Origin of the sequence: Marinimicrobium sp. ARAG 43.8 (genome assembly GCF_050113635.1) — a bacterium.
Classification (GTDB): Bacteria; Pseudomonadota; Gammaproteobacteria; order Pseudomonadales; family Cellvibrionaceae; genus Marinimicrobium.
In genome coordinates this window covers 886,528-944,198 of the sequence record NZ_JBNJLT010000001.1, presented here as the reverse complement: position 1 = coordinate 944,198, position 57,671 = coordinate 886,528, and the positions used below count along the sequence as shown (strand labels likewise).

The following is a 57,671-nucleotide window of genomic DNA, read 5'->3' as shown; positions in this document are numbered from 1 at the left end:
ATTGGTGAAGATGAGCGGGATCAGCGCGATTTCAACAACGACGGCGATAACAATGACAGCTTCCTGACCCAACGCTTTCACGGCGTGATGGACAAAACCACCGAACGGGAGCGGATGGGCCTGAGTACCAGTGTTCAAGCCAATCTGTCGGACAGCCTGGAGTTCATCGGTGATGTGTTCTACACCGAAATGGATGATTACGACCGGCAGCAGGGGATGATGATCGATACGGTGCGCGGTAACAACTGGGCCTATTCGGACGACTTCGATGCGCGCCTGGAAGGCCCGCTGGGTGGCTCGATCTATACCACCAACCGTGCCACGCTGATGGTGCCCCGTGTCAGCTCCTACTCCGAGTCGCTCACCAATGGTCGTGAGTCCACCAACGTCAACCTGCAACTGAATTACGACAACGGTGGTCGTTTGCGCGGCTCTGCCCGATATCTGCACGGGGATGCCGAGCGCACCCACACCGAGAACGTTGCCCACGGATTTATCACCAGCGGTGAGCAACACGGCTTGCTGCGCAATGATGGCGGTGGCGTCGAGCCGGTCAACCCGCGAGGTTACGGGCCCGATCTGGTAGAGGTGGGCTTTGATCGCACTGGAAAATACGTTGATCTGGCGTTCGAGCCGGGTTTTGGCGACGACATTACGCGCTATAACCTGGTTTCCACCTACTCGGAAAACAATTTCACCGAAGAAGCTTCTCTTGATGTATTGCGCCTCGACGGCAGCTACGACTTTGACGCGAACCACATCACCAGTGTGGATTTTGGGGTGCGGTATGGTCAGCGTGATGTTGATCGCGAAACCTACATTCTGGTCGCACCCTTTACCACCGGTTCCCTGTCGGCGGATGTGATGTGGAAGGACTCTGGCGCTTCCTTGGGCGATACCAATGGCGATGGTGAAAACAGCGTGGCGGGCGGGGACCTGACGCTTGGCTCCACGCAGTACTACACCGATCTGCCGGATGGCTGGGTGAATGAGCGAACTAACTTCGGCCCGAGCAAGCTCGGTGGAACCTTTTACTTCGTGAATCCTGAAATGCTGGATGACAACGTTGCTTTTCAGAATGCCATCTATCCGGGCAATAAAGCTTTGGTCGATCCAGCGACCTCCTACAGTGTGGAGGAGGCTACTCAAACCGCGTACGTTCAGGTGAACTTTGAGGGTGACATCGGTTCTTTCCCGTACTCCGGGAATATTGGCGCCCAGTATATTCAGACTGACCTGGATATTATGCAGAATCTGGTGGGTGGGGGCAGCCCCTGTTCGCTGTGTACCGTGTCGAACAAGATCGGCGAGGAAACCATCGAGCGGAGCTACGATGATTTCCTGCCAGCTGCCAACCTGGCGATTGAGTTGACCGACGACGTGATTTTGCGTGCCGCCTACGCCAAAACCATGACCAGCCTGGATATTGATGACCTGGCTGGTGGTTTAAGTGTCGGTCGCAGTCGCGCTGGTAGCGTGTTGGGAGCCGAGCTGGGGGTTAACCCTGATTTAATGGTGGCTATCAACGGCGTTCAGAACGGCAATCCAGGTTTGGAGCCCTGGCGGTCCGACAATTTCGATCTGTCGGCCGAGTGGTATTTCGCTTCCAACAGCATGATCAGCCTGGCGGCCTTCTACATGGACATCGAATCCTTTATCGAAAGTGGCACCGTCATGATGGGGCTGCCGGACGAGGATGGCGTAGTGCGTCGTGAACTACCGGTCAGCACCAATATCAATGGTTCCGGCGGCAGCATTAAAGGGCTTGAGTTTGCCTATCAGCAAGCCTTTGATTTTCTGCCGGGTTTTTGGGGTGGTTTTGGGACCAGCCTGAACTTCACGTATGCCCCCAGCGACAGCGCCAACGTGGATGTTTATGGAAGTTCACTGCCGATTCAGGACAACTCGGAGCGTTCGGGTAACGCCGTGCTTTGGTATGAGCAGTACGGGTGGCAGGTGCGCCTGGCGGCCAACTATCGCAGTGACCGACTGGACCGCCTGGCCGATCCGTTGGGGCAAGGGGTTATTCCCATCTGGACAGATGCCACCACCTACATGGATCTTTCGGTGAGTTATGACGTGACGGATGAAGTCAGTGTGTACGTGCAGGGCAGCAACATTACCGAAGAGTTCGAAGACCAGTACGCGCAATGGGAAGACTATGTGATTACCCAAAACATCTACGAAAGCCGCTGGGCTTTGGGGGTGCGCGCCCGCTTCTAAACATCACCTACGATGCAGCGCCATCGACCTGGAAACCGATGGCGCCGCCTAACAACTTCCTCCTGCTTGCTCCTTAATACCGGCTTGCCGTGTATTAAGGAGTTTTTTTTGTGCCCGTGTGACGACGTTAAAACCGCCAGCCCAGAGTGGCACCAGCCAGCGTCACCTGCTGCTTGTCGAAGAAGATCCGTTGTGCCTTGATGCCCAGCGCCAGATGGTCAGTCAGAGACATCTCCGCGGCCAACGCGACAAAACCATCGGTCCCGCGGCGACTGTCCAGTGACAGGTTCGGGCCGAATACAACGGAATCACTGTGCCAGCGATACAGCCCGGCTTCGCCGAGCAGACGCCAAGACTCTGTGGGTGCTACCCACCAGCGCTGGCTGAGGGTCCACCCATCGGCGCTGTAGGGATAGTTGTCTTCCAGAGCGCTTTCGAGCGTGGCAAGCTCGGTCTCGGGCACCTGGAAGCTGGCGGTTACATCGCCTAAATCCAGATAACCCGCGCCAATGCTGAAAAAGCTTGCCAGAGGCAGGTCCAGAGTCACACTAAAGGCCACCCGGTCCATGTCGTAGTCCGTGATCTGGACATTCACGTCGTCGTTGCCCATGCGTCGGGCAAAATCCGACGCGCTGAGGCTGGTGTCAGCACTGAAGATGCCGAGTTCGGCCCGCAGTTGCTGGAAGGGGTTCTCTTGCGCGGCGGCCTCTTGGGCCGGTACCAGAGCGGTGCCTAATAAACCGGCGCACAGCAAGCTAGGCAGAGTGCGGCCCCGTTTATTCAAAAGGGTCCAGCGACGGCTCATCCACAGACCACTCATCATCAGCAGCATGAACAGGCCAGAGTGACCGCCACCGGAACTGCGCGCTGTCACTTCGCCATCGTAAGAAGGTTGTTCCATACCGGGTTCCTCGGGCTCTTCGGGTTCTTCAATCGGTTCTTCTGGTGGCTCTTCGGGTTGCTCCGGTTCCTCGGGGAGGGCGCGGCTCACGGCGCCTGGGTCGGCTACGGCACCGTTTCTCTCTCCGTCGGCGTCGTTTGGTCCGCCGTCTTCGATGACCAGTTGCACACAGAAGTGTCCTTCGTTAAGACCCGCACTCCACAAGTTGCTGCCCGGGGGCGGGCAGTAGCCCGGGGTGCCGGGCGATGAGTATAGACGGTTGTTGTCGTCTTCTACAAAAGTTATCCAGGCTCCCTCCATGTATTTGCGGTAGACGGCCTCGGCAGGAATGGCAGCGCGCTGCGGAATGACGATGCTGGCGGGCTGTCCCACTTCAGGCAACCCTTGCATTTCGAAGTCAAAGATCCCGCCTACCGGTTCGAATAAACCGTCCTCGGTCAGTCCGTCCTGCTCCGTGATGTCGTCCCCGGAAAGCTCGGCACCGCCGGACGTGCTGATCATCGCAAAGCGCCCGAGGCTGCAGTTCAAGCCGGGCTCGCATTCCATCATGTAGGCCGTTTCGCCATTGGCCTGTTCGGGTAATACGTTGGGCGTGACACTGGTATCGAGATAGTTTGGAATGCCGTTTTGATTGCGGTCACCGAAGCCTTCGCTGGCATCGCTGATGCCATTGCCATTGCTATCGTCGGAAGCGCTCAGTGTGGGCACAGTTGGTACTACTACGAAGTATCGCTGAGTGCTGGTATTTGCTCCCCCGCTGTCCGTCACATTCAGAGAGGCCTGGTAAATGCCACTGAGCAGCTCGGCGGGATCAAACACGAAGGTGGCGTTGCCGGGATTGCCGTCGCTGTCCATTAACCGGTTATCGCTATTCGACCAGTCCAGGGTGTGGCTGTCCCCGGGATTGGGATCGTTGATCATAGCGGTAATGGAAACCGGGCCCCCATCGCGCGCAACTCTCAGTCGGGGGTCACCGTTTTGCTGGATGGAGAGTGTCACTTGCGGTGGAACGTTGCCTGCGGCGATGACCATTCGGTGACTGCTTTTGACCCCGGTATTGATGTTCTGAATATCGGGGTGGGCAGGGTCATAATCAGACTGCAGCTCGCCGCTTTCTGAATGAGTGTCGTCCAGACGGACCACCAAGACCTCATCGTCCTCGCTCAATCCATCGTCCGCAATGTTGACGGTAATAATGGCTCGGGTTTCCCCGGTATCAAAAGTGACTGTACCCCCGACGAGATCGTGATCATCGGTTGTCGCGGTACTGGCCGCCGTATCAATGGCGTAGGGCACGGTGAGTGGATAGAACGGAGACTGGCCATTAAGCTCCACGGAGAAGGTGGCCGTGGCGCCTTCCGCCGTGACCTGGTCTTTGCTCATGGAGACCAGAGGACGCAGATACAGGGTTTGTGCTTCCTCTGTCCGGTTACCCTTGCGGTCTTCAGCAAACCAGGTGATTTGATGTTCGCCAGGCGGTAGCAGTAGTTGCTGGTTGACGAGCCCGACAACGGAGGGGCTGCAGCAGGCATTGCCATCCAGGTTGTCGCTGGCCAGGTTATCCAGCGCGGCCTGGAGCATTTCATTGCTCGCGTCCGGGTCCAGCCCTAACAGCGCGGCGAAAGGCACGGGTGTGAACAGAGCGTTGGCGTTGAGCACGAGATCCGCCGGTGCGGTCAATTCCGGTGGATCCACATCCCGATAATCGTTCGGATCATTCGGGTCGGTGCCGTCGAGCCCTTCCTGGTAGTCACTTACGCCGTCGCCGTCGGTGTCTACACCGGCATTTACCTGAATGCTGAATGGAGGAAGGTTGGTGTTCGCCATGCCGTCGGTGACAGTGATCTGGATGTTAGCGTGTTGACCGATGGCGCCCTGGCTCGGTGTGCCGCTCAGGGTGCCAGTGAGGGTGTTGAAACTTAACCAGCTGGGTTGTCCTGTGATACTAAAAGTCAAAGTGTCGCCGTCGGCATCTGAGGCGGTCGGGGTGAACTCGTAGAGCTGACCTTCAATCGCGCTGGTCGGTGGTGCTCCCCCGATAGTCGGTGCGATATTGGTTCCGAACTGGAAACTGATGGTAGTGAGGTTTCCGGCCAGGTCTTCGGCTTCCACGGTAATGCTGGCGTTCCCTGGCTGGGCGGCGGTGACCTCAATTGTTCGATCAGCGCCACTGCCGCCCAAAATGATATTGGCCGATGGTACGACATTACTGTCGGAACTGGAGGTGGTGAGTTCCAGGTCCGCCGGGTCGGTCAGGTTGTCGTCAACCGTAAAGGGCAGAGCCCCGGTACTTTGTCCGAAGGGTATGGACTGGTCGGCAATATCATCGAGAGTGGGTGCGGTGGTATCAATGATCAGTGTTAATGTTGTCGAGGTGTCACCGCTGTTACCGGCGGCGTCGGTGGCCACCGCCGTTAGGGCGTGCTCGCCTTCGCTGAGATCGTCAGTCTCCAGCCTCCAGTCGCCATTGGTATCGGCCGTCGTGCTGCCAATCTCCCCGTCCACATCGCTGCTGAGGACGATCGTTGCGCTGGCTTCCGCTGTGCCGGTGATTTCCGGTGCGATGATCTGGGTGATGCCGTCGGTGTCATTGGCTCCGCTGTCGCTGGTGCTCGCCAGGCTTAAATCGGCGGGCGGACTCGGTGCGATGTTATCGTGGGTGATGACGGGTACGGAAACGGCATCGGCGGTATTCCCCACGCCATCTTCGGCGACGGCGACCAGGGCGTTGTCGGTGTTTTGCACGAGCGTATAGTCCACCGACCAGGTGCCGCTGCTGACGGTGGCACTGGCCAAGGAGAGGTTGTCATCGGGCTCGCCGTCTTGATCCGCGTCGACGTAAAAGTGAATGACAATGCCCTCTTCACTGTGGCTGCCGCTGAGCGTGTATTCGTCGCTGTTGACGCTGATCGCTTCGCTGGGTGTCAGGACAACGGGGATCTCGGGGGCGGTGGTGTCCAGTTGAGCGTTGGCGCTGGCGGGAGTGGATTCGTTATTGGCATCATCGATAATAATGACCTCTGCCGTTAGTTCACCATCGGCCAGGCCCGAGACATTGATGTTTGTCAGTGTTTGATCGGTGCTGCTAATGGCGACGGTGTCGGTGACCGGTGTGCCGCCGCCGTCACTGGTAATGGTGTACTCAGCCGTTGTGCCCACTTCCGCGCCGTTCAGGGTCAGACTGATATTGTTGGCACTGGCGGCGTTGATTTGACTGGGGCTTATACTGACCGTCGGTGCACTCGGCGCTTCAGTATCCACAGTGTGAGTCGCCCCGCTGGAAAAACTGGCCAGCGGGTTGCCGGCTGCGTCGGCGGCGGTTGAACCGGTGTAATCAAGTCGCAACTCGCCGGTGCCACTGATGTTGGTGACGGTCACGCTCACATTGTCACCGCTTGACGAGGACAGACTGCCAAGGGTGGCAGAGACATTGCCGGTGGTGGTCGTAAGTGTGAAATCAGCAAGCGTCAGGTTTTCAACCGTTTCCGAGAGGCTAACCTGGAAGGTGACTTCGCTGTCATTGGCGTTGGTGCCACTGACCGAGATCGTGTTGATTACCGGGGCCGTGTCATCCAGTGCGGCAGTATCGGTGACTTCACTGGCGCTGTTGCCCGCCTCGTCAGTGAGTGTGACGGATAGCGTCAGGGTCCCATCGGGCAAGCCGCTGACATCGATGCCGGTAATCTGGTCGGTAGCGGTGGCCAGGCTGCCCGAACCTGTGACGGTACTGCCACCACCACTGCTGGTGATTTCAAAGGCGTAGGTAGCATCGACTTCGGCCCCTGCAAAAGTGAAGCTGGCGTTGGCGGCGGTACCGGCATTGAAGGTGTCGTTATCAAACGTCACGGTATGGCCGTTGGGTGCGGCCGTATCCAGTGTGGCGGTGTCGGTAACGGCGGCGGCATTATTCCCTTCACTGTCGCTGAGTATGACGGATAGGGTCAACGTTCCATCGGTCAGGCCGCTAAGATCGATGCCGGTGACGTGGTCGGTAGCACTCCCAATAGTGCCATTGCCGGTAATGGAGCCGCCATTATTGCTGGTGATTTCATAGTTGAACGTGGCCCCGATTTCAGCTCCGGCGAAGGTGAAGCTGGCGCTGGCAGCTGTACTGGCGTTGAAGGTGCCGTTATCGAAGCTGATACTGTGACCGCTGGGCGCAAGATCATCGATCACCGTTATCGAAAAAACTTCCTCGTAGGTGCCGCCGCTATTGTCCGTGGTGCGAATACGTACGCTCTTGGTGTCTGCGGTCAGCCCGGCGGCGTTGTTTGCGCGCAAGGTATTTCCGCTGACATTAAAACTGCCGTTGTCTGTATCGCCGGTACCAAAGGCCAGTGTGTAGGTAAAGGTATCGTCGGTATCCGGATCGGTAGTGTTCAGGGTGCCCACAGTTGCGTCTTCGCCGTCACTCTGGTTGACGGTGTTGTTAGACAGATCAATGTCCGTGGGTGGGTTGTTGCTGGGGGCGGCATCGTGCCAAGTACCGCCCGCGTTAAGACATTCGATTTCGATAAGTGAGGGGAGCGTATTCGTGTAGTAGGTGTTATTAAAAGTATAGGTGTGACAGTGAGCATAGGGAGCCGTTGTCGACGAAAAGCTTTTTCTGCCATATTCCTTATGGTCACCTGACAAGGAAGCGCTATGATTCCCGTCGACGTTCAAGTGGCCATTTTTCTGCAAGAATGCCATGGTGCTTGCAACGCTGTGCGCCTCAGGTAAAGCGCTGACACTGGTCTCCGATCCGAGTTTGTCAGGCTTCCCTTTGGACGTCGAGAAAGCGGAGAAGGCATCCACTTGACTGACGGGTTCTGACGTCGTTTTTTCCTCGTAGACACTGGTTTGTTGTCGCAATCGGGTTTGGGACAAGACCCGGCTGGAAGCGTGGCCAAGTGGTGCGGCGGCAGCGAGCAGGGGCAGGGCAACCTTAGCCAGTGAGTTCAATCGTGTTTTATTGCGTGAAGAAGCCATGAGACATTCCTATTGTTTCAAACGGTTTCTGGGCAGAGTGCGGGAAACGTAAAGTGGTTGCGCATTCGAGGGTGCGAGGGCTCAATCACTTCCGGGAAAGTACAATGATCAATAACGGCCACATCGTAGATCTGGTCCACATTACCGGTGAAGGTAATGCGCCCGATCTCACAACCGTCTTCGAGATTAAAGAACCAGAGTCCGGAGTGAGTCTCGTCGTATTTTTTGGCCAAAGGTGCGGGCTTTCGAATATGGGATTGTCGGATTCTGGACAGGCCGACTACCATAATCGAGCCGATAAAATCGACGCCCCGGGTAAAGCCGGGGACTTCGGCCAGCACTTCATTTTTACCGGTGGCCGGGTCATAGCGGCAGATTTCCCCCAGCCCGGAGTTGCAGTAATACACAGCCCCCTGATACCAGTACGGAGAGTGGGGCATGGTGAGACCGTCCAGCAAGATCTCGTTTTGTGCAACGCTCATTAATGTGCCGGTGGCGCCGGGCCCGTCGCGCCAGCGTCCGGGTTGATCGTAGGTGGAAAAGGTGGTGACAAAGGCCGGCTTGCCGTCCTTGAGGGTCATACCATTGAGGTGACAACGGTCTTCCGGCGCCAGCCGGGAAATAAAATACGGCTTCCAGCGGGGAATAAAACTGGCATTGGCGTCGAGTGTACTCAGACAGGAAAAGCTGGAATTGACCACCCAGAGGCCATCGGTGCCCCAGGCGATATCATGGGTGTTGATCATGCCGGTGTAATGGGTGGAGCGAGTAATAAAACAGCGGTCGACTCTGTCATCCACCGGGGCATGTTGCGCCTCCATATACGCTTTTTCCAAGGGCTCTTCTTCGGCTTCGTCCGTATCTTTCTTAAGGCGAGGAGCCGTTCGGTCTTCCTCAATGCGTTTCAGGGGCTGCTTGATCTGTTGCAGCAGCCCGTCTTCGCGCTGGAACTGAACAATCTGGGTGAAAATGCCCAGGGTCAGCCCCCGGTCAGTAACGGCCAGCCCCATGGGGCGCGGAAAACGTTTGAAGTTGACATCCAGGCGCTCGCCATCCGTCCGAACCAGCATCAGGCGGCTGGTCTGGTAAGACGTAAAGGCCAAAGACACATTGAAGGCCTTCAATACCGCTGGCAGGTTGGAGGAATACTGGCACGAGAAATCCATCTCGGTACCGGTGTTCCCGAGCGGTGCCTGATTGACACGGTTATGAGTCATGGGTCTTCCGTTACTCCTGTGTTATATCGCTTGAATATCTTATCCAGTTCGAGCTTCAGGTTCTGCAAAGATAGTGTCGGCTGTTCACTGAGAATCAACGCCGCTGTGCCGGTCACAATAGCGGCGGAGAGGGAAGTGCCCCCAAACGGCCCTTGCCCCCCACCATATTGTGTGGTCGACACCGGTGTCCCCGGTGCCATCAGATCAATGCTGTTCCCATGATTACTGAAAGGGAGGCGCTTTCCCTGATGATCAGCAGCACCTACGACAATGGCGCTGTCAATGGAGGCTTCGTTGTCGTCGGCGGTAATTATTCGGTTTTCATTACCTGAAGCGAACACCACGGCCATGCCGCGTCCGTCGCGTCCCTCTTTGCTCAGGCTGTTGACGGCGTCGGCGACCGGCTCAAGCAGCAAGTCGGTGTGCCAGCTGCAGTTTAGCACGTCGGCGCCAGCCAGCGCCGCCAATTGAAAAGCAAGCAGGCTGTTAGAGGTCCAGCTGTCAGGCTGCCTGAGCGCGATGAACTGCGCCTGCGGCGCCAGGCCGTTCAGGCGGGCGTCATGTTGGTAAAGCGCGAAAATGACGCCTGCCACCTGGGTGCCGTGGGTGTCCTGTGGGCTGACAGGTGCGGCGCCCATTTGCCGACGGGAGAGATCAAACTCAAAGATCGGGTCAATATGAGACAGCGCCGGGTGGGACAAATCGAAGCCGTCATCGATAATGGCCACTCGAACACCTTCTCCGGGCGCGTTGTCGAGCCGGTCGGCCAGGTTGAAGCGGTTGCGCCGATTAACGACTGGAGCAGAAGTGTTGACGGACTTCGATGGGTAGTTGAGCTGGAGTATATCCGGCTGTACCAGAGAGACGCCCGGCAAGCCGGATGCCGTTTTCATGGCCGTGCGGATGTCTATGGAATCACGCAGTGTGATTTGCACATAGCGAAACGGGTCCGCTTCAAAAAGGACGGAAGTTCGGCCGATGGCCTGTGCCGCCTTGGAAAAGTCGCCCGGATTAATGGTGGGAGACACTTTGACAATCAGGCGCGAGGCAACCTCTACCCGGTGGTTTGTGCCCGGCAAAAGGTAATGCTGCCCCTCTTTTTGCAGCTCGATGGTTTCTCCGAAATTCTGAAACAGCAGCGGGGCAGCTTCCACCCCGCTGCATATCATCAGAAGCCATAACCGTGCGACGAGTTTCATGGTCATTGCTGGTTGCTAGCTTCGGGAGGGAAATTGGCCCATCAGGGCAATACAAAATGACATGGCCAAATAAGGTTGCCGGTTTTCGTGCGCCTGCTGGCCGCCGACGGGTGCCAAGGTGTTTGGGTGCATATTGACAGGGCTATCCAGGCTGTCGCCTGCCAATCGAAGTCTTTGTCCGGAAAAGGCATCGCGAGCCAGGTAACCTCCGGGTTGTGGTTGTTGGCTGTTACCGACATCATTCAACGCCACCAACTCGTGGGTATGTGCCGGCATTTCACTTTGAAGGAGTGTCACTTCGGGTTGGCCAGCCGTTTCTCCCCACGCTCGTGGCGTCAGGCCCGGCGCGGTTCCCCACTGCAAAGGGGCTCTGCCTTGCATATTGGGAAGCCCCACGGAGGTTTGTCCATCGCCACCAAAGGTGTTGCTGATAATGGAAAACAGTGCTGAAAATTGTGCAATCGGTAACATCGCTCCATCGCAATGCGCCCAGTTTTGTGGTGCGAAGCTCGCGCCCCAGATTTGAATTTGTGCAATATACGGTTCGGCCATGAGATTCTACTCCTGGGTTTAGTTTCTTGAAGGGAATATCCCTTGCAGGGCCATAATGAAAGAGATACCGAGGAAAGGCATCATATTCTCGTGAGGTAATCCGCCCCCCATGGTTTGGACCGACTGCATATTGAGCATTTTAGGGTCCGTTGGCGTGGTGGCGCTGTCCAAATAGAGGGTGTCTGGCGAGGGAACACTGGCCAGCACGGCGTTTTGCGGAAAGGGGGTTGAGGCCGACTGGGTGCTGGCCTGAAAGCCGTGGGTATGTTGTGGCATCTGGGGTTGTGTCAGCGTCACGGATTCCGAACCGTAGGCCTGCCCCATTACTCTTGGAGTCAAACTGCCACTGCTCCCTTGGTGAACGGGAAGGCGCCCCCGCATATCCGGTAACGCGAAGCTGGTGGTGCCATTGCCACCGTAGGTGGCGCCAATCAATGCAAACAATACGCTATTTTGATTAATCGTTAAGACGGTACCGCTGCAAAACGCCCACCATACGGGGGAGTAATTGCCAGCGAACATACGAATTTCACCGATGTACTGATCCATAATCCGGTTTCCTTAAATTAGTTGCGGGAAGGGAATACTCCAAAAAGCGCCATGCAAAAGCTGACTACCAGCGAGGGTTGCAGGTTCGTGTGGGGCTGGTTGCCTCCCGAGGCAGTGACCATAGTGGTGGCCTGTGCTTCAAGGGCATTCGCATTTGAGTAAATATCGGCGTCCGCTTGAGTTCTGGCGTCAAATCCCGCTGCGAGGAAAGTGTCCTCATAGGAGGCCTGATTACCCGCACTGTTTGTGGCATGTACAGGGTGTGAGTGTTGCGGCATTTGCAGTGAATTTAGTGTTACTTGTTCAGCACCTCCTGAGCTCCCTGCCTGATAGAGTGCGCCAAACAACACGCCTCTGTGGACAGGCGTTCTGGCCTGCAAGTTTGGCAGCTGAAAGTTTGTCGAACCGTTTCCACCGTAGGTGATCCCCAGCAGTGCAAACAGCGCCTGGTTCTGATTGATGTTGATGACCTGCCCGTTGCACAACGCCCAGTTTGTTGGCGGCCAATCGAAACCGTACATGGTTACCTGGCTGATAAAAGGATCGGACATGGTATTCTCCCTTTTTGTCGGGTTAACGGTGGATTTTACTTGCGCTCTTTATTGACGATGATTTCATACTGGGTTTCGTTGTTCGGGCTGACGAACAACGGGAGATCGCCAAAGTTTTCATGAGCGATCTGGTAAGTGCCCTGGGGAATGCGACCGGGCTCCTGATCAGTAAGTGTCACGGAGAATGATTCCCATCGACTCTCATCCAGCTTTCCTTGGTGGACCGAGTCGACACGCAGGGTTATCGCCACGCCATTGCCGTCTGTCAGGGTGACGTTCTCACCAACGGTTCGTTCCAGGTTTGCTTGAGTAAAGTGTTCCATAACGTGTGATCTCGTTGTGTTATCGGGCGGCGTTCACCGTGGTCATCGGATGCCAGATCATAAATTCATAGGGTGGGGAAACAGATTCCACCTGAAACCCGAGTGACGCATAAAGCTGTCGAGCCTGGATGTTATTTTGCAAAACGCTTAGCGTTAAGGGCGCCATGACCTGATGAGCGCAGCGCTGAAACGCCTGGATCACAGATTTTCCGAAACCCTGGTTGCGGGCTTTCGGAATAAAAGCAAGGTCCACGACACGTATTTCGTTGGGGCCGAAATCTAGGGTGGCTTTACCGATGGGCTCCCAGTGCTTTTCGATTATGAAATACATGGCATTGGGGAATTTTTCGCCGTAACCCTCCGTTTGCGCACGAAACTGCATTTCAATAATGTTCTCCACGAACGCTTTCTCCCCATCGATTAATTGCAGGTCTTCGCGGGTTGTCTGATGCAGCTTTTCCAGGAAAGGCTTGTCGGAAGCCCGCGAAGGGCGAACGCTTAATCCGTCGGGCAGGTCCAGTTTTTTCATTCGATACATCCGTCCTATGGGTGAGGGTGTGAAGGAAAAGTCTGCGGCAGTGTGTTCTGATAACTAACCGCCTCACTGTCGACAGTAAACTGCCAGTCTGGCGACTGACCTTGCTGATAATGACAGCGTAATTTGGAGCCTGGGCTCAGGTTCACGTTGTACTTGAATCGTGGCAAGGTCAGTTGGGACTGGTTATTCCCGAGCCGGTGCTCGCCATATACTTGAATCTGTGTGGCCAGTTTCAAGTGAGGGTGCCCGCCGTCATGGAGTGGAACCGGTAGTTCGCACGTTAAGGCGGCTGCTTCCCCGGCTCTAAGCTGTCGGGCCGTTTTCTGGTTCAATAGAAAAAAAGTGCCGAGTGGCCGTTCTGAGGGGATTTTTCGCAACGGGTCAGAGCTGTCGACCAGTGATGCTGACAACCGGACTTCCCGCGGGATCAGCGTTCCACCGGGGGCTAGGAATTGTTCCAGATGAGTGAATATTTGCACCTGTGGTTCTTGCTGCAGGAGGTGCTTCATGGTCTCTGAAACAATAATGTCAAATTGGCGCCCATCAGGTGGACGCCAGGTGGTGGCGTCAGTGCATTCCTGGGCGGTGATATGGGCTTCGATATTGAGGTGCTGAATGATTCGCTGAAGCTTGTCGAGTGATTCCTGATGAATGTCCAGTAGGGTCACTTGAACCCGTTTGGCGTCAAACAGTGGCAAAAGAGGAATCACCAGCATGCCGAGGGGGCCTGTGCCCGCGTACAGCACTCGAACCTCTTCTCCCGTATCCAGCTTTTGCCCAATGGCGTTATAAATGCCCTGCATGAATACCCGGCTGCGCTCGATATCATCGGCGCACTGTGCGGCGGTAATCATGGAGACGGCTTTCCCGTGGGGCGTATAGGTGGCTGATGTGTCCAGAAAAACATCGGGGTAGCGCTCAATGTCGGCGACGGAAGCGAGAGCCTGGACGAGCGGGCGCAGAAATTGACTGGCCGGGCCAGCTGAGGATGTACCTAAAAGCTTCCTGACATGATAAATAATATCTTTGGGCGAGGATGCCGGTGGAATCAAAGCAGGTCCCATGTGTTTTTTTACTTCCGTTGAAGGCGTCAGTGCGGCTGTTTATTAGAGTCTTGACGCTTAAATGCTTCGTTTGAGCTTAGTCGGGGTATGAAATATGTGCAAATATTTTTTTGCGCTTAAAGATTCAGCGAAGGTCGGCCGATGGAATATGGCGCTTGATAAGGTTTTGCTTTGCCGCCTGTTGAATCCCTCCAAGGCGGCATGGCACCAGGCTGGTGCGGGCTAACTCGAGGAAGTGTTCAGCCCCAGGTTCTCGACAATCCTGGCACTCGGCTCATATTGATTCATGGTGTAGAAGTGCAGGCCCGGCGCACCATTATCGAGCAGGGTTTCGCACAATTCCGTGACCAGCGCTTCACCAAACGCCCTAATGCTTTCGCTGTCATCACCATAGGCTTCCAGGCGTTTGCGCATCCAGCGGGGAATCTCGGCACCACAGGCGTCGGAGAAGCGGGTCAAATTGGTGAAGTTGATAATGGGCATAATGCCGGGGTAAATCGGCTGGGTGATGCCCGCCGCCTGACACTGCTCCATGAAATAGAAATAGGCGTCGGGGTTATAGAAATACTGGGTGATGCCGCTGTCGGCGCCCGCATCGAACTTACCTTTCAGGAAGCGGATGTCGTCATCGTAGTTTTTGGCCTGCGGGTGAATCTCCGGGTAGGCGGCGACTTCGAGATGGAAATGGTTTCCGAAATGCTGGCGAATAAAGGCGACCAGTTCATTGGCGTACACCATCTGGTAACCGCCACCTACACCGGATGGCATATCGCCACGCAAGGCAACGATGCGGTCGATGCCCGCATCGCGGTACTCCTGGATCAGCCCTTTAATGATGGTTTCATCATCGCCGCCAAAGGAGAGATGGGGAGCGACAGAAACCCCCTCGCTCTTGAAGTGGGTGACAATGTCTTTGGTATTGTCACGGGTAGAGCCGCCAGCGCCATAAGTGACGGAAAAAAAGTCCGGTTCGAGGTCGGACAGTTGCTGGCGTACCTTGAGGAGCTTTTCCCGCCCTTGTTCGGTTTTGGGTGGAAAGAACTCAAAGCTCAAACGCGGTTGATGGGTGTCGGTCATTGTGATGGAGCTCGTTTTGGTTTTCCCGTGGTTGAGCTGGGTTATGAGGGGTGAGCGCACAACACACCCCGCCATAACCAACGCTCAATGAGTGTTATTAATACTTGTAGCTTTCCGGCTTGAAAGGCCCTGCCACTTCCACGCCGATGTACTCGGCCTGCTGTGCGGTCAGTTGGGTGATGACACCGCCGAAACCTTCCACCATGTCTTTGGCGACTTCCTCGTCCAGCTTTTTGGGAAGCACTTTTACATACAGGTGCTCTTTTTTCTGATTAGCGGGAAGATCGGCAAACTTGCGCTCGTACAGATACATTTGCGCCAGCACCTGGTTGGCGAAAGAACCGTCCATGATGCGTGAAGGGTGGCCGGTCGCGTTGCCCAGGTTGACCAGGCGCCCTTCGGACAGCAGGATCAGGTGATCGTTGCTGGCTTTGTCGCGATAGATTTTGTGTACTTGAGGCTTGACCTCTTCCCAATGCCAGTGCTTGCGCATATAAGCGGTATCGATCTCGCTGTCGAAGTGGCCGATATTGCACACCACGGCGCTGCTTTTTAGCGCTTGCAACATGTTGGCATCGCACACATCGACGTTGCCTGTTGTGGTGACGACCAGGTCGGTTGTACCCAGCAATGTTGTATTGATGTCATCCAGTTTGCCGGTATTCACGCCGTTGTTGTAGGGGGAGACCACTTCGAAGCCGTCCATGCAGGCTTGCATGGCACAGATGGGATCAACTTCGGTGACTTTAACAATCATCCCTTCCTGACGCAGAGAAGCGGCGGAGCCTTTACCGACATCGCCGTAACCAATCACCAGCGCTTTTTTGCCCGCGAGCAAATGGTCGGTGCCGCGCTTGATGGCGTCGTTCAGACTGTGTCGGCAGCCATACTTGTTGTCATTCTTGCTTTTGGTGATGGCGTCGTTGACGTTGATGGCCGGCACTTTAAGCTGGCCTTTTTTCAGCATATCCAACAAGCGGTGAACACCGGTGGTGGTTTCTTCGGAAATACCGTGAATGGCATCCAGCAGCTCGGGGTATTTTTCGTGCATGATCTGAGTCAGGTCGCCGCCATCGTCCAGAATCATATTGGCGCCCCAGGGCTTACCGTCTTTCACAATGGTTTGTTCAATGCACCACCAGAACTCTTCTTCGGTTTCACCCTTCCAGGCAAACACAGGAATGCCGGCGGCAGCGATGGCGGCAGCGGCATGATCCTGAGTGGAAAAAATATTACAGGATGACCAGCGCACTTCGGCGCCCAGCTCGACCAGTGTCTCGATCAATACGGCGGTCTGGATGGTCATGTGAATACAGCCCATGATTTTGGCGTCTTTGAGCGGCTTCTCTGCTGTGTACTTGCGACGCAGCGCCATCAGGGCGGGCATTTCGCCTTCGGCAATGTCGATTTCACGACGGCCCCACTGGGCCAGTTTTTCAAATTCCTGTGCACTGGTGGCGGCGACTTTATAGTCGGTGAAATTGGCGGCAATGTTCATGGTCTGGCTCCTACAGATATTTTTTCAGGTGTTCGGCTTTGTCGGTTTTTTCCCAGGTGAACTCCGGCAGTTCGCGGCCAAAATGCCCGTAGGCGGCCGTGGGGCGGTAAATAGGGCGCTTGAGATCGAGCATGTCGATCAGCCCTTTGGGGCGCAAGTCAAAATGCTCGCGCACTAGAGTGGCAATCTCGCTGTCCGGTAACTTTCCGGTGCCGAACGTATTGATGGAAATGGACGTGGGTTCGGCCACGCCAATAGCGTACGACACCTGGATTTCACAACGGCTGGCCAGACCGGCGGCGACGATATTCTTCGCCACATAGCGTCCGGCGTAAGCTGCGGAGCGGTCCACTTTGGAAGGGTCTTTGCCGGAGAAGGCGCCGCCGCCGTGGCGGGCCATGCCGCCATAGGTGTCGACGATGATTTTGCGGCCCGTCAGGCCACAGTCGCCCACGGGGCCACCAATAATGAACTGGCCGGTCGGGTTAATGTGATAGCGGGTATCGTTATGCAGCCACTCGGCGGGCAGCACCGGTTTGAGAATTTCCTCGCGTACCGCTTCGTGGATCTCCGCCTGGCTGATGTCCGGGTTGTGCTGAGTGGAAAGCACCACAGCGTCCACCGCGACCGGTTTGCCGTTGTCATAACGCAACGTGACCTGGCTCTTGGCATCCGGGCGCAGCCAGGGCAGGGCGCCGTTCTTGCGCAGCTCGGCCTGCTTCTCAACCAGTCGGTGGGCAAAATAAATTGGGGCGGGCATCAGTACATCGGTTTCGTCGGTGGCGTAACCGAACATGAGACCCTGGTCACCGGCGCCCTGGTCTTTGGCAGAGGCTTCGTTTTCATCCACGCCCATGGCAATGTCGGCCGACTGTTTGCCAATGGCGTTGAGCACAGCGCAGGAAGCCCCGTCAAAACCCACGTCGCTGGAATTGTAGCCGATGTCCAGAATGACGCTGCGGATCAGATCTTCCAGGTCGACATAAGTGGAGGTGCGCACTTCCCCAGCAACGATGGCCATACCGGTTTTTACCAGGCTTTCCACCGCAACGCGGGCGTTGGGGTCGTCTTTCAGGATGGCATCCAGTACCGCATCGGAAATCTGGTCTGCCAGTTTGTCCGGATGGCCTTCCGAGACGGATTCCGAGGTAAACAGCGAGTATTCAGCCATGGGTGGCTCCTTCTGTGAATGAAGAACGGTCGTTGAGTCCATCTGCTTGAAAAAATTGTCGCAGTTGAATTTGAAAGCCGTTGCGAAGGGCAAAGTACACGCTTTGCCCTTCGCGCAGGCCGGCCTCACTGGCCCACAAGGACAAGTCGTCCGGCTCGAACCCCTGCCAGAGATCGCCGCAGGCGTCCCGGGCCCAGGTTTGTTCGTGGCGGCACAGGTCGGTGACCAGCAGAGCGCCGCCAGGGACCAGGGCAGCGCTCAGGTCCTGAAAAATATCGGCGGGCGAGGGGGTGTGGTGCAGCACCATGTTGACGACGATACAGTCGGCCTGCGTGTGATGCAGTTTGAGCGTCCGGGTATCGCCCAGAATCGTTTCCACATTCGTCAGTGAGTGCGCCTGGATCAGAGACTCGGCCCGCTCCAGCATGCGGGCGGCATTGTCCAGTGCAACAACCCGGTCAAATTGCTGAGCGAGTATGGGCAGGAATTCCCCTTCGCCCGGCCCGACTTCCAGGGCGAGGCGACGTCCAGGTACCGGGGTATTGGCCAGCAGTTGCCCGACTTGCTCGGCGTACACTGGATAACTGGCGATCAGGTCTTGCTGGGCACGGAACTTGTGGGCGTTCTCCGCAAAAAAGCTCCGTGAGGCCAGAGCCCGGTCACGCCTAAGGTCTTTCAGGCGCTCGGCCAGCGTACCTGTTAGTGGCTCAGTATCCAGGGTGGCAAACAGCGCTTGCTGTAGCGAACTTAACGGACTGTCTGGTGCCTGATAGGCCCGGCGGTAGAAAATGGAGTTGCCTTCGCGCCGGGAACTGACCAGCCCGGCATTCGCCAATACCTTTAAATGGTGACTCATGCCGGATTGCTTGCTGTCCAGCAAATGGCACAGTTCCAATACGCCGAACGAATCCCGTTTCATGACACGCAATACATCCAGGCGCAGCGAGTCACCCGCTGCCTTGAGCCACTGAGGCAGGGTGTCGGGGGCGGTTTGAAGGTCGGTGTCATGGGGCTGAGGTTGGTTCATCGGGGGGATTTTAGCAGGGGTTTTACGCTATATCAAAATACTTTGATATAGCGCTTTCAGGCTGTGGTTCACCCCGACTATATGGTCGTCAAAACTATAACAAGGCTTTACTGTCCGCCGTCGGTAAGGGAAAATAAGTCCTTTTGGCATTTCCGAATCCATAGTCCAAGAGAAGCGTTAAAAAACGCCGACAAATGTCATACAATTAGCGGCCAGCGAGAGTCGCAACCGCCGAATTACTTCGCATTCTGAACACCCAACTTTACTATCGAAGGAGCTATAGACAACATGCCCACTCGTACTGAACTTGCCAATGCCATTCGCGCACTGAGTATGGACGCTGTGCAGAAAGCCAGCAGCGGACACCCGGGAGCGCCCATGGGTATGGCTGATATTGCCGAAGTGCTGTGGAATGACTTTATGAAGCACAACCCGGCCAACCCGTACTGGGCCGATCGCGACCGCTTCATTATGTCTAACGGTCACGGCTCCATGCTGGTGTACTCCCTGTTGCACCTGACCGGTTATGACCTGCCGATGAAAGAGCTGGAGAACTTCCGGCAACTGCACTCCAAGACACCGGGCCACCCGGAACTGGGTTATACCCCGGGTGTTGAAACCACCACCGGTCCGCTCGGCCAGGGCCTCGCCAATGGCGTGGGCATGGCGCTGGCAGAAAAAAGCCTGGCGGCGCAATTTAATCGCGACGGCCACGATATTGTTGATCACTACACGTACGTATTTGCCGGTGACGGCTGCCTGATGGAAGGCGTGTCCCATGAGGCCAGCTCTCTGGCGGGCACCCTCGGCCTGGGCAAACTGATTGTCTTCTACGATGACAACGGCATTTCCATTGACGGTAAAGTCGAAGGCTGGTTTACCGACGATACCCCCAAGCGTTTCGAAGCCTATGGCTGGCAGGTCATCCCGAATGTAGATGGCCATGACGCCGCCGCGATTAAAAAGGCCGTTGAAGAAGCTCAGGCGGAAACCGGGAAACCGACCATTATCTGCTGCAAAACCGTTATTGGTTTCGGTTCGCCGAACAAAGCCGGTACCCAGGGCGTTCACGGCGCACCACTGGGCGACGATGAGGTGAAACTGGTACGGGAAAAACTGGGCTGGAAACACGGTCCGTTCGAAGTGCCTGACGATGTTTACAAAGGCTGGGATGCGAAAGAAAAAGGTGCCTCTGCGGAAAGCAGCTGGCAGGAACGTTTCGGCGCCTACAAGAAAGCTCACCCCGAACTGGCGGAAGAGTTCGAGCGTCGCGTTATTCGCAAAGAGCTGCCGAAGGACTTCGGTGCTAAAGCCGACGCATTCATCCGCGAGTGCCAGGAAAAGCAGGAAGCCATGCCGAGCCGTAAGGCCTCCCTGAAATCCATCGAGGCGTTTGGCAAGCTGCTGCCGGAACTGATGGGCGGCTCCGCCGACCTGGCGGGCTCCAACCTGACCATTTGGGACGGCTCCAAGCCGATCACCAAAGAAGATGCTTCCGGTAACTACGTGTACTACGGTGTGCGTGAGTTTGGCATGAGCGCCATGATGAATGGCATTACCGCTCACGGCGGCTTCATTCACTACGGTGCCACCTTCCTGATGTTTATGGATTACGCCCGCAACGCTGTGCGTATGTCGGCGCTCATGAAATTGCCGAACATCTTTGTGTATACCCACGACTCCATTGGGCAGGGCGAAGACGGCCCGACACACCAGCCGGTTGAGCACATGGCGACCTTGCGTGCGACGCCGAATATGGACGTATGGCGCCCCTGCGATGCGGCGGAAACCGCCACCGCCTGGAAACTGGCCATCGAAAACCAGGACCGCCCGAGTGCGCTGGTCTTCAGTCGTCAGGGGTTGCCGGCGGTAGAGCGTTCCGCTGAGCAGGTGGAAGCCATTGCCCGCGGTGGTTACATTCTTCGCGATTGTGATGGAGAGCCGGAAGTGATTCTGATGGCCACCGGTTCCGAGATGGCGCCCACGCTGGAAGCCGCCGACCTGCTGGCCGAAAAAGGCCGCAAGGTTCGCGTGGTCTCCATGGCCAGCACTACCCTGTTTGATATGCAGGGCAAGGCGTATCAGGAGCAAGTGCTGCCGCGCAACGTTACGGCTCGGGTGTCGGTGGAAGCCGCGCACGGTGACCAGTGGCGCAAATACGTGGGGCTGGACGGTGCCACGGTCTCCCTGGATACTTTTGGTGAGTCCGGCAAAGGCGGCGACCTGATGAAATACTTCGGTTTTACCGCCGAAAACATCGCCAAAACCGCCGAAGGTCTTCTGTAATCATCCGTATCTGATCAATTGGAGCAATTCATGACCGTAAAACGAATGCAAGACCAGGACTTGTCCGGCAAGCGCGTACTGATCCGCGAAGACCTCAATGTGCCCCTGCGCGATGGCAAGATCACCAGCACCGTGCGGCTGGATGCCGCTGTGCCTACCATCAAGAAAGCGCTGGAAATGGGCGCCAAGGTTATGGTCATGTCGCACCTCGGTCGCCCCGAGGAAGGCCAGTTCAGCGAGGAAGACTCTTTGGCGCCTGTGGCCAAGGCCTTGAGCGAGTCGCTGGGTAAAGATGTACCACTGATCCGCGATTGGGTAGACGGCGTGGACATGGGTAACCACGATGTGGTGTTGCTGGAAAATGTTCGCTTCAATAAAGGCGAAAAAGCGGACGACGACGTGCTGTCCCAAAAGATGGCGAAACTGTGCGATGTGTTTGTGATGGATGCCTTCGGTACATCCCACCGCGCCCAGGCGTCCACCCACGGTGTGGCCAAATACGCACCGGTGGCCTGTGCCGGACCGCTGCTGGCCAGTGAACTGGATGCGTTGGGTAAGGTGCTGGATAATCCGGAGCGTCCCCTGGTATCCATCGTCGGTGGTGCCAAAGTATCGTCCAAGCTGAGCGTGCTGGATGCGCTGTCGAAAATCTCTGACACTCTGGTTGTGGGTGGCGGTATTTCCAATACGTTTGTCGCCGCGGCTGGTTATGAGGTGGGCAACTCTCTGCACGAAAAGGATTTGATCCCCGAAGCGCAGCGCCTGACCAATACGACAGAAGTCATCTACGCGACGGATGTACGCACCACCAAAGCCGGTTTCGACGACTGGGCTAACGACACGCCCACTGAAGTGAAAAAAGTCGACGAGATTGGTGCGGAAGAAGAGATCATTGATTACGGCCCTGAAACGGCGGAGAAAGTGGCTGGCATTCTCAAAGGTGCCAAAACCATCCTTTGGAATGGCCCCTGTGGCGTTTTTGAATTTGATGCCTTTGCCAAAGGCACCAAAGTGGTGGCGGATGCCATCGCACAAAGCGATGCGTTCTCCGTTGCGGGCGGTGGTGACACGTTGGCCGCGATTGACAAATGGAACCTGGCCGACAAGATCTCCTATATTTCCACCGGCGGTGGTGCTTTCCTGGAATTTGTGGAAGGCAAGAAACTGCCCGCCGTGGAAATCCTGGAAAAACGCGCTAACGACTAAGTGCTATTCGATCCGGCGTGATGAAAAACGGCCCGCTGTATGCGGGCCGTTTTTTTATACGCGAAACCGCGTCAGCAACTCCGTCAGCTGGTTGGCGGCGCTGACAATATCGCGTGCGCGACCCAGCGTGTCTTGCGCGGCGGTGTTCACTTCCGCGGAGTAGGTCTTGACTTCATCGAGATCGTGCAAAATTTCCTGGCTGGTGGTGACGTGCTCTGCCAGTGCGGATTCAATGTCGGACACCAGCCGCTCCACAGCCTGGGTCTCGACAAGAATCGCCTTGACCGTTTTTCCCCCTTCCCGGGTTTGTTCCACGCCCGCATTTAACGCCTCCACCATATCGGACATTTTGTGGCGAGTTTCCCGACTGCTTTCTTGAACGGCGTGGATGGTTTCATCAATTTCGCGGGTGGCTTCAGTGGTGCGTGACGCCAGTTGCCTTACCTCGTCGGCGACCACCGCGAAACCGCGGCCCTGCTCACCGGCGCGCGCCGCTTCAATGGCAGCATTCAACGCGAGCAGGTTGGTCTGTTCCGCCACGGCATCAATCACGGAAATCACCGAGGAAATATTTTCAATGCGGTGCACCAGGGTTTCGATACTTTCCTGGGTAGCCTGTACGCTTTGGTCGATATGGGAGAAACGCTCGACCGCGTCGGAGATTAACGTCTGGCCTTGATCGGCAATCGTGCTGGCCTGCCGGGTTTGTTGGCCGGCTTGCTGCGCCTGGCTCATGGCTTGCTGAGTCTGCTGGTTGAAGGTCTCGGCGGCACCGGCAATTTTTTCGGTGGTTTGTCGTTGCTCGGCGGCTTTCCCGGTGCTCGTTTCCGCACGCTGGACGATGTCGTCGCTGACTTGATTCAGGGTTTCCCCGGAGCGATGAATCGCGCTGATCAGGTCTCGCAGAGAGTGGCGCATAGTGCGTACAGACGCGGCGATGCTGTGCTCATCATCGGAGGTTATCGTCTCGCTGCCGGTATCGGTTAAATCCCCATCGGCTACCCGGCGTACGTCGGCCAGTACTGTTTTGGGATCGCCACCCAGGTCGCGCAAAATCGTACGCACGGTTAGTTGTACGGGAATGAGAATAATGGCCGCCAGGGCGATACTGATCAGCAACAGCTGTTGCGCACTGCTCCAGAAGCGGGCATTGGCTTCGTCAAAACCGATGCCGGTGCCGACAATCCACTGCCAGCGGGGAGAGCGCTGGGCGATGGAAAGCTTATCCTCCACGCTGCCGTCGTCCTGGGCCTGCGTCCAGGGGTAGGTGGCTAACTGGTCTCCGGCGGTGTCCAGGGCATTCAGCAGTATGTCGCCGACGCTATGGCCATTGCTGTCAATGAATTCATGGAAACTGGTGCCGTGCAGCTCGGGGTCCAGTGGGGCAGCGACAAAGTCCAGATTGGCGTCGGCCACATAAACGTATTCGGATTCGTGGTAAATATTGTTCCTCAGCAGGCGTGTGGCAATTGCCTGCGCCTCCTCGTCAGTCAGAGTGCCGTTGGCGGCGAGCCTCTCCAGTTCGACGACGGTTTGGTAAGTGCTGGTGAGCAGTTGTTTGACCCGGGCCACGTTGTCCTGCTGAGTAGCCTGTCGCAACGTGAACAGGCTGATGGCCACAATGGCCGTCAGCCCAAAAACGACCAGCGCACTGACCAGCCACATTTTGATTCGGAGGGACATGGGAGAAACCTCGCTCGGCGGCACAGGGGGTTTGCCTGTACCCTTTTATTTGTTCATCGGCTTATTCGTTTATCGGTGGTAATGGGACAACCTTTAGACAACGTTGTCCAAAATACGCCTGTTTTGTTTAAATTTCAACCACAAGATGAAAGCAGCGCCTGCGGCGGTTCACCGGGATTCATGCCCGGCGACGCGATACCCTATAATGGGCTCGCCTTTGCGCAAGCGGGGCTTCTGCTATGCAACTGACCTGGAGGCTTTCCCCGATGTCTGTAACGTTGTTGGCCCTGGCGGGCAGTGCCCGTCAAGACTCACTCAACAAGCGTCTGGTGCGCGCTGCCGCCGATAGCGCCGAGCGGGCGGGCGCCCACGTCACTTTTGTGGACCTGAATGACTATCCACTGCCTATCTACCACGGGGATCTGGAGGCCGAGCAAGGGGTGCCGGAAGCCTCGCGGCCGCTGCGCAAATTGCTGCGGGAGCACGATGGTTTGCTGATCGCTTCACCCGAATACAATGGGTTTGTCACGCCGTTGCTGGTTAACACACTGGACTGGCTCTCTCGTAAAGATGGCGATGAGAGCGGCCTGGCGCTGTTCGGCGGGAAATATGGTGTGCTAATGTCGGCCTCGCCCGGTCCGATGGGCGGCATCCGCAGTTTGGCCTCGGCGCGTCAGTTTTTAGGCAACCTGGGCGTAACGCTGTTGCCGGGACAGCTGGCGGTGCCTCAAGCTCATCAGGCGTTTGATGAGCGGGGCGCCTTGAAAGATGAGGGGCTACAGGCTCGACTGGACAGCTTGACACAAACGCTGGTGAAAACGCTGTCGGCGCTTAAACCTTAATGTCGCTGGTCAGCTTGAGGGTGCGTTGGGTCATTCGTTGTTGAGACTCGGCGCTGTCGGCCAGGCGGGCAATCGCCTGGTCGGTGTCCTCTACCCGTGCAATCATGTCTTGCAGGCGTTGGCGTAGCCGCTCTGCTCTGTGATGCTCATCCCGCGAACGGGTTTGCAAGCCATCGGTAATCGTGCGTGCGTCGGTGACGGTTTCGTAAATACGCTCCAGCACACGCTCTGCTTCCAATGTTTGCTGAACGCAGAGTTGGGCACTTTCCTGTTCGGCCTGGAATCCTTGGGCGGTAAAGGTGACTGTATCGCGTAGGCGATCCACCAGAGACTGTATCTCCACGGTGGCATCCTGGGTGCTGGCGGAGAGCCGTCGAACCTCATCGGCGACCACGGCGAAGCCCCGACCTTGCTCGCCGGCACGAGCGGCCTCAATGGCGGCATTCAGGGCCAGTAGATTGGTTTGTTCGGCCACATTCTTGATGGTGTCGACGACGGCCACGATGTCATCCGCCGCTTTGGTCAGATCCCCCATGCTGGTATCAGAGCTCAGGATTTGCCCGCGCAATTGCTCTACCTGCCGCGCCGCGCCCGTCACCTGCGCGCGCCCTTGCTCGGCAAAACCAGCGGCTTCATCGACACGCTGAGAGATGTGACTCAACTCGTCGCCGATGGACTCCAGAGAGTGGCCGGCCTCACCAATTGCCGCATCCAGCGCGTTCATGCCGGATTGCTGTTGCCGCACCTCGGTGCGGCTTTGTGCGCTGGTGTCGGCATTCTCATGGGCGGCGGCCGCCGCGTGGCGTATGGCATCGCTCACTTCGGCCAGCGTTTCGCGCAGTTGCTCAAAGAGGGTGGACAGGCTGCGGCTGATATCGCCGATTTCATCGCCGCGCTGGTCGTCGAACAATAAAGTCAGGTCCCGCTCGCGGGTGGCTCGGTCAATTTGCCCGGCCAGTCGAACCAGAGGACGGCTCAGCACCCTGGAGAACGCCCAGGCTCCCAGAAGCGCGAGTCCGACCAGAATGACCGAGCTGGTAAACGCGCTGCTCACAATCGTGGTGCGCAGTGCGTCGAGGCTGGAAAACACCTCTTCGGGCGACTGTTGAACAATCAGGGCGTAGCTTTCCGAGCCCAGGCGCAAGGGCTTCCAGGCGTAGAGCTGATGCTGGCCGTTGGGGTCGGTCGCTTCGCCCAGCCCTTGCTCTCCCCGCAGGGCGGCGCGCACCGGTTCCAGGGCTTTGGGGTTCTCTACCGGAAATCCGGCACGTGGCTGGGTGGCCAGTTGGCCGCCGGGGGTGACGAGATAGGCCTGCCCGCTATCGCCCAGCCCCAGTGATTCCCACTGACCGTTCAGCGTGACGGTTTTTGTCAGTTCCTCGACGGGAATCTCTGCCACCAGATAGCCAGTGGGTTGGTCTGGACTGAGCTGATCGTGTAAAACGCTGAGCCCGAGGTAGAACACGGGCTGGCCCCGGTGAAACGGGGAGGCGGATAACCTGGACAGCATGGATTTGGCCGGAGGTGCTTCCCGTAACTGCTGTACCAGAGTCGCTAAATGGGTGGCGTTGAACGGGCCCGTTTTAAGAGATGTTCCCAGATGGGGGCCTTTGCGAACGGAATAAATGACCCGTTCCCCCTCGCGGTCAATCAACATCAAATCGCTGAATCCGAAGCGCTGGGCCAGATCCCGAAAACTGGCGTGATACAGGCGGTGCTGCTGGGTGTAGATCGTGCCGTCTTCGCGATCTTCCAGGCTCTCGAAGTGACCGGGGCCGTCGGGGTTGGTTTGCAGGTAGTAGTGCTGAATCAGTAACGCTTCGTAGCGCATGGCGTCCAGCCAGGCTTGCCAGTCTGGTGCCGTGCCGCCAGAGGCCCGACGATAAAAGGGGGCATACTGCTCTTTATACCACTGTGCCAACTGTTCGCGTAGCGTGGCCTCGTCGGTAAACGGTACTTCATAGCGATAGGAGTCGAAGGGCCGCACAAACCGGTAGAGAGCGTCTTGCGTCATACGGTTGTGGGCTTGCGATTGCAGTAATTCGCTGAAATGCTCGAACTGCTGATGCAGGGCGTTCTCCCGGCCGGCGGCGATGGACAGAAACTGCCGCTCCAGCGCTTCGGAAACCGCGCGGGAGCTGTGGTTCATTGCCCACCAGCCGGTCACACCCGAGGAGCCGATGACCGCCAATGCAGTGAGCAAGGTGGCACCCAGCATGAGACGACTGGCAATTTTCATACAGACCTCGTTCCTATAAAGGGGCACTGTAGAAATTTGCGGTGACAGTTTTGTGACAGCGGAAGAAAAATGCGTCAACGCCCACTGGAGGGCAGGCCGCTGACGAACGCCTGGTTGCGGCTTCCATTCTTGTCACTTTAGGAGGCGGAGAAAGGTGGGACACCTGTTGTGGATCGGACTGTCTATCTTGCTAGAAGCGTTGACGTTCTGTCGGCGCTGGCCGTGTTCGCCTTGTGCAGGCGTCGCGCGCTCTACAACAATCGAATTTGGAGATAATCAAAATCTGGCCTCCGGTGTAGAGGCCAGATAGGGCGGTCCCAGTTTTCCTGTAGGGGAAAGTGGGGCGACATCACCTTCAATATGTCGTCTGATCGCGCTCATAACAAGCATGAATCATTGTTGGGGGTCTTGTGTTGAGGGTGTTGAAAGTCAGTTGGGCGTTGTTATTGCCGTTTGCGGTATTGTCGGCCTGTAAGCCTGCTGGCGAACACGGGGCTGGCTCTGTGGGAAACCATATCAGCCCCCAAAGCTACCAATGCGAGCCAGCGGACCCTGGCGGTCGATTGCAAAGCGCCGGCGTCGTCCACCCCGAAGTGCCCTCCTGTGAGGGGCTGGTCAGGCCCAGCGCTCGTCAGCCACAAATGCTTCCCCCTGCATCCCGCAAACCAGTGATGGCCCACCGCTGGTGGGGAAATGTCACCTTCTTTGGAGCGCATGCGATTGGTGATGCCGAGGGCATTGGCCATATCACGCCGGACCCAATCATGGCACGTATTACCGAGCGTGGCGCCCGTATTATGGGTATTCCGGTTGGGCTGGAGGTTCAGGAGGATGGTGTGACCTACCCGGTGCCGGAGCCACTGGAAGAGGTTTATGACGGGATTGCCCTGGCTAATAGTCTGTACGCGGACTTGGATGCCTTTGTGCGGGACTACAGTGATGGCTCCGTTACTGTGGAGTGGCGTGATGGCCACCGGCCCGTGATGGCGGCCACCTTCGTTCAGGGCCTGCCCTATGTGTACCTGAGCGTGTATCGTGGTGAACTGGTGTTGAGAACTCACGCTGCCCAAGGGGACGGGGCGGGCATTTTCCATGAGGAGGACGATGCCCTTGGCCTCTGGACAGGTGTGGTGGGCCAGCGCAATCACTTTCTGGTCTCCGGGCAAGGAGCCATCCGCCATGAACGCCTCTCTGAGCGGGATTTGCAAATTTCCAGTCAGACCAGCCATTTCACGCTGACCTGGCTGCCAGCCGGTGAGTCGGCACCCTCATCCGCGATGATCGCGGACTTTTTGCAATATGCCCATCAGCCGGTGGACCAAGTGCGTGTGGATTATCAGGTCGACCCCGCGGATTTCTCGGTGATGATCACTCACCAATACCTGTATCAAAATCGACCGGTGAAGACCATGGCTGGGCTGCAGCCGTTGCACTGGAAGAACAGTGAGCAAGCGCTTACCCATTATCAGGTGCGCAGCAGCCGGGGAATGTTGCGCTTTGCTGAAACCCAGGGGTTCCGCTACCACCTGCCCTTTGTGGGGGTGTTGCCCGGCCTGCCGGCGGGCCTGGGAGAATACGATTCCGAAACGTTGGCGAGGCTGATTCGTGAGTTTGTGGCGAAAGGACGCCTTAGCTGGGACACACGCAGCGATACGTATTGGGCAGGCAAACAGTATGGCAAGGTGGCCGAACTTGCATTGCTGGCACGCACACACGGCCTGGGAAAAGAAGCCGATCAGCTGATCGGCGACCTCAAACTCGCACTCGAAGACTGGTTTACAGCCGGGGAAGGGGCGGAAGGCAAACCGGCCCGTTACTTCATCTACGACAAGCGCTGGAACACCCTGCTGGGGGTGCATGAGTCCTTTGGTTCGCACCAGGCGCTCAATGACCACCACTTTCATTACGGCTATTTCGTGAGAGCTGCGGCAGAAATCTGCCGTGTAGACCCGGCCTGGTGCTCTCAAGAGCGATGGGGCTCAATGGTGGAAATGCTGATTCGTGATTATGCCGCCGGCCGGGATGACCCGCAGTTTCCCTATTTGCGTCATTTCGATCCGGCGTTTGGCTTCTCCTGGGCCTCCGGCTCAGCCAATTACCTGTTGGGCAACAACAACGAATCCACCTCTGAGGCAGCCAACGCGTATGGGGCAATGATTCTTTACGGTCTGGTCACTGACCAGCCCGAGCTGGTGGATCGCGGGGTGTACCTGCATAGCTCATCCACAGCAACGTTTTGGGAATATTGGAACGATATCGACGGATTTCATGAAAAATCGGCGGAGTATCGCAACTTTCCCGAATCCTATGGCAAATTGACCACCTCCATCATCTGGGGCAGCGGACACGTACTGACCACCTGGTTTAGTGACGCTCTGGCTCACACCCTGGGTATCCAGGGGCTGCCGGTTAATGGTCTTGTGCTGTATCTGGGGCAGCACCCTGACTACTTGCAGGAGTATGTGGCACTGGGTTTGAGTGAAACCGGCGACGGCAAACCTTCCGGGCTGCCGGACAATCAATGGCGGGATATATGGTGGAGTATCTGGGCGATGACGGACGCTAAGTCGGCGTTGGCTGATATGCTGTCCTACGGAATGGACTACACGCCTGAAGAGGGGGAGACGCTGGCCCACACCTACCACTGGGTGCATACATGGCAGGCGCTGGGGCACCTGCTTTCCGGCGGTGGGACCTTGACGGCGGATTATCCTGCCGCCGTGGTTTTTAGTAATGGCGCACAACGTACCTATGTCGCGTACAATTTCGATCAACAGGAGCGCGACGTGGTGTTCTCGGACGGTGTTCGCCTGACCGTCGCACCGGGGCGCTTCGAAGTCCGCCAATTGCCTGAAAACCCGCGCTAGAGCGGTGTCTCGCTTTGTGAAACGTAAAGTGAGACAGGCCATGTTGGGCCTTTTCGGCAAAGTGGGACGACCTTGGAAGGGCCTAGGGCAAATAATTACCGTGGAATGATCGGTTGGGTAAAGGCTGATCGTCATAACAATAATGCTGTCGTTAGAGGATAAGCTCCATGATGAAAAAACACAGTTTTAAGAAAAAGCTCATTGCCTCCACTGTTGCTGCCAGTGCACTTTGCGGATTCGGTTCTGCCGTTCACGCTCAGGGTGATGAACCCCTGCTTGAGGAAGTTGTCGTTACCGGGATTCGAGCCAGTTTGACCCGTGCAATGGATATCAAGCGTGATTCCAGCGGTGTTGTCGACGCGATTTCTGCGGAAGATATCGGTAAGTTCCCCGATACCAACCTGGCAGAGTCTCTGCAACGCATTACCGGGGTATCGATTGATCGTAACAATAACGAAGGCAGTAGAATTACCGTTCGCGGGTTTGGTCCAGATTACAACCTTGTGTTGTTGAATGGTCGTCAAATGCCCAGCACTGGTGATAGCCGGTCTTTCGAGTTTGGCGATGTGGCTGCCGATGTGGTCAATGGCGTGGAGGTTCACAAGACCTTCAGCGCGGATAATGTGACCGGTGGTATAGGCTCAATGGTCAATGTCAAGACGGCTCGTCCGTTGGACAACCCGGGCTTGAACTTTACCATTGGCGCCAAGGGGATGATGGACACCACCAACGAGGTTGGTGATGACATCACGCCGGAGATTTCCGCCATCATCAGCAATACGTTCGCAAATGACACCATTGGTGCTCAACTGGCCCTGTCCTACCAAGAACGCGACAGCCGCTTGGTGAATGCGGATATTGATAACTGGCGCAACAACTTCCACAACGGCGAGATCGATATGTCGCTGGTAGAAGATAATCGGGCAGATCCGGACGGTCCCACCTTTTACCCGCGTAACTTTGGTTACGGCATTGACGATATCAGCCGCGAGCGGCTGAACGGTCAGGCGGTATTACAGTTTACACCTACAGATACGATCGAAGCGACACTGGATTACACCTTTATTGATGTCGATTATGAAGCCTTAAACACCGGGACCGGTATCTGGTTTAGTGACACTGGCGCGACTCTGACTGACGGTATTATCGATGAAAATGGAACGTTCGTTTCCGTTACCGAAACTGGGGAAGACTACGCCTCAAACATCCGCCGCAACACCTCAGAAACCGAGCTTGACTCGATTGGTTTCAATGTCGAGTGGCAGGTAAACGATAGTCTGGCCTTGACTCTGGATGCGCACGATTCCTCTCGTACAAACCAAGGGGTTGGTCGCGGTAATGATGCCTTCCTGATTCTGGGGGCGGTTGAAATTGACCAAAAAACCTACGATGCGACGGGCGGTCAAGAAATCCCTTACATGCACATCGACTTCCTTGAAGATGGTGTCGGTGTCGAAAATGGCGTGCCCACCGCCGCTTCATACGACTCCCTGTTCGCACAATCGGGCATTAACATCAACGAGTCTGACGTGCAGCAATTCCAGGTTAGCGGTGTGTGGGACACCAGCAACACCAGTGGTCTGGTATCGATTGACTTTGGCGCCGCTTATACGGAGATTGCCAACCGCTGGCGTTCGTACAACACCGGGCAGCTGCCTTTGGGCTGGTACTCGGATAACCAGGACCTGTGGCCCGAGGACATGTTCACGACCTTGCCAACGGCTGGACTGTTCCCGTCGTTCTCTGGTGGAGATACCAACATCCCTGTGTACCACACATGGGACTATGAGCGTGGTGTAGCGATTGCCGAGCAGCAGTGGGCAGATCATGCGGCGTCGCCGCTTCCCGACTGGGGTACTGCGCCAGAGGGTACTGTGATGCGCGCCGACACCGCAGGTAACCCTGTCAGCGACCACCGTGTGACAGAGGAAACTACCTCGGCCTATGTACAGTTCAACTTTGAGGGTGACCTTTCTGGCATGCCTGTTCAACTGGTGGGTGGGCTGCGCTATGAAGAGACGGACATTGTCTCCAACAGCTTCCAGCAGGATCCGACGCAGATTGTCTGGCAGAACCCAACTGAGTGGGGTACTAACCTGGCTGCGGAAAGCACCTATACCAATCGTACCGGTAACTATGATGTGTTCTTGCCAAGCTTGGATGTAGCGCTTAATATCCGTGAGGATTTGGTGGGTCGTTTCAGCTTCAGTCAGTCCATTACCCGGCCTACCCTGGGTAATATGATTGGTACTCTGTCGGTGACGGATCGACCAAAGCCGGGCGAGCGTTCAGGTAATCAGGGTAATCCGAACCTGAGACCCTTCTCTTCCGACAACCTGGATCTGTCCCTTGAGTGGTACTACGGCGAGTCGAGCTACGCATCAGTGGGCTTGTTCGTGAAGAAAGTGGACAATTTCATTGTTGAGCAGTTTGTGCCAACCGAGGTGTTGAATCTGCGTGATCCGCTCCAAGGCCCCAGGGCTGAGGAGGCGCGTAATCAGCTTGCCGATGACGGCCTGGAAGCTACTGATGCGGCGGTGTTTGATCGCATCAATCAAAACCAGGGTACCTCGGGTCCAATCACCCAGGCTGGTGATGATCCTCTGGCGTCTTTCGAAATCTCGACTCCCAGCAATATGGAAGAAGCGACATTGCAGGGCGCTGAGTTTGCGATACAGCATAACTTTGGCGATAGCGGGTTTGGTACGATTGCTAACCTGACCTTGGTTGCAGGTGATCTGTCCGTTGACAACTCATCAACTGACTTCCAGTTTGTCTTGCCGGGTCTGAGCGATTCAGCCAACTTGATAGCGTTCTACGACAAGAACGGGCTTCAGGCGCGTATTGCCTATAACTGGCGCGATACTTTCTTGAACGGCGTGGGCCAGAACAATACTCCAATTTACACTGAGGAGTATGGGCAGGTGGATATATCCGTCAGCTATGATCTTCCGTTCTTTGATGGTCTGACGATCTTCGCTGAAGGTATCAATGTAACGGACGAGTCGCCACGGCAGTACGCTCGTTACAAGAACATGTTCAAGCATGCTGATCAGTATGGAGCGCGCTATAATATTGGTGCTCGTTACACGTTCTAAGCTTGGATATGGAAGCGTACAAAAAAAGCTGCTCTTCGGAGCGGCTTTTTTACGTTGGAGAAGGTAAAAATGATGATGAAAACCCTATCACCCTTACTGGGCATGTTCACTCTGGTGTGGGCGCTGCCGACTTTCGCCGACGACGCCGCGTTCCAGTGGCCTGAGGGTGCTCGCGCGGCGGTGAATTTGGCGTATGACGATGCGCTCGCCTCACAGCTGGAGAACGTGGTTCCCGCGCTGAACGAGCGTGGATTTCATGGCAGCTTCTATGTGCCGGCGGCGGCTCCTCTGTTGATGGAGCGCCTGGAAGAGTGGCGTGCGGCCGCGGCTCAGGGGCATGAGCTGGGTAACCACTCGCTGTTTCACCAGTGCAGTAAAACCCTGCCCGGACGGGAGTGGGTGCCGGATCATCAGGACCTGAGCCAAATACCAGCCGCAGCCTACGCGGAGCAGATCGCTCTGGCCAACCAGTTCTTATTCCTGATCGATGGCAAAACCACCCGCACCTTTACCCCGCCTTGTGGCGATGTCCAGATTGGCGATGTGGACTACCTCGGGCCGGTCAAACCGCTCTTTGTGGCATCCAAATCCATTGGTGCAGGGGGCGTCACCCCGACAATGCAAGGGCTTGATCGTTATAGGATTACTGTCGCCGTGCCCACGGACGTGACTGGCGAAGAACTCATCGCCGTCGTCGAGGAGGCCGCTCGCAAAGGCACGATGGCCAACTTCACCTTCCACGGCGTGGGAGGCGACCACCTGAGCGTTTCCGTGGAGGCGCACAATGCGTTACTGGACCATTTGGCCGCCCACCCCGACCGCTACTGGGTGGACAGCTTTGTCAATATTATGAGCTATGTGAAACGCCAACAATCGGATAAAGGCGGAAGTTAGAACCCCAGGAGCTTAGAACGGGGCAGGCCGCTACTGGCGTCGGGCCTGTCCCACCTTATCGCACGGCCCGCCCTCCCAAAGTGGCATAGGTCACCTTTAGCCCGGTCCCCAAAGTGGGACGACGCTTTCCAGCCCACCGATAACAATGCAAAGACGGGCGAGCTTGGGACTTGTTCGTGGTTGTGAGCGACGTTATCTCCTGGCAAGTGACTCAACGTCGTACTCTCCTTGATACCGTTCGGCTCCGGGGTTTCCTCCGGAGCCTTTTTTCTCCCAGCCTGTTTCTCCCAACCTAATAAACACAGTGAGATCGACAATGAAGAAGTCCATGACCCGCTGGGTGCCCCTGACGATGGCGTTACTGGTCGGCTGTAGTGGCACCGGTCCCTCCAGCACCTCCTCCAACGAATCCCGTGACCTCACGCTTTGGCCCGAACACCGCTCTCCACTGACTCAAGCCGATGCGTTTGAGGGACAAATCGACGCGCTGCTGGCCAAAATGTCGGTGGAAGAAAAGGTGGGGCAGCTGATCCAGCCCGAGCTGCGTAATGTTACCCCGGATGATGTCAGACGCTACCACCTGGGCTCTATCCTGAATGGTGGAGGTTCGTTTCCATCGGGGGATAAGAACGCGCCGGTAGAGGCCTGGCTGGAGCTTGCCGATGGCTTCTACGAAGCGTCCATGGATGACAGTGATGGCCACGTCGCAATTCCCATCCTGTGGGCGACGGATGCCGTGCACGGGCACAACAACGTCAAGGGCGCGACGCTGTTCCCGCACAACATCGGACTGGGAGCCACCCATAACTCGGAGCTGATGCAGCGGATTGGAGAAGTCACGGCCCACGAGGTGGCGGTGACCGGCCTGGACTGGAATTTCTCTCCCACCTTGGCCGTGGCCCGTGACGATCGCTGGGGCCGGACCTACGAGGCGTATTCCGAAGACCCGGAAATGCTGCACGACTACGGTCAGGCCATGGTGGCTGGCTTGCAGGGCGAAGTGAATACGGACGGTTTCTTCGGAAAAGGCCACGTGGTCGCCACGGCGAAGCACTTCCTGGCCGATGGTGGTACGGAAGGTGGTATCGATCGGGGTGACGCGAAAGTCAACGAAGAACGCTTGCGTGACTTGCATGCGCAAGGCTACTTCGGGGCGCTGGACGCGGGTGTGCAAACGGTCATGGCGTCTTTCAGCAGCTGGCAGGGTGAAAAGCTGCACGGCCACCACTACTTACTGAACGACGTGCTGAAAGGCCAGTTGGGCTTTGACGGTCTGATCGTGGGTGACTGGAACGGGCATGAATTTGTGGACGGCTGTCGGCAGGATAGTTGCCCGCAAGCGGTCAATGCCGGTTTGGACATTTTCATGGTGCCGGATCAGTGGCGTGAGCTGCACGCCAACACAGTGGCCCAGGTTAACAGCGGCGAGATTTCCCAGGCCCGGCTCGATGACGCCGTTCGCCGGATTCTGCGGGTGAAATTCCGTGCAGGCATGTTCAATAAAGGGCTGCCCTCCGAGCGTGCTTACGCGGGGAAAAGCGGGGTGCTCGGTTCAGAGAAGCACCGTGCCGTCGCACGTCAGGCGGTGCGGGAAAGTCTGGTGCTACTGAAAAACAGTGACCATCTATTGCCGCTCAGCCGCGAGACTCACGTACTGCTGGCCGGAGACGGTGCGGATAACATCGGCAAACAGGCCGGTGGCTGGACGTTGACCTGGCAGGGCACGGGGAATAGCAATGACGACTTCCCGGGTGCCTCCTCGATTTACGATGGCATTGCAGACGCCGTGGAAGCCGCTGGTGGTTCGGTGGAACTGAGCGAAAGCGGTGATTATCAAAGCGCCCCGGATGTGGCGATTGTCGTGTTCGGTGAAGACCCTTACGCCGAAATGCAGGGCGACCGCTCCAACGTGGACTTTGATTCTGAAGCCGGGCTGACACTGCTCCAGCGCTTCAAAGCCGACGGTATTCCCACCGTGGCGGTGTTCCTGACCGGGCGCCCGCTCTGGGTGAACCCGGAAATCAACGCCTCCGATGCGTTTGTGGTGGCGTGGCTGCCGGGCTCCGAAGGCGCGGGTGTGGCCGATGTTCTGTTTCGCGATGAAGCCGGTGATGTGAATCACGACTTCCTGGGTCGCTTGTCGTTCTCCTGGCCGGCTCGTGCCGATCAGACACCGTTGAACCGTGGTGACGGCCAGATTCCGCTGTTCCCTTACGGTTTTGGCCTGAGCTATGACGACAATGGCAATCTGGGGCCGTTGACCGAAGACAGCGGTATCAGCGCGAGCGAAGCACAAACGCGCCTGCCACTGTTTGACAACCGGGTGATGGAGCCGTGGCAACTGGTGCTGAGCGATGTCAGCGAGCGTCAACGGGTGGTTTCCGGCAGTGAATCACGCCTGCCTGGCATCGAGGTCTCCTCAACAGATCGCAACGTTCAGGAAGACAGCCGCACCGTGCGCTGGAACGGCAGCAGCCTCGCGGAAGTCGCTTTGCGCTCAGAAGGACGGGTGGATCTTGGCGCCTATCGTGATCAGGGAACCTTGCTGGTGAACATTCAGGTTGCTAAAGCCCCGACCGAGTCCGTTCAGCTTGGCATGCGCTGCGGGCAGGACTGCGTTGGCAGCGTTGATATTCAGGATTGGCTGACGGCGGTCAAACCTGGCGAGTGGCACACACTGGCGGTTGACGTGGAATGCCTGGTAGAACGTGGCGTCGACCCGGCGATGGTGTTGTCCCCACTGTTTATCGCCACCGAGGGCGAGCTGGAGCTGACGCTTCACAATGCCCGAGTGGTGACTGACAGCGATGAGCAGGGCGTCTGCCCCTGATATTGGCGTTGTAGTACCGTGGTGGTTCGGGAGAAATACTTGAGCCACCACGCTTTCCTTGATACAGAACCGCCGTCGCTATCCAGTCTATGAAGCTTTAATCATCCGCTTGCGATACTCCGAGGGCGACTCCCCCACCAGCCGTTTAAAAAACCGGTGAAAGGCCGATTTACTGTTGAAGCCGGATTCCAACAAAATATCCAGCACCGTCTTTTCCGCCATTCCCGGATCGGCCAGTAAACGTTTGGCCTCCTCAACTCGATAGGAGTTGATAAACTCAAAGAAGTTGGTCCCAAAGTGTTTGTTGATCACCGAGGAGACTTCCTTGACGGGCAGGTTCAGACGTGCCCCGAACTGTTCAATATTCAGGTTTTGCTGCAAAAAGACTTTGTCCACCGTCATCGCATGTTGCACCCGGTCAATGGCGGAATCGGAGGGTTTGTCTTCCGCCGGGGCACGGGTTTCTTCCGAACGCGTCACGAGTAATTGATGAGCGTAGGCCAGGCTATAGGTAAACAGGCCATTGATCAGAATAAAAGTGATGTAATTGTCGGCAATACCGAGGTAGTCAGCTATCTGGGGAGAGCTGTATTTGGCCAGGATGTGTACGAATACCGTCCAGGTCCAGCTGATGAAAAAACCCAGCGTCAGAACATTCAGCCAGCGTGGCTCGGTGTTTGAAAAGTGCGAGTATTCGTCTTTCAGCTCGGAGCGATAGCGCTGCACCAGAGTGACAGCCGCAAAGGAATACACCAGCGGTACCAGCTTGGCGGCGTCCCACAAGAACGTTACCACTCGCTCGGGCTGGGCTTCTCCCAGTGTCCAGATGTGGCGGAGGTCGTTGCTGTCGATGCTGAAAAGGACCATGAGCAACGCAGCTGACACGGCTGGAGCCAGATGGATCAAATGGATCGGTTTTAACTCAAAACTGGCTCGAGTGATGGCCGCCACATAAAGGTACAGCGATGGACCCTTCAGCATCAGCGCAATCATCATGAAGTACGGTATCCAGAACTGATCAATAGTACGGGTCAGGTGTACTTGATCGTTCCACAGCACCAGTGTGGTTGCAGAGCCGATGGCAATGATGAGCAAAAACGCTGTGAGAAGGCGGTCATAAAGACGGTTTTTGGCGGGCAGGGCAGCTTGCAACAGGGCCAGCAGAATACTCTCGGCCACCGTCATTAAAAGTACTACATCGTGAATATTGAAAATATAATCTTTCATGAAACCTGGCAATGACCGTCTTTATTTTGATATCAGTAAGCCGCTTAATCTGGCATATTTCCCAAGTGGCGGCAACCGTGGGTTGAAAATTTCTTATGGTCTTTTCGACCATAGATTGCAAGGCCTGGACGCGTGTCTGCTAGACTGCTTCCAGTGCACGTTAAGGAGCCGTTCTCTGTGAAAACTGAGTCTCATCTTCCCGATTTTTCTGGAATGATCGACCAACTGACACCTCTGGTCTTCGATCCCGACCACGATGCGACGGGGCAGGACAATCCCCTGATCCAGGCTTACCTCAACCACTACCGGATGTCATTTCAGGCGAGCGTGCCTGGCACCCTACACCGGATGGGCAAGGTTGTTCAGGGCGACTGGGAGTTGGCCGTGCATTATTGGCTGCCTCCCGAACCCCGAGGTTCGATGGTTATTGTACACGGTTATTTTGATCACTCCGGACTTTATGGTGAAGCGGTTCGTTTTGCGCTCAAACATAATCTGGCCGTACTGGCTTATGATCATCCAGGTCATGGGTTAAGCACAGGCCCACGCCTGGTGATTGACAGCTTTGACCGGTATGCGGATGTGCTTCAGCAACTGTTGGAGCGCTCACAAGCCCTGTTTCCCGGTCCGAGGTTTGCTCTTGGTCAAAGCATGGGGGGTGCCACCTTGCTGAATCATCTGTGGCGCCACGGTAGCGCGCTCACCGGGCGCACAGCCTTGTTGGCACCGCTGGTATTGCCCAAGGGCTGGCGGCTTAGCAAATGGCTGTACGCGCTGTTGCACCGCTGGGTACGGGAAATTCCCCGCGTTTTTACAGACAGTTCACACGATCGGGATTTCAATCACTTTCTCGCTCATGACGATCCGTTACAACACCGTCAATTAAGTGTGGAGTGGGTAGGCGCCATGAAGGCGTGGGATCAACAGTTTCGGCGTTGGCCCTTGCGCAACGATGAGTTGCTGATTGTTCAGGGTACGGGGGATGATACGGTGGATTGGCAGTACAACCTGCAGCAGATTGGTCGTCGGCTTCCCCGGCTCAAAGTCGAAACACTGAGCGGCGCACGCCATCATCTCGTCAATGAAACCGATCAATATCGCGAACCGGCGTTTGCGGCGGTGGAGCGTTTTTTCTTTGCAGACTGAGCGGCGGGCAGGCGTTGCGCACCCACCGCTCGGCGTTACCAATCGCTTAGAAAAGAACGCGACAACGAATAGTGCCTTCAATGTCTCTCAACTGCTGTAACACTTCCGGGCTGTACGGCGAGTAGATATCCAGCACCACATACCCGACTTTCTCGTTGGTTTGCAGATACTGCGCCGCAATATTGATCTGGTTGTCGGAGAAGATGCGGTTGATCGCGGACATGACACCCGGCACATTGGCGTGTACGTGCAGCAGGCGGTGCGCATCCGGGTGGCCGGGCAGGGCGACTTCCGGGAAGTTGACCGAGCTGGTGGTGGTGCCGTTGTCGGAGTACATAATGAGCTTCTCGGCCACTTCGACGCCAATATTCTGTTGCGCTTCCACCGTTGAACCACCGATGTGCGGGGTCAGAATCACATTGTCCAGGCCGCGCAGAGGGCTGATGAATTCATCATCGTTGCCTTTGGGTTCCACCGGAAACACATCAATGGCCGCGCCGGCGATTTTATTCGCCTTGACCGTTTCGGCCAGGGCGTCAATATCAATCACCGTGCCCCGCGAGGCATTGATCAATATCGATCCGGGCTTCATTTGGCTCAATTCTTCAGCGCCAATCATGTTTTTGGTAGAGCCGGTCTCCGGCACGTGCAGGCTCACGATGTCGGACTTATTGAGCAGCTCGTTCAGGCTGCGTATTTGCGCTGCGTTGCCCAGCGGCAGCTTGGGGATGACATCGTAAAAGCACACGTGCATCCCCAAGGACTCGGCCAGCACACTCAGCTGACTGCCAATAGAGCCGTAGCCGATAATGCCCAGGGTTTTGCCACGAATTTCGTAGGAACCCGTGGCGGATTTCATCCAGCCGCCGCGATGGCAGGCCGCATTTTTCTCAGGGATACCGCGCAGCAGCAGGATGGCCTCGGCAAGTACCAGCTCGGCCACTGACCGGGTGTTGGAGTACGGCGCGTTGAACACCGCTACCCCGTGCTCCTGAGCGGCCTGGAGGTCCACCTGGTTGGTGCCGATACAGAAGCAGCCCGCAGCGATCAGCTTGGGCGCATTCTCAAAGACGTTGCGGGTCAACTGGGTGCGTGAACGCAGCCCCACAAAGTGGGCGTCCTTGATACGTTCAATGAGTTCATCTTCAGCGAGCGCGGTTTTGAGATAGTCGATATTGGTGTAACCGGCGGCGTTAAGGGTATCGACGGCAGACTGGTGGACACCCTCGAGCAAGAGAAACTTGATTTTGCTTTTGTCCAATGACTTACGGCTCATGAACGTTGTCACCTCGGTTGTATCGGATTGGCTAACCGGCTATTGGAAATAGGGCCTGTGGAAAGGGGTAAAAGAGGGCGCGAATGATACCATATTTCCCGCCCGATGGCGCTTTCAGCGGCACAGCACCGTCCTATTGCTCATTACTCGCCATGAGGGGTGACACTGGTGACGATCAGGCGGTAGCCCGGAGTGTCACCGGACGGATTCCTCTGCGTTTGATAGCACCAATGGATCTCTGCGTTCTTTAACCGCATACCGTAGCGGCGCTCCGGGTCGGGCGCCTGATACTGGGGACGAGGATCCTGTTGCAGAATCTGCCGCAGCAACGTCTCCCAGTCCTGTCCGGTCTGGTCGGTCAGTTGTTGGCAGGCGGCACTGGCTTCCGGGGTAAATACCACCTCAATCCAGTCCGGTGCCTGGGCGGCAAACCGGTTTTCGGCGTCGGGCAGGCAGTCCGTGTAGGGCACATAGGGCTTGATATCCAGCACCGGAGTGCCGTCCAGCAGATCGATGCCGGAGAGCGCCAGCCATATGCGGTCAGTGCCAACGTGAACCCCTTCCAGTCGAACCACTGACAACCCAATCGGGTTGGGCCTCAAGGGCGAGCGGGTCGCGAAGACACCCAGACGTCGGTTTCCGCCGAGCCGGGGCGGACGCACCCGGGGGCGCCACTGGTCACTGGGCGGCTGGTGAAAGACAAATTGCAGCCAGAGGTGGCTGCACTGCTCCAGCCCCTCCAACGCCAGGGGATCATTAAAGGGCGGTAGCAGCTCCAGTTCCGCGCGGGCCGCCGGAGCCAGGCCGGGCTGGCGGGGGATACCGAATTTCTCCACAAAGCAGGAGCGCACGATACCGATGGGTTGAAACGTCAGAGGGAGCATTTGAGAACCTTTCGGACTTCGCGTAATCTTAATCGGGCCGCTCCTCTGAGGAGCCAGCTTGTTAACCTGGTCTTGGTGCCGTCAGTCGCAAGGTCGGGCGGTCGGGTTTTCGTCGTCAAGCATTGTTCATGTCATTTTGAGTTATGTCATGTTGAATCGGGTCACTAAAAAACGCAACGCCTGCTGGTCGCTGCTCGCCGTTTGGATGGTGTTGCTGGTGTGTTGGGGGCAACCCCTGCTGGCAATGCAGACCTGCCCGCTGAGCACTCAGGCCTTGGTCGCCCTCGATCAAGGCCTTATATCAGTGCCCGATTCGATCGAGGCGCCGGCGTCTGTAGAGCACTCCTCAGAATCGTCCTTAGCAGAATCATCGGATCAGTCCGACTGCGAACTCACTCAGCAGCTATTGCAAGCCAGCGTGTATACCGCCGATATGGCACTGCCCACCTGTTTGCTGCTGCTGTGGCTTCTCACCGTTTTCGTTCGTCAGGGTTGCGCCCCGTGGCGGGCTTCCGAGCCCATTGGTGAGCCGCGCCGCCGCCACCTGATCTACTGCGTTTTCCGGGAATAGCCTTCGATACCGAACCCAACGGCATTGCTGTTGGTGATCGCCACTGGTATTGAATGTTAAGTAACCCGGAGATACCCCTATGACACGTCAACGACGACGGGTCGGCTTTGGCTTCTTGCTGTGGCTGGCCGGTCACCTTGCCTTGGCGCATGCCCAGGCACAACAACCCCCTGATACGGACTGGGTCCGCGTCGACGCTCATCCCGAGGCCGCCGTGCAACTGGCGCTGACGGGACAGCGTACCGAGGAGGGGGCCTACCTGGCCTTTCTGGCCATTCAGCTCGATGATCCCTGGAAAACCTATTGGCGCTCGCCGGGCGAGGCGGGGCTGGCCCCGGTCGCCGACTGGTCCGGCTCGCGCAACCTGGGTTCGGTGGAGTGGTTTTGGCCCCGGCCCCATCGTTATGAGCTTCAAGGCATCGAAACGCTGGGCTATAAGGGCGAAGTCGTTTTTCCCTTGCATATCTCCCCTGAAGACCCTGACCAGCCAGTGCAACTGACCGGCCGCTTTACCCTGCCCAGTTGCACCACACTGTGCGTGCTCACGGACTACGATCTGGCCCTGACACTGCCTTCGGGAGAGATGCGACCGATTGAAGAACGGATGAGGCGCTTCAATCAGAGCATGAGTGAAGTGCCGGTGGTTCGTCCGGACGTGCGCGTCACCGCCTTCGAATGGGACGCGAACAGCGGTCTTTTGCAGATGGTGGCCGAGCGCGAAGGAGGATGGACGAAGGCGGACGTGATTATCGACGGCGCCGCTTCCCTGCTGGATGAAGTGCAATTCCATCGGCCCGCGATAACGGTGGATGGCAACACGGTGACGGCGGTGTTTGAGCCCGAGTTTTGGTCAAAAGCCCCGGACTGGGTGGGTGAAACACTGACGGTGACCTTGCTGGGCGAGACATTTGCCGCCGAAGCGTCGGTGGCACTGACCCCGGGCACTGTCAGCCCGCCGGCGTCCAGTTCTGTCTCCCTGGCGACGGTGTTGCTGTTTGCCTTTCTGGGCGGGTTAATTCTTAACGTCATGCCCTGCGTGCTGCCGGTGCTGGGCCTGAAACTGCACGGACTGATCGGTGCCGGCGGGCAGTCCCGCCAGCGTATTCGTCGACAGTTCCTGGCGTCGGCGGGCGGCATTCTGGTGTCGTTCTGGTTGTTGGCGGCCTTTATGCAGGGCCTAAAGTGGAGCGGCTCGACGCTGGGGTGGGGCATTCAGTTCCAGAGTCCGGTTTTTGTGGCCCTGATGGCGCTGATTACGTTTTTGTTTGCGTTGAATTTACTGGGGCTGTTCGAGCTGCGGCTGCCAGGGCGTTGGAACCAATGGGTGGCTGGTCGAGGGGATGATTCGCTCGGCGGGCATTTCATCCAGGGTGCCTTCGCCACCATACTGGCCACGCCGTGTACGGCGCCGTTTCTGGGAACGGCCATTGCGTTTGCGCTCGGCGCGAATGCCTGGCAGTTATGGTTGACCTTTACCGGTCTGGCCGTCGGCATGGCCGCGCCGTGGCTGCTGGTGGCGGCAGTGCCTTCGCTGGCGGCGCGACTGCCTTCGCCGGGGCCCTGGATGACGGCCATGAAGTGGGTGTTCGGGGCTCTCATGGCAGCGACCAGCGTCTGGCTGCTCAGCCTGTGGGCCGGTTTTCTGTCCCCGCTGCAAACCGGGTTGCTGGTGGCGCTGTTGAGCGCCGTAACGTTGTTCCTGGTCACCCGCCGTTTTGGTGTGCGGGGGCTGTGGGTGACGCTGACGGCGGGGGTTCCCAGTGTTCTGGCGGTGCTGCTTGTGGTTGCCCTGATTCGCGGGCCGCTCAGCACGTCGCTGCCGTCGGACCTGCGCTGGCAAACGCTGGACACTCAAGCGATCAGCGCGGCGGTGCAAGAGGGCAAGGTGGTGTTCGTGGATGTGACGGCGGACTGGTGTGTGACCTGCCAGGCCAACAAAGTCGGTGTGCTGCTGCAGGAGCCGGTGTATTCCGCCTTGCAGGCCGACGACGTGGTTCGGCAACGGGGCGACTGGACGCGTCCGGACGAGCGCATTACCGACTACCTTCAGTCTCAGGGGCAGTACGGTGTGCCATTCAATAGCGTCTATGGCCCCGGTGCACCCGATGGCATTCCCCTTCCGGTCATTCTTCGGGATGAGGCTGTGCTTGACGCTCTGGAGCGGGCGCGCGGGGAGCATTCCTCCCGCGAATCGTTGTCTCGTGAATCGGGGAGCCGTTTATGACTGAGCCTCGTATAACAGGACCGCTTGCGAACGGCGCTCGTTCGCTGCGAGCGCGCGCACTGGGCTGGCTTAAAAATCTGACGCTGTTTCTGGTGCTGTTTATCGTCGCCAGTGCCGTGATGGACTATTGGCGGGGGCGGCATTTGGCGGGCCAGTCCGTACCCGCTATCGATTTGAGTACGCTGGAGGGCAGCCCCGTGGACTTGGTCGCCTTAAGCGAAGAACGTCCTGTCCTCGTGTACTTCTGGGCCACTTGGTGCGGCGTCTGCACCGTGGTATCGCCGACCATCGACTGGTTTGCGGGGGAGCACGAAGTTATTTCCATCGCGCTCACCTCCGGCGACGACGCTCGCCTGCACCGCTATATGGAAGCGCACGAGTACGACTTCCCCGTCGTCAACGATCCCCGTGGCGAGCTGGCGAATGCGTGGGAGATCAGCGCCACACCCACCGTGGCGATTGTACGTCACGGAAAAATTGTCTCTTTCACCACCGGGGTAACGACGCCCCCCGGTCTCTGGTGGCGCCTGTGGCGCGCCGGGTCTTGAGACGGCCTGAATTTATTGATTTGGAGTAATGATATGAAACTGAATCTGAAACACGTTACCGCACACAATAGTTTGTTCCGCAAAAGCCGGGGCCTCTGGCTGGCCGTGCTGATGGCGCTGCCGGTGGTCGGTGCGGCGCAAACCCTCACCGAGGATCAAAAGGCACGACTGGATGAGCTGGACGGTTTATTGCGGGAGAACCCCGAACTGATCGAGTCGGTGGCGGACAGCGTAAAACGGTATTTGAAAACGGAGCAGGATACGCGCAGCCGCCTGGAGGCGCAGGCATCGTGGCTGTCCGATGAACGGCACCCGGTGCTGGGCAATCCGGACGGCAAGCGGCAGCTGGTGGTTTTCAATGATTACAACTGCCCGTTCTGCAAACGGCTGGAGCCGGTGCTGGAAGAGGCTATTGAGGACTATCCGGACCTCAAGGTCGTCAATGTATTCCTGCCGCTGCGACAGCAAATGGTGTCGGGCCTGAACACCAACTCGGCGCGTTATGGCATGCAGGTCTGGCTGGACCGCCCGGACGTGTTTGCACAGGTGCATGAGGCGCTCATGTCCAAAAGTGGTATGCACACCGCCTCCTCCCTGAAAAAAGTGGCGGCGGATACGGGCACCGGGAAGCAGCTTGAGCGCAGTGCGCAACTTGGTGAGCGCGAGCAGGAGAATTACGAGGTGTTCACGGAGCTTGGGCTGCGTGGGACACCGAGCCTGGTCATTGGGGGTGAAGTCTTGCCTGGCTTCGTTCCCTATGAGCGCCTCAAACCACTGCTGGATGATGCGTTGTAATTTGTAGACCGGTTGCTTGTGCCGGCCCGGGGGATCACTTACCCTTGGGCCGTTCGCTTTTTCCTTTCAGGACTTATATTGCATGCAGGCTATTCTTTGGGTTGCCTTAATCGTTCTGGTGTTGGTGACCGTTTTGCCCCTTCTGCGTCATGGCGCCTGGTGGATTCGCGGGCTGGACTTTCCGCGTCTTCAGTTCGCCGCTCTGGCGCTGGTCATGGTCTGCTTGCCGCTGTGGTTGCTGGACCGGACGGCACCGGGAACATGGGTCATGGCCAGTGTGGCCCTGGCCTGCCTGATGTACCAGAGCTGGTGGATATTGCCTTACACTCACCTGCATCGCCAGGAGGTGCGGCAGGTGCGGACGTTGACGGAGAGGGATAGGGAGCAACGCATTGCCATCCTCACCGCCAATGTCCTCACCCCGAACCGCCACGCCGACAAGCTCCTGGAGTTGGTCCGTCTACACCAACCGGACTTGCTGGTGACCCTGGAGTCTGATGGATGGTGGCAGCAACAGCTGGATTTGTTGGGGACGGATTACCCGTACTCGATCAAGTGCCCGCTGGATAACCTTTACGGCATGCACGTGTACTCCCGTTATCCGCTGGAAAACGAAGCCATTCAGTTTCTGGTGGAGTCTGACGTACCCTCCATGCATTCGGAAGTGGTATTGCCCTCCGGTCAGCGCGTCGTGGTGCATTTTCTGCATCCCGCACCGCCGAGTCCCACCGAAAATGAAACATCCTCCGAACGCGATGCGGAACTGCTGGTCGTGGGGCGAAGCCTGAGAGAATGTGAGCTGCCGGTGATTGTGACCGGTGACCTGAACGACGTAGCCTGGTCGGCCACCACCCGCCTGTTCCGCAAGATCAGCGGCCTGCTGGACCCGCGAATCGGGCGCGGTATGTTTAACAGCTTTCATGCCAAGATCCCGTTGGTGCGCTGGCCGTTGGATCACCTGTTTCACAGTGACGATTTTGTGCTGGAAGGAATTCGTCGGCTGCCCGGTTTTGGTTCAGATCATTTCCCCATGCTCGTGCGCCTGGTATACCGGGAACACGCCCGCCCGCAGGAAGGGCTGGAAGCCGATGCGGAAGACCGTGTTCTGGCCTCGGAAAAAATCGACGCCGAATCGGTGAAACCCTCGGATGTGCATCGGCCGGAACGGCAGCGCATTGTGTTGTCCGCACCGCCGCCCTTGCTTCAATAGCTTTTGGGTAAACTGATCGCCTCAAAGGTTTGCTGCAGTTTGGCCAGAGTGATGGGTTTGCCCAGATAATAATTCATCCCGGCGGCATACACCGCTTCGCGATGCTCCTGCAGGGCGTGCGCCGTCAATGCCACGATCGGCACTGGCGCTTGCCCATGCTCGCGTTCGTACTGTCGAATTTGGCGGGTGGCCTGAAAGCCGTCCATTTCCGGCATCTCGCAATCCATAAGGATCAGATCATAGCGCGTGGCAGTCGCCGCTTCGTACGCTGCGAGGCCGTCGTCCACTAGATCGGGTTCGATGCCCAGTTTCCCTAGCAGCCCTTTGATGACCATTCGGTTGACGGCGTTGTCTTCGGCCACCAGAACGTTGAGGCCGGCAAACGACAGCGTGTTCTGCAGCACGGGTGGTTGCTCAGCGGAAAACGGTTCCGCAGACGGGCCTAACAAGCGAAGCAATAGCCGCTGAAAGCTTCGGGCTGAGAAAGGTTTGTGCAGGGTACTGTGTACCTCAAGAGTGGCGAGAGTGCTCGGGTCAATATGGGGTTCGCCAGCACTGAGCAATACCCGGGGGATTTCTTTCGCTTCGGGCACGCCACGCAGGCGACGGAGCCACTCTATACCTGTCATGTCCTCCAGCTGGCCACCCACCACCACAAAATCCACAGCTTTTTGTTCGCTCAACAAGGTTTGCAAGCGGTGCAATGCTTGCTCTCCGTGAGAAAATTGGTCCAGCGTCATGCCCCACAGGCGAGTGTAATGGGAGAGAGATTCGCCCTGCTTGGGGCTGGTGTCCACCAGTAACAGGCGTCGTCCCTTCAGGGCGTTGGCGGCCTGGAATTCCTCGAGGGTGACCGGGTTCTCCACCGGGTCAAAGGCGGCAATAAACCAGAATCTGGCGCCTTTGCCTTTTTCACTTTCTACCCCGATTTCGCCGTCCATCAGCTCCGCGAGACTTTTGCTGATGGCGAGCCCCAGGCCCGTGCCCCCGTACTGGCGCGTGGTGGAGGCATCTTCCTGGTTGAACGAGTCGAACAGCGATTGCTGAGCATCGGTCGCGATACCAATGCCGGTGTCCCGAACCGTAAACAGCAGGCGTGGACGCCCGGGTGTGTGTCCCTCACTCAGCGACACCTCCAGTTCCACATGGCCGTGAGTGGTGAACTTGAACGCGTTGCCCAGCAGGTTGATCAGAACTTGTCGCAGCCGGGTGGAGTCACCCAGCAGCTGGCGGGGCACATCGGGGTCGACGCCGCCCATCAGTTCAATGCCATGCTTATTGGCGGTGGCACTGAATAATTGGAGGCAGTCTTCAATCAGGTCTTCCAGATCAAACGGGGCAACCTCCAGGTGCATTTTGCCCGCTTCGATCTTGGAGTAGTCAAGAATGTCGTTAATGATATCCAGCAGCGTTTCGCCGCTGCGATGGATGATATCGAGATAATGTTTCTGGTTATCGTTCAGCGGTGTATCGCGCAGCATTTCCAGCATGCCGATGACGCCATTCATGGGGGTGCGAATCTCATGACTCATGGTGGCCAGAAACTGGCTCTTGGCCCGGTTGGCATCCTCGGCCGCGCGCTTTTGTTGTTCGTTGTGCGCACTTTCTTCCCGCTCGTTCCGCAGCGCGATTTCCATCGCCTGGCGCTGCTCGATATCCTCCAACAGGCTTTCGCGCATGTGGTTGATCGCGTTTACCACATTGTCCAGCTCATCCGGTGTGTCATCGGGTTTGTTGCGTTTCAATCGGAGAGGTAGGTTCAAGTTGTTCAGATGCAGATGACGGGCGTACTGCGCAATGGTTTCCATGTGACGGGTCAGCAACGTGTAGACCAGCCATAAAATGAAAAATGAGATAATCAGCGTTTTCGTGCCCTGCACGCCGACGATCATCAGCGTGCGCTGCCACATGCGATCGTAAATATTGGTCAGGCTGGCGGTGACCGTCAGAGTGCCCAGATCCTGTCTTGGCGTGTTTTCATCTTCATAAACCAAAGGGTAGGTCTTGGTCAGGAACTGGTTGGGGCGGGCGGCCACATCGTCAGCAATGGTCTCGTCACTTTGCACCACGAGGGTTTGTTCTTTATCGTTCCAGTCCCGCCAGGAAACGCCTACCCATACAACATCCTCGACATCAAGTACGCTCTCGATCTGGATCGACAGCTGCTCCTGATCAAACCCCCACAGGCTCTTGGTGATACTCGCGAGCGTACTGACTCGTACCTGATCCAGACGCTTTTCGAGCGCCGAAAGATCATCCTGAAAGCTGGCGTACAGCTGCATCAAAATAGCGATTAACGTAATCGCCGAGCTGCTCAGGATAATCAGCCCGAGCAGCCGGGTGGCAATAGGATTTTCCCGCGTGTATCGAATCAATCGCAGCATGCAATGTGTCGCCAGGCCGAGGGCTGAACCAGAACAAGCCGCACAACAGCGTGATTGCGCGCACCCGCTCGGGGAAACGGGTTAAGTGTAGCACCTCGTCCGTGAAGAGGCCCAAACCTTAACGTTTGCTCAACTGCTGCTCCAATGCCTCCAGGGAGACGCCTTTCGTCTCCGGCATCCAGTAGCGCACGAACAGGAGTTGCAACACCATCATCAATGCAAAGAACCCGAATATGGGTGCGCCCCCAAGGCTGCCGGCAATGGCCGGAAATGAGAACGCGACCAGAGCGGCGAACACCCAGTGGGTGCCCGAGCCGAGGGACATGCCAAAACCTCGCACGCGGTTGGGGAAAATCTCTGCAATAAACACCCAGATACAGGCGCCCTGGCCAATCGCGTGAGACGCGATAAACACAAAAATCAGCAGCGGCACCAGGCTGCCATTAAACGCTTCCCACTGGAACACCAGCGCCAGGCTGACCAGCGACACAATATAGCCAATCGAGCCCACGTACATCAGCAAGCGACGTCCCAAGCGATCAATGAGCGCCAGACCGATCAGCGTAAACACCAGGTTGATTAGCCCCACGCCCGCCGAGGACAGCAGCGCGGCGCTGTCTTCCATACCCGCCATGCTGAAAATACGCGGGGCGTAGTAAATAACGGCATTGATGCCCGACACCTGATTAAAAAACGCGAACAGAAACGCCAGGATAATGGGCCAGCGGTAGCGGCCGGAAAGAAAGTCCCGCCACTCGGCTGTTTGAGGGGAGGCTTGTGTTGTTGCAGTTTCAGTGTGGCTTCTCTCAATCTCCTCCAGTGCCAGGTCAGCCCGGGCGGGATCAATTTGGGCCAATACCTTTCTGGCACCCTCGCGGTCGCCTCGGCGAGCGATCAACCAGCGCGGGCTGCGCGGCACAAACAGTATGAGGATCACAAACAGCAGGGCCGGTAAGACCTCGACGCCCAGCATCATTCGCCAGTCACCGCCCGCGCCAGCCACCCAGTAGTTGGACAGGTACGCACACAGAATGCCGAAGACCAAATTGAACTGGAACATGGCTGTTAAGCGACCGCGCAGAGAAGTAGGGGCGATCTCCGAAATATACACCGGTGCCGCCACGGACGACGCGCCCACCCCGAGTCCGCCGATAAACCGGAACAGCATCAACGTGTAGATATCCGGTGCCAGTGCCGAACCGAGCGCGGACACCAAATAGAGAACGCCAATCCAGAACAGGGTCGTCTTGCGGCCATATCGGTCACAAGGAATCCCCCCGAAAATCGCCCCGATAACCGTGCCGACCAGTGCCGAGGACACCATGGCCCCGAGCAGCGCATCGCTCAACCCCCACTGGCGCTGGATTGCCTGCTCGGCACCGGAGATGACAGCGGTATCAAAACCAAACAGAAAGCCGCCCAGAGCGACGGTGAAGGACCAGAATAAAAGCTTGCCCGTGTGAGCGGTGGAGTGCGTCATAGTGTTCATCCATTATTGCTTTTATCGCGCGGGAAGGCGCTAAATCTCAAAATGTAATCGGTATCATACGGGGTGGATCGGGCGCTCGCCAGTGTCGTGATTCACTTTTTTGGCGCGGTGAGCGTATTTACAGACAGTTTGCGCTAGGATAGTCGTTAGTATAGAAGGCCCGGCGAGTGGGTGGTGATATTCCGAATCGAGAGGTGTGCACCATGTGGAAGCGTTGGACAAGTATTGTGTTGTTTGGAGTGATGGCGCAAGCGGTGTCAGCCGCGGAGCCGGACACCCGTGAGGGCTCGAAGGCCGAATGCCCGGACGCCCTGAATCACGAATTTCGGCGGCTGCACAGCAACGAAGACATCAACCTGTGCGAGCGCTTTGGCGGCCAGCCGCTGCTGGTGGTGAATACCGCCAGCCATTGTGGCTTCACCTCGCAGTTCGGTGGGCTGGAAGCACTGCACGAGAAATACGCCGAGCAGGGGCTGGCCGTCATTGGCTTTGCGAGCAACGCGTTTGATCAGGAAGCCGATTCCGAAGAAGAGGCCGCCACGGTTTGCTACGAGAACTTCGGTGTGACCTTCACCATGCTGGCCCCCACGCCCGTGACTGGTGACGACGCTAACCCGGTGTTCAAAGAGCTGGCCCGCCAGACCGAAGAGCCCGGCTGGAACTTCAACAAATACCTAGTGGCGCCGGACGGCACCGTGGTGAAACACTTCGGCAGCCGCGTCAAACCCGACTCGAAAGACATGACCCAGGCGATTGAACAACTGCTGTCAGACACTCAATAAATCGTGGCGAGCGGCTGGACCTCGATCAACGGGGCGTCGATTAAAAGGCCGCCAGCACATCGTTGAGAAAGCGGCGGCCCAATGGGGTAGTGGCCAGCCGCTCTTCCGCAGGTCTCACCAGGCCTTTCGCCGCCAGAGTCTGCCATTGACGGCTGATATGATCCAGGGCCAAGCCGGTGCGCTCGGTGAATCGCTCTGGCGCCACGCCCTCATTAAGGCGCAAAACGTTCAGCAGGTAATCCAGCGGTAACCCCCCGGCCTCCAGCGTTTCTTCCCCTGCCAGTAACGGGTGTCGGCCCGCAATAATAGCGCCCGTGCCGCTCTGCTCAGTGAACGCCGCAGCCCGTGACAGATAGTGTTCGGGCAACCGGGTTTTCCAGCGGCGGGTAATGCGGCTTTCCCCGGGCAAAGTGATCTTCCCGTGCGCGCCCGCGCCGATGCCCAGATAATCCCCATACGTCCAGTAATTCAGATTGTGCCGGGCGAACTGGCCGTGTCGTGCGTACGCCGACACTTCGTACTGCTCGTAACCGGCCTCGGCCAGTCGGGCCTCCCCCATCTCCTGAATATCCGCCAGTGTGTCCTCCACCGGCAGCAGTGGCGGCGCGCTGTAAAAGTGCGTGTTCGGCTCAATGGTGAGCTGATACCAGGACAAGTGCTCCGGCGACAGCGCAATGGCCTGATCCAGATCCGCCCTGGCCTCCGCCGTGGTTTGATCCGGCAGCCCGTGCATCAAGTCCAGATTCAGATTGTCGAACCCGGCGCGACGCGCCATATCCACCGCGCCCAGCGCCTCCTGCCCTCCATGAATTCGGCCCAACTTCTCCAACTGATGATTCTGAAAACTCTGAATACCGATAGAAAGACGATTGACGCCTGCCCGACGGTAACCGGAAAACCGCTCCTGCTCGAACGTGCCGGGGTTGGCCTCCAACGTGATCTCCGCGTCGGAGGCCAGCCCAATCGTGTTATCCACCTGCTCAAGAATGCGCCCGATGGCGCCGGCGGAAAACAGACTTGGCGTGCCGCCGCCGAAAAACACCGTTTGAATAGAGCGGCCCTGAGCCAATGCCTTTTCCTGCGTTAGATCCAGCGCCAGCGCGGCCACATAATCGGTCTCCGGCAGCGCATCTCCCGCATGGTGAGAGTTGAAATCACAATAAGGGCATTTGCGCACACACCAGGGAATGTGGATATACAAAGAAAGCGGCGGTAATTGCAAGCTCATGAAAACAGCGGCTCGGTCATATTGAAGCGCCACTATAGCATGTGAAGGGGTCTATTCTGACGCTTTTTATGAAGATGGGCTATTTCCAGATTAACGATTCACGTGCCATACTTCGCTATCGCTTACACGAAGTAAAAACTGATTTGATAAACAGTGTATTGAGCCGATGCCCAAACATGTGGGCGTTTATGTCGAAGAGAAACGGGAAAATTCAACAGAAACTGCGAGGAATGATATCGCGCATGCGCGATATACTAATGTTAAATGTAAGGAGATACATGGCCCAGAATCCATTCTATGTCTACGCCTTGAAAGACCCGAGAGAGCGACCTGCTAAGGCCTTTTATATCGGTAAAGGTACTGGCAACCGCGCCTGGGAGCATCAGACAGTAGAGGATGACAGCGAAAAAGGGCAGGTCATCAAGGCAATACATGAATCTGGCCATTCAGTGCTGCATACAGTTATTACTGACAATCTCAATGAGGAGCAGGCTCTCAAAATTGAAGCAGAACTGATCGCTGCATTTGGGATACGTTCGCGGGGTGGGCTACTGACAAACAGGGTCCAACCGAACCCTGAAACGATCACAAAAAAGGTCGGAGTTAATATCCCAGACGGCTGTTATGAAAAAGCTCAAATGGGACTCGGCATACTTAAAAGCGCAGTCATGGAACTGGCCAAGGCTAATCCAGAGGGGATTAAGAATTCTGATGCTGCCAAATACCTCGGCCTGCAGTCAGATTACGGTGGTGGTTCAAAAGATTATCTAACCTACAGCCTTCTTGGTTTATTGATGAAAGAGGGTCGCATCGAGCGTACCGAGAAAAGAAGGCATGTGGCGAAATCTGAGTAAAACACCTAGTGTCAACTTTGAACCGCGACAGAAGTAGCTAAGCATAGTACAGCTCCGAGGGTGAATAGTATTGATGGCGCTTGCGTGGCCGAGCGTTAAGCTCATTGGCAATATGATCGCATTGCTGTTGAGTCAAGTGCTCCATTGAGGTGCCTTTAGGAATATATTGTCGGATTAGTCCATTGGCATTTTCGTTACTTCCCCTTTCCCATGAGTGGTATGGGTTAGCAAAGTAGAACTTGACTGCGCTGTGTGCTTCAATGCTTTTGTACTGATGGAACGCGGTACCGTTGTCGGCAGTAATTGTTTTGAAAAGCAAGGGGTCTCGGCTAATTAACCGTTTGGTCTTTTTATTTAAGGAACGAGTAGATCGATCTTGAAGCTTCCCAATCATGAGGAATCCGGTTTTACGTTCCACCAGGGTGACAAGACAGTCCGTTGACCCTTTGCCCATAACGGTATCGATTTCCCAGTGGCCCTTATAGCGACGGGTTTCTACTGTTTTAGGGCGCTCCGTAATGTGACGCTTGTCAGTCAGTCGCCCTCTGCTGTCATAGGCTTTGTAGCGCTTTCGACGAACCTTGGGAGATTGACGAAGGTGTGTCCACAGGTTGCCTCCTTCAGCCTTGTCACGCCAGATATATAAGTAGATTGTTTCATGGGAGAAGCACGGCTGTTTCAAACGACGAAGATAACCAGTAATTTGCTCAGGACTATACTTCTTTCTAAGTAGCTTACGGACCACTTTGAAGTCGTCATCTGAGTAATGACTATTTCTTCTTGAACGCCCTCTCCGGGCGACTGTGCGCCGCTGAGCTTTACTGGGTCGGTAGGCCCCATCAATATGAAAGCAACGGTTTCGGTCCAGTTCGCGATATAGCGTGCTTCGGTGCCGGCCCATGTGATCAGCAATCTTTTGAATGGATAGGCCTTGTAATTTCAGCGTGGAAAGGACTACCCTTTCCTCTGAGGTAAGCTGTTGGTATTTCATAGGCTTTTTCAACTTCTTGGCGGGAGTGAAAAAAGACTGATACTACAGCTTGCCTCTCTTATTTTGTAGGTTGTCGCACTTAGTATATGAATTCGGGAATAGTAACAGCACAGCCGCCAATGCGGGACCCTTGCAGGAAATGCTTCTAAGCCGCTGTATGTTTTGGTTAGCTCGGTGAGTTTGCATTGTATTACTGGCGATCATAAATGGTGGCTAGCCCGTACTGGCTTTGGCGAAGAAGTGCGCCTAATTGCTCCTTTTGCCGGAAAATTTCCCGGCGAGATTCTGGCGACTCCATTGCTGTCAATTGCGTCTCCAGTTGCTGTATGCGGGTTTGATAATGGAGTAGCGCTTCTTCATAGTTCAGGCGTGCCAGCGTTAACTGGTTCATGTGATCGAATGTGAAGGCGACCATAAATGGACCATCGGGAAGCGACGCAAGGTCCATCGCCTTGAGTCGTTGAAAGGCGTTGAGTGCGCCGGTGTAATCGGCTGTGTGCAACGCACAAAGACCAATGCCGCGCCAGGCATGCCCGACATAGCGGCTGTGCAAGTCGATTAGTCCGAATGTTTGCCGGGCGTCTCTGTAGAACCCCTGTTGTAGTTGGGACAGGCCGAGCATCATGCGCAGTCGGTTTTGGTGCTCCGCATTCAGGGGGCGGCCCAATACGGTCTGGATTTCCCTGTGGGCATCCGACCACCAGCCCTGTCTCAGGTAAGCAATGGCCAGGTTGGTTCTGGCCTCAGTATAGTGGCTGTCTTTGGGTCGAAATGACTGGTAGATCTTGATCGCCTCGCGATGCTTTCCCTGCTGCTGCCAAGTCAATGCCTGAATCAGTAACAGGTAGTGGCACTGCGCATCATTCGTACGATAGTTGCGCAACAGATCGGGCAGGGTGTTGTGGATTGCCTGCCACTGGCCTTTGTTCACGAGTTCTTCCACGTGCGTCATTGCGTGACTAATGTCGTTCGCAACCGCAATGGAGGTCGCTGCGCTGGTCAGGAACGCCGTAGTAATCAGGGTGCTGATCACTACGGCGCGTCTGGCGCCCGAAATGGCCGACGCAACGGGTGCGTTTACTTCTCGTCATTGAGGGGGAGCGCTTCTTAGGTGGCAGGCAAACTGCCCCTGTTCGTCCACCGATACCTGAACATGCTCCAAACGATTGTCGGATAGCGTTTGCGACAGGCATTCGGAAGCCAGTTGTGGCAATAACGTTCGAGTGAGGATGTTCTCGATGTTGCGTGCCCCGGTATCTACCTCCTGACTGCGTGCGACGATGTGCAGCAATACATTATCATCGTAGCTGAACCCTGCCTGGTAATGAGAAGCCACTCGACGTCGAATTTTTTCCATGTTAATAACGCCAATTTGCATTAACTCTTCATCTCCGAGAGGATAATAGGGGATGATAGTGGTGCGACCCAAAAAGGCCGGCTTGAAATAACGCAGCAATTGGGGCCGGAAGTTGTCCAGTAATACTTCCGGTTCGATGACTTCGTCACTCGTCTGGCAGAGAGCACGAATGTGTTCTTCGCCGGCATTGGAGGTCATAATGATGATGGTATTTCGGAAGTCGATATCGCGGCCTTCGCCATCTTTTATGGTGCCTTTGTCGAACAGGTTGTAGAACACATCCTGTACACCTGGGTGAGCCTTTTCCATCTCATCCAAAAGAATGACACTGTAGGGTTTTCGACGGATGGCTTCGGTCAGTACACCGCCTTCGCCGTAGCCGACATAGCCGGGTGGCGAGCCGAGCAGCATTGAGACTTTGTGCTCCTCTTTGAACTCCGACATATTGATAACCGTCAAATTCTGCTCGCCGCCGTAGAGGGTATCGGCTAACGCCAATGCAGTTTCGGTTTTTCCGACGCCACTGGGGCCGACCATAAAGAACACACCAATGGGTTTGCGTGGGTCAGTCAGCCCGGCGCGTGCGGTGCGCATGCTTTGCGCAATGGCATCGAGTGCGTGGGTCTGTCCGATCACGCGCTTGCTGAGCGTATCGCGCAGACTCAGTACGGATTGGACTTCATCGGCCAGCATTTTACCGAGCGGAACGCCGGTCCAGTTCGCAACGACCTCGGCAATGGCCTGACCATCAACATACGCATTGATCATCGGCGCCTCGCCCTGCACATCGCCAAGCTTTTTGAGTAAATCCCGAAGGGCACTTCGGTCTTCTTCAGACTGGTCGATGGCAGAGGTATCATTAGCCGCGTTGTGTTGCTGTTCGATTCGTTGTTGCACCTGATGAATGGCATCGACTATTTCCAGTTCGGCGTGCCACTGTTGCCGCTGCTGATCAAGCTGCTCCGACAGTGTACTCTGTCGTTCATGGAGCGTAGTCAGGCGGTCTTTACAATTTCCCAGAGCGGCATTTTCCCGGTTTAATGACGCCAGAGTAGCGGCGATTTGGTCGAGTGTGCGCTCGGTGTCTTCAATGGTAGCGGGAGTGGCGCTCTGGCTGAGTGCTACCCGGGCGCAGGCTGTGTCGAGCAGGCTGACGGATTTGTCCGGAAGCTGCCGTCCCGGCATATAGCGGCTGGACAGGCGAACCGATTCAACAATGGCTTCATCCATGATGCGCACTTTATGGTGCGCTTGCAGCATGCTGGAAATTGCCCGCATCATATCGATGGCACGGGCCTCTTCAGGCTCTTCGACTTTAACCACCTGGAAGCGTCGAGTCAGTGCGGGATCGCGCTCGAAATATTTTTTGTACTCGGACCAGGTGGTCGCCGCGATGGTTCGCAGTTCGCCGCGAGCCAGCGCCGGCTTGAGCAGATTGGCCGCATCGCCCTGGCCCTCTTTTCCTCCTGCGCCGATCATGGTGTGGGCCTCGTCGATGAATAAGATGATAGGTTGCGGAGAAGCTTTGACTTCGGCGATGACGGATTTCAGGCGATTCTCAAACTCGCCCTTGACGCTGGCTCCGGCCTGAAGCAAGCCTAGATCCAGACCGCGAAGCTCCACCGGCTTGAGAGGATCTGGAACATCGCCTTTGGCAATGCGTAGCGCGAAGCCCTCGACAACAGCGGTTTTACCAACCCCGGCTTCGCCGGTCAGAATAGGGTTGTTTTGGCGGCGGCGAATCAGAATATCGATAATCTGGCGAACTTCCTGATCCCTCCCCCACACGGGGTCGATTTGGCCTTCCTTCGCGGCTTTGGTTAGGTTGACCGTGTATTTGTCCAGGCAGGGCGTTTTACTGGCCCTCCCGACTGGCCCCACGGCTTCAACGGCGCTATC

40 protein-coding genes (2 of these 40 only partly in view) are annotated in these 57,671 nt (G+C 56.8%); 16 read left to right on the top strand and 24 right to left on the bottom strand.

The annotated features are described in order from the left end of the window. Positions 1-2,223 carry the 3' portion of a TonB-dependent receptor gene (locus ACQCLF_RS03930; RefSeq protein WP_426984980.1) on the top strand. The gene continues 702 nt to the left of window position 1, outside the view, so only the last 2,223 of its 2,925 coding nucleotides appear in the window; its start codon lies beyond the left edge, outside the window; it ends in the stop codon at positions 2,221-2,223. 127 nt (positions 2,224-2,350) lie between these two features. Here the strand turns inward: ACQCLF_RS03930 and ACQCLF_RS03925 are convergent, their stop codons facing one another. The 13 genes from ACQCLF_RS03925 to ACQCLF_RS03865 form a co-directional block, all read right to left on the bottom strand. Then, positions 2,351-8,095 carry an Ig-like domain-containing protein gene (locus ACQCLF_RS03925; protein ID WP_426984979.1) on the bottom strand — a complete coding sequence of 1,915 codons (5,745 nt, stop codon included), beginning with the start codon at positions 8,093-8,095 and terminating at the stop codon, positions 2,351-2,353. A 17-nt stretch (positions 8,096-8,112) separates the two neighbouring features. Further along, a complete protein-coding gene (locus ACQCLF_RS03920; RefSeq protein WP_426984978.1) occupies positions 8,113-9,312 on the bottom strand; it encodes a TIGR03032 family protein in 1,200 nt (399 codons plus the stop codon). Continuing rightward, entirely contained in the window at positions 9,309-10,517 is a 1,209-nt protein-coding gene (locus ACQCLF_RS03915) for a S8 family peptidase (RefSeq protein ID WP_426984977.1), read from the bottom strand. Before ACQCLF_RS03915 ends, ACQCLF_RS03920 begins: the two co-directional genes overlap by 4 nt. Before the next feature lie 9 nt (positions 10,518-10,526). Then, positions 10,527-11,063: a phage tail protein gene (locus ACQCLF_RS03910; protein ID WP_426984976.1), complete on the bottom strand. Its 537-nt coding sequence runs from the start codon at positions 11,061-11,063 to the stop codon at positions 10,527-10,529. An 18-nt stretch (positions 11,064-11,081) separates the two neighbouring features. Beyond that, positions 11,082-11,612: a phage tail protein gene (locus ACQCLF_RS03905; RefSeq protein ID WP_426984975.1), complete on the bottom strand. Its 531-nt coding sequence runs from the start codon at positions 11,610-11,612 to the stop codon at positions 11,082-11,084. 17 nt (positions 11,613-11,629) lie between these two features. After that, positions 11,630-12,163 carry a phage tail protein gene (locus tag ACQCLF_RS03900; RefSeq protein ID WP_426984974.1) on the bottom strand — a complete coding sequence of 178 codons (534 nt, stop codon included), beginning with the start codon at positions 12,161-12,163 and terminating at the stop codon, positions 11,630-11,632. A 35-nt stretch (positions 12,164-12,198) separates the two neighbouring features. Further along, a complete protein-coding gene (locus tag ACQCLF_RS03895) occupies positions 12,199-12,486 on the bottom strand; it encodes a DUF6916 family protein (RefSeq protein ID WP_426984973.1) in 288 nt (95 codons plus the stop codon). 19 nt (positions 12,487-12,505) lie between these two features. After that, on the bottom strand, positions 12,506-13,015 hold the full coding sequence (locus ACQCLF_RS03890) for a GNAT family N-acetyltransferase (protein WP_426984972.1): 510 nt from the start codon (positions 13,013-13,015) through the stop codon (positions 12,506-12,508). Positions 13,016-13,029: 14 nt separating this feature from the next. After that, on the bottom strand, positions 13,030-13,878 hold the full coding sequence (locus ACQCLF_RS03885) for a methyltransferase domain-containing protein (protein WP_426984971.1): 849 nt from the start codon (positions 13,876-13,878) through the stop codon (positions 13,030-13,032). A 432-nt stretch (positions 13,879-14,310) separates the two neighbouring features. Continuing rightward, complete coding sequence (gene metF, locus ACQCLF_RS03880; RefSeq protein WP_426984970.1) at positions 14,311-15,165, bottom strand: methylenetetrahydrofolate reductase [NAD(P)H]; 855 nt, start codon at positions 15,163-15,165, stop codon at positions 14,311-14,313. Positions 15,166-15,262: 97 nt separating this feature from the next. Continuing rightward, complete coding sequence (gene ahcY / locus ACQCLF_RS03875) at positions 15,263-16,663, bottom strand: adenosylhomocysteinase (protein ID WP_426984969.1); 1,401 nt, start codon at positions 16,661-16,663, stop codon at positions 15,263-15,265. A gap of 10 nt (positions 16,664-16,673) precedes the next feature. Beyond that, positions 16,674-17,834 (bottom strand): methionine adenosyltransferase, encoded by a 1,161-nt coding sequence (gene metK / locus ACQCLF_RS03870; protein WP_426984968.1) that lies wholly within the window; start codon positions 17,832-17,834, stop codon positions 16,674-16,676. Next, positions 17,827-18,861, bottom strand: a complete 1,035-nt coding sequence (locus ACQCLF_RS03865) for a metalloregulator ArsR/SmtB family transcription factor (protein ID WP_426984967.1) — start codon at positions 18,859-18,861, stop codon at positions 17,827-17,829. Before ACQCLF_RS03865 ends, metK begins: the two co-directional genes overlap by 8 nt. A gap of 288 nt (positions 18,862-19,149) precedes the next feature. On the opposite strand from ACQCLF_RS03865, the gene tkt reads away from it, so the two are divergent. Together tkt and ACQCLF_RS03855 are read left to right on the top strand one after the other, a co-directional pair. Continuing rightward, complete coding sequence (tkt, locus tag ACQCLF_RS03860) at positions 19,150-21,147, top strand: transketolase (protein WP_426984966.1); 1,998 nt, start codon at positions 19,150-19,152, stop codon at positions 21,145-21,147. 30 nt (positions 21,148-21,177) lie between these two features. Then, the gene (locus ACQCLF_RS03855; RefSeq protein ID WP_426984965.1) at positions 21,178-22,353 is read left to right on the top strand and encodes a phosphoglycerate kinase; all 1,176 of its coding nucleotides are present in this window, start codon (positions 21,178-21,180) and stop codon (positions 22,351-22,353) included. A 54-nt stretch (positions 22,354-22,407) separates the two neighbouring features. Here ACQCLF_RS03855 and ACQCLF_RS03850 read toward each other — a convergent pair whose 3' ends face one another. Then, entirely contained in the window at positions 22,408-24,036 is a 1,629-nt protein-coding gene (locus ACQCLF_RS03850) for a methyl-accepting chemotaxis protein (protein ID WP_426984964.1), read from the bottom strand. Positions 24,037-24,302: 266 nt separating this feature from the next. Between ACQCLF_RS03850 and ACQCLF_RS03845 the strand changes: the two genes are divergently transcribed. After that, complete coding sequence (locus ACQCLF_RS03845; protein ID WP_426984963.1) at positions 24,303-24,878, top strand: NADPH-dependent FMN reductase; 576 nt, start codon at positions 24,303-24,305, stop codon at positions 24,876-24,878. Here the strand turns inward: ACQCLF_RS03845 and ACQCLF_RS03840 are convergent. Further along, positions 24,868-27,117: a methyl-accepting chemotaxis protein gene (locus ACQCLF_RS03840; RefSeq protein ID WP_426984962.1), complete on the bottom strand. Its 2,250-nt coding sequence runs from the start codon at positions 27,115-27,117 to the stop codon at positions 24,868-24,870. The genes ACQCLF_RS03845 and ACQCLF_RS03840 overlap by 11 nt on opposite strands. Positions 27,118-27,536: 419 nt before the next feature. Between ACQCLF_RS03840 and ACQCLF_RS03835 the strand changes: the two genes are divergently transcribed. From ACQCLF_RS03835 to ACQCLF_RS03820, 4 genes are all read left to right on the top strand, one after another. After that, positions 27,537-29,984: a glycosyl hydrolase gene (locus ACQCLF_RS03835; RefSeq protein WP_426984961.1), complete on the top strand. Its 2,448-nt coding sequence runs from the start codon at positions 27,537-27,539 to the stop codon at positions 29,982-29,984. Positions 29,985-30,151: 167 nt separating this feature from the next. Further along, the gene (locus ACQCLF_RS03830; RefSeq protein ID WP_426984960.1) at positions 30,152-33,082 is read left to right on the top strand and encodes a TonB-dependent receptor; all 2,931 of its coding nucleotides are present in this window, start codon (positions 30,152-30,154) and stop codon (positions 33,080-33,082) included. 69 nt (positions 33,083-33,151) lie between these two features. After that, positions 33,152-33,976: a polysaccharide deacetylase family protein gene (locus tag ACQCLF_RS03825; RefSeq protein WP_426984959.1), complete on the top strand. Its 825-nt coding sequence runs from the start codon at positions 33,152-33,154 to the stop codon at positions 33,974-33,976. Between the two features lie 316 nt (positions 33,977-34,292). Continuing rightward, positions 34,293-36,806, top strand: coding sequence for a glycoside hydrolase family 3 protein (locus ACQCLF_RS03820; RefSeq protein ID WP_426984958.1), 2,514 nt, complete (start codon positions 34,293-34,295; stop codon positions 36,804-36,806). A gap of 87 nt (positions 36,807-36,893) precedes the next feature. Here the strand turns inward: ACQCLF_RS03820 and ACQCLF_RS03815 are convergent, their stop codons facing one another. Then, positions 36,894-38,033 (bottom strand): helix-turn-helix domain-containing protein, encoded by a 1,140-nt coding sequence (locus ACQCLF_RS03815; RefSeq protein ID WP_426984957.1) that lies wholly within the window; start codon positions 38,031-38,033, stop codon positions 36,894-36,896. A gap of 177 nt (positions 38,034-38,210) precedes the next feature. On the opposite strand from ACQCLF_RS03815, the gene ACQCLF_RS03810 reads away from it, so the two are divergent. Then, the gene (locus tag ACQCLF_RS03810) at positions 38,211-39,179 is read left to right on the top strand and encodes an alpha/beta hydrolase (protein ID WP_426984956.1); all 969 of its coding nucleotides are present in this window, start codon (positions 38,211-38,213) and stop codon (positions 39,177-39,179) included. Positions 39,180-39,225: 46 nt separating this feature from the next. Here ACQCLF_RS03810 and serA read toward each other — a convergent pair whose 3' ends face one another. After that, entirely contained in the window at positions 39,226-40,455 is a 1,230-nt protein-coding gene (gene serA, locus ACQCLF_RS03805) for a phosphoglycerate dehydrogenase (protein WP_426984955.1), read from the bottom strand. 143 nt (positions 40,456-40,598) lie between these two features. Next, positions 40,599-41,339, bottom strand: coding sequence for a tRNA (N6-threonylcarbamoyladenosine(37)-N6)-methyltransferase TrmO (tsaA, locus tag ACQCLF_RS03800; RefSeq protein WP_426984954.1), 741 nt, complete (start codon positions 41,337-41,339; stop codon positions 40,599-40,601). 148 nt (positions 41,340-41,487) lie between these two features. Between tsaA and ACQCLF_RS03795 the strand changes: the two genes are divergently transcribed. From ACQCLF_RS03795 to ACQCLF_RS03775, 5 genes are all read left to right on the top strand, one after another. Further along, positions 41,488-41,910 (top strand): hypothetical protein, encoded by a 423-nt coding sequence (locus tag ACQCLF_RS03795; protein WP_426984953.1) that lies wholly within the window; start codon positions 41,488-41,490, stop codon positions 41,908-41,910. 79 nt (positions 41,911-41,989) lie between these two features. Beyond that, a complete protein-coding gene (locus tag ACQCLF_RS03790; protein ID WP_426984952.1) occupies positions 41,990-44,134 on the top strand; it encodes a protein-disulfide reductase DsbD family protein in 2,145 nt (714 codons plus the stop codon). After that, a complete protein-coding gene (locus tag ACQCLF_RS03785) occupies positions 44,131-44,682 on the top strand; it encodes a protein disulfide oxidoreductase (protein WP_426984951.1) in 552 nt (183 codons plus the stop codon). Before ACQCLF_RS03790 ends, ACQCLF_RS03785 begins: the two co-directional genes overlap by 4 nt. Positions 44,683-44,715: 33 nt before the next feature. Further along, on the top strand, positions 44,716-45,477 hold the full coding sequence (locus ACQCLF_RS03780) for a DsbA family protein (protein WP_426984950.1): 762 nt from the start codon (positions 44,716-44,718) through the stop codon (positions 45,475-45,477). An 82-nt stretch (positions 45,478-45,559) separates the two neighbouring features. Beyond that, positions 45,560-46,687, top strand: a complete 1,128-nt coding sequence (locus tag ACQCLF_RS03775) for an endonuclease/exonuclease/phosphatase family protein (RefSeq protein ID WP_426984949.1) — start codon at positions 45,560-45,562, stop codon at positions 46,685-46,687. Here ACQCLF_RS03775 and ACQCLF_RS03770 read toward each other — a convergent pair. Further along, a complete protein-coding gene (locus ACQCLF_RS03770) occupies positions 46,681-49,071 on the bottom strand; it encodes a response regulator (protein ID WP_426984948.1) in 2,391 nt (796 codons plus the stop codon). The genes ACQCLF_RS03775 and ACQCLF_RS03770 overlap by 7 nt on opposite strands. Before the next feature lie 118 nt (positions 49,072-49,189). Then, positions 49,190-50,551: a sugar porter family MFS transporter gene (locus tag ACQCLF_RS03765; protein ID WP_426984947.1), complete on the bottom strand. Its 1,362-nt coding sequence runs from the start codon at positions 50,549-50,551 to the stop codon at positions 49,190-49,192. A 212-nt stretch (positions 50,552-50,763) separates the two neighbouring features. Between ACQCLF_RS03765 and ACQCLF_RS03760 the strand changes: the two genes are divergently transcribed. Beyond that, complete coding sequence (locus ACQCLF_RS03760) at positions 50,764-51,342, top strand: glutathione peroxidase (RefSeq protein ID WP_426984946.1); 579 nt, start codon at positions 50,764-50,766, stop codon at positions 51,340-51,342. A gap of 40 nt (positions 51,343-51,382) precedes the next feature. Here the strand turns inward: ACQCLF_RS03760 and hemW are convergent, their stop codons facing one another. Next, positions 51,383-52,570, bottom strand: coding sequence for a radical SAM family heme chaperone HemW (gene hemW / locus ACQCLF_RS03755; RefSeq protein WP_426984945.1), 1,188 nt, complete (start codon positions 52,568-52,570; stop codon positions 51,383-51,385). Positions 52,571-52,848: 278 nt separating this feature from the next. On the opposite strand from hemW, the gene ACQCLF_RS03750 reads away from it, so the two are divergent. After that, the gene (locus ACQCLF_RS03750; RefSeq protein ID WP_426984944.1) at positions 52,849-53,424 is read left to right on the top strand and encodes a GIY-YIG nuclease family protein; all 576 of its coding nucleotides are present in this window, start codon (positions 52,849-52,851) and stop codon (positions 53,422-53,424) included. A 37-nt stretch (positions 53,425-53,461) separates the two neighbouring features. Here the strand turns inward: ACQCLF_RS03750 and ACQCLF_RS03745 are convergent, their stop codons facing one another. The 3 genes from ACQCLF_RS03745 to tssH form a co-directional block, all read right to left on the bottom strand. Next, the gene (locus tag ACQCLF_RS03745) at positions 53,462-54,415 is read right to left on the bottom strand and encodes an IS30 family transposase (RefSeq protein WP_426984943.1); all 954 of its coding nucleotides are present in this window, start codon (positions 54,413-54,415) and stop codon (positions 53,462-53,464) included. Between the two features lie 190 nt (positions 54,416-54,605). Then, positions 54,606-55,448, bottom strand: a complete 843-nt coding sequence (locus tag ACQCLF_RS03740; protein ID WP_426984942.1) for a tetratricopeptide repeat protein — start codon at positions 55,446-55,448, stop codon at positions 54,606-54,608. Between the two features lie 54 nt (positions 55,449-55,502). Next, positions 55,503-57,671, bottom strand: the 3' portion of a protein-coding gene (gene tssH, locus ACQCLF_RS03735; RefSeq protein WP_426984941.1) for a type VI secretion system ATPase TssH. 501 nt of this gene lie beyond the right edge of the window; the window shows 2,169 of its 2,670 coding nt (coding positions 502-2,670); its start codon lies off the right edge, out of view — the gene reads right to left on this strand; the stop codon is at positions 55,503-55,505.

Bases quoted from the DNA above. Each gene is read 5' to 3' on its own strand.
- ACQCLF_RS03925 (WP_426984979.1), bottom strand. From the start codon at position 8,095: ATGGCTTCTTCACGCAATAAAACACGATTGAACTCACTGGCTAAGGTT.
- ACQCLF_RS03920 (WP_426984978.1), bottom strand. From the start codon at position 9,312: ATGACTCATAACCGTGTCAATCAGGCACCGCTCGGGAACACCGGTACC.
- ACQCLF_RS03915 (WP_426984977.1), bottom strand. From the start codon at position 10,517: ATGACCATGAAACTCGTCGCACGGTTATGGCTTCTGATGATATGCAGC.
- ACQCLF_RS03910 (WP_426984976.1), bottom strand. From the start codon at position 11,063: ATGGCCGAACCGTATATTGCACAAATTCAAATCTGGGGCGCGAGCTTC.
- ACQCLF_RS03905 (WP_426984975.1), bottom strand. From the start codon at position 11,612: ATGGATCAGTACATCGGTGAAATTCGTATGTTCGCTGGCAATTACTCC.
- ACQCLF_RS03900 (WP_426984974.1), bottom strand. From the start codon at position 12,163: ATGTCCGATCCTTTTATCAGCCAGGTAACCATGTACGGTTTCGATTGG.
- ACQCLF_RS03895 (WP_426984973.1), bottom strand. From the start codon at position 12,486: ATGGAACACTTTACTCAAGCAAACCTGGAACGAACCGTTGGTGAGAAC.
- ACQCLF_RS03890 (WP_426984972.1), bottom strand. From the start codon at position 13,015: ATGAAAAAACTGGACCTGCCCGACGGATTAAGCGTTCGCCCTTCGCGG.
- ACQCLF_RS03885 (WP_426984971.1), bottom strand. From the start codon at position 13,878: ATGATTACCGCCGCACAGTGCGCCGATGATATCGAGCGCAGCCGGGTA.
- metF (WP_426984970.1), bottom strand. From the start codon at position 15,165: ATGACCGACACCCATCAACCGCGTTTGAGCTTTGAGTTCTTTCCACCC.
- ahcY (WP_426984969.1), bottom strand. From the start codon at position 16,663: ATGAACATTGCCGCCAATTTCACCGACTATAAAGTCGCCGCCACCAGT.
- metK (WP_426984968.1), bottom strand. From the start codon at position 17,834: ATGGCTGAATACTCGCTGTTTACCTCGGAATCCGTCTCGGAAGGCCAT.
- ACQCLF_RS03865 (WP_426984967.1), bottom strand. From the start codon at position 18,861: ATGAACCAACCTCAGCCCCATGACACCGACCTTCAAACCGCCCCCGAC.
- tkt (WP_426984966.1), top strand. From the start codon at position 19,150: ATGCCCACTCGTACTGAACTTGCCAATGCCATTCGCGCACTGAGTATG.
- ACQCLF_RS03855 (WP_426984965.1), top strand. From the start codon at position 21,178: ATGACCGTAAAACGAATGCAAGACCAGGACTTGTCCGGCAAGCGCGTA.
- ACQCLF_RS03850 (WP_426984964.1), bottom strand. From the start codon at position 24,036: ATGTCCCTCCGAATCAAAATGTGGCTGGTCAGTGCGCTGGTCGTTTTT.
- ACQCLF_RS03845 (WP_426984963.1), top strand. From the start codon at position 24,303: ATGTCTGTAACGTTGTTGGCCCTGGCGGGCAGTGCCCGTCAAGACTCA.
- ACQCLF_RS03840 (WP_426984962.1), bottom strand. From the start codon at position 27,117: ATGAAAATTGCCAGTCGTCTCATGCTGGGTGCCACCTTGCTCACTGCA.
- ACQCLF_RS03830 (WP_426984960.1), top strand. From the start codon at position 30,152: ATGATGAAAAAACACAGTTTTAAGAAAAAGCTCATTGCCTCCACTGTT.
- ACQCLF_RS03825 (WP_426984959.1), top strand. From the start codon at position 33,152: ATGATGATGAAAACCCTATCACCCTTACTGGGCATGTTCACTCTGGTG.
- ACQCLF_RS03820 (WP_426984958.1), top strand. From the start codon at position 34,293: ATGAAGAAGTCCATGACCCGCTGGGTGCCCCTGACGATGGCGTTACTG.
- ACQCLF_RS03815 (WP_426984957.1), bottom strand. From the start codon at position 38,033: ATGAAAGATTATATTTTCAATATTCACGATGTAGTACTTTTAATGACG.
- serA (WP_426984955.1), bottom strand. From the start codon at position 40,455: ATGAGCCGTAAGTCATTGGACAAAAGCAAAATCAAGTTTCTCTTGCTC.
- tsaA (WP_426984954.1), bottom strand. From the start codon at position 41,339: ATGCTCCCTCTGACGTTTCAACCCATCGGTATCGTGCGCTCCTGCTTT.
- ACQCLF_RS03795 (WP_426984953.1), top strand. From the start codon at position 41,488: ATGTTGAATCGGGTCACTAAAAAACGCAACGCCTGCTGGTCGCTGCTC.
- ACQCLF_RS03790 (WP_426984952.1), top strand. From the start codon at position 41,990: ATGACACGTCAACGACGACGGGTCGGCTTTGGCTTCTTGCTGTGGCTG.
- ACQCLF_RS03785 (WP_426984951.1), top strand. From the start codon at position 44,131: ATGACTGAGCCTCGTATAACAGGACCGCTTGCGAACGGCGCTCGTTCG.
- ACQCLF_RS03780 (WP_426984950.1), top strand. From the start codon at position 44,716: ATGAAACTGAATCTGAAACACGTTACCGCACACAATAGTTTGTTCCGC.
- ACQCLF_RS03775 (WP_426984949.1), top strand. From the start codon at position 45,560: ATGCAGGCTATTCTTTGGGTTGCCTTAATCGTTCTGGTGTTGGTGACC.
- ACQCLF_RS03770 (WP_426984948.1), bottom strand. From the start codon at position 49,071: ATGCTGCGATTGATTCGATACACGCGGGAAAATCCTATTGCCACCCGG.
- ACQCLF_RS03765 (WP_426984947.1), bottom strand. From the start codon at position 50,551: ATGACGCACTCCACCGCTCACACGGGCAAGCTTTTATTCTGGTCCTTC.
- ACQCLF_RS03760 (WP_426984946.1), top strand. From the start codon at position 50,764: ATGTGGAAGCGTTGGACAAGTATTGTGTTGTTTGGAGTGATGGCGCAA.
- hemW (WP_426984945.1), bottom strand. From the start codon at position 52,570: ATGAGCTTGCAATTACCGCCGCTTTCTTTGTATATCCACATTCCCTGG.
- ACQCLF_RS03750 (WP_426984944.1), top strand. From the start codon at position 52,849: ATGGCCCAGAATCCATTCTATGTCTACGCCTTGAAAGACCCGAGAGAG.
- ACQCLF_RS03745 (WP_426984943.1), bottom strand. From the start codon at position 54,415: ATGAAATACCAACAGCTTACCTCAGAGGAAAGGGTAGTCCTTTCCACG.